This is a genomic window from Bacillus sp. FSL E2-8868, assembly GCF_038005505.1.
Lineage (GTDB): Bacteria > Bacillota > Bacilli > Bacillales > Bacillaceae_G > Bacillus_A > Bacillus_A mycoides.
The window spans coordinates 1,671,735-1,729,405 of sequence record NZ_JBBOTI010000002.1; the positions used below are offsets into that span (position 1 = coordinate 1,671,735).

The window sequence follows — 57,671 nt, forward strand, 5'->3', positions numbered from 1 at the left end:
CCTTTGAATCGAGCAGTTGCTTTTAGCTAACTGCTCTTTTTTAATTTATCGGCACATTATAATAAAATACTCATAGATAAATTCCAAAACAAAAACCTGTACTCCCTTTTCAACATGCAACAAAGAACGAAATATTTTGTACGCTATTTACTTTTCAACGAGTCTTTGTATGCAATAATTTTATTTTCGAGCATCTTCTCTGTAATTTCTAAGTTTTCTCTTTGAGTTCGAATAGATTTTTTATGATTTTCTAACAGTTGTAAACGAGCTTCGGTTGTATGCTCTCCTTCTAAATATAATCTAGCATATTCTCTTATTTTCGCTATCGGCATTTGTGTTTGTTTTAACTTCATTACAAACTGCAACCACTTTATATGTGACTCTTCATACAATCTATTCCCATTTACATCGCGATTTGCAATTAATATGTTCTCCTTTTCATAATAACGTAATGTATGTGTGCTCACTCCTAATAATTTAGCTACCTCGCTAATTGTGTACATAACCATACTCCCTTCGCACGCCATTTACTCTCATATATTTTACTGCCTTATCCAAATTATAAAAAACATTTGACTTAGAGTATACTCTAACAAATACAATCTAACCATGATAAATTAATTTGAATTTAGGAGGCTTTTATATGAAATATACTGTTATTACTGGTGCTAGTTCAGGAATTGGCTATGAATCCGCTTTAGCCTTTGCATCTCGCGGAAAAAACTTAATACTTGTAGCTCGAAGACAAGCAGAATTAGAAGAATTAAAATTAAAAATTAACGAAATGCATCCGGAATTGGATGTTGTCATTCGAAGAACTGATTTATCAGTCACTGAAGAAATTTATAAATTTTATGAAAGTCTACAAAGTTTTCAAATTGAAACGTGGATTAACAACGCAGGTTTTGGTAATTTCGCCTCAATTGCTGAACAAAATTTAAACAAGATAGAAACGATGTTGCATGTAAATATAGAAGCACTAACAATACTATCTTCCCTTTTCGTTCGAGATTATTCAATGACCGCAGGAACACAGCTTATTAACGTTTCATCAGGCGGTGGATATACGATTGTTGCCAATGCTGTTACGTATTGCGCTACGAAATTTTATGTAAGTGCATTTACAGAAGGACTATCTCACGAACTGAAAGAACAAGGTGCAAAACTACAAGCAAAAGTTTTAGCTCCTGCTGCAACTGAAACAGAATTCGCAAAACGTTCATTTGATATTGATGAATTCCAATACGATAATGTTGTACCAAAATTCCACACTGCAAAACAAATGGCACAATTTATGCTCGACCTTTATGATAGCGATAAAGTTGTAGGGCTTGTCGATGGTTCTACTTATAACTATGAGCTTAAAAATCCCATTTTTAATTTTGCAGTGAGACAAACGAATTCAAATTCTTAACAACATCTCATTTCTGATTAAAATATAGATACCCACTATTTCTTAAATAATAGTGGGCCTTTTTTCTCTCTAAAAATTTCACCCCACATACCGTATCATCGCCAGCTCATCACAATAATCAACTTTTGGACAATGTCTACAATCAATCCACACTTTTTCTGGCAATGCTTGTCTATTCACAAAATCAAACCCGCACTTTTGAAAAAATTCTGTTTCATATGTTAAAGAAATTACCCTGTTCACTTTTATCTTTGCCGCCTCATTCATTACATGATTCACTAACTTACGCCCTATCCCTTTTCCTGCATATGTATGCGAAACTACTAACGATCGTACTTCTGCGAGATCCTCTCCTAACACATGCAAACCAGCAACTCCAACGACTTCCTCCCCTTCTTTCATAACATATAAACATTGTAAATATTGATAGAGAGACAAAAGAGAACGCGGCAAAACAACTCCTTCTTTTGCATACATTTCAATGAGATTATAAATTTCTTTCACATCACTTGTAACCGCATTAAAGATTTTCATATTATATCCCCTTGCCCCCAGCATTAATATTTATAACAACGAATGAATTTTAATACATAATTTCATATAATAATACATCTCTCTTTTCTCCCCGTCAATCACTTTTCTGAATTTTATCCCGCATTAACGGGCAGTAAGACTCCCACCTCAAAATTCGGCTGAAGCAAAGAAGGTAGGTGGGAGTCGGGCTGCCCCTAAACGCCCGATTGGTGAAGGCTAATAATCAGTGGTGGATGAACAAAACCCCCACTGATTAAAGTTTCACTTTACATAAACAAAAAACCAAGCAACTTAATCGATGCTTGATTCCTCATTTCGTATCGGCAATACCGTCGAATATTTAATTTCACGAAGTGCTAAACTCGTCTGTATACGTGTAATACCAAGCTTATTCAGCTTTCTAATAAAATGCTCCAGTTCCTTACGATCACGATTTGCAACTTTTAATAAATAATCATACTCTCCTGTTAAACAGTGACATTCTAACACTTCAGGCATAGATTCTAATTCTCGTTCTAACACTTCAAGCTTTTCATACTGATGAATATTCGTGCTCATAAAAATGAAACATAATAAATCAAATCCAAGCTTTTCTTGATTTAAAATTGCTACTTGCTTATCAATAAAACCTTCCCCATCTAACCTTTTTATTCGTGCATGCATCGCAGCTGGAGATAAATTAACACGGCGTGCAAGCTCTGCATTACTTACTTGTGATTCTTTCTGCAATATATCTAAAATTTTCACATCCAAATCATCAAGCACTTTAATAACAGATGACTCCATCAAAATTCCCCCTTTTTTCTTACCGACGATTATTCGAAGAAACATCTCATAACTTATATAAAACTGAATGTTTTTCTGTAAATAAGATTTCTAACGAAACATTTTATCGAGTTTTTACCATTATATAAAAGAATATATTAGATAATAAAGAAAAATGCTAAAATTATTTACAGTTCATTCTTATTTCAACAAAGGGGTTTTTAGTATGCCTTATTTTTACGTCTTTTTACTATTATTAACAAGCTTATTATGGGGAGGAAATTTTGTCGTTGGGAAATCACTTGTCGATCATGCGTCTCCGATGACACTGACAAGTTTAAGATGGATGATTGCGATTGTTTGTTTATTACCACTCGTATGGTTTAAAGAGAAGAAAATTATTCCACCGCGTGCTGCTATAATCCCGTTAGTAATTATGGGAATTACAGGCGTCGCCCTTTTCAACATTTTTCAATTTTTAGCACTAGAAAAAACATCCGCAACGAATGTAGGTCTTATTTCTACATTGAACGCTATTTCAATTGCATTATTTTCTGTGCTATTTCTAAAAGAAAAAGTAAATACACTTCAAATTCTTTCTATGATTCTTTCATTTTTTGGGGTCATCCTCGTTCTTTTAAAAGGAAACTTTGCTCTTTTATTTTCACTACATTTTAATAGCGGGGATTTATGGATGATTGCAGCAGTTTGTATTTGGGGCATTTATTCTGTTTGTAGTAAATGGGCGACAAAAACAGTTACACCGCTAATGGCTACATTATATTCTGGCATTTTTGGTGTCATTTTATTGCTTCCATTTAACATAGGTAGCTTCACTGTTTCCAATATCAACTCTTCCTTCATAACATCACTTTTATATACAGGACTCATTTCAACAGTACTTTGTATGGTGTTTTGGAATATTGGTGTACAGAAATTAGGCGCTACTACATCGGGGATTTTTCTAAATTTCAATCCAATTTTCACAGCTATTTTAGCATTTATTTTCCTTGGAGAAGAACTAACATGGATTCAAATTTTCGGGACAATTATCGTCGTTACAGGGTGCTATTTATTCTCTCATTTTAAAACTGTTTCTCCTCAGACGACTAGAGCTTTAGTACGAAAGCATTCTTAATGAAAAAGCATCGCCACCAGAGTGGCGATGTTTTTATTTACCTTTCATTTCTTTCACATACTGCTTTTCTTCTTCTGGCGATAAACGTTCTGTTGCCTTTCCGGTATCACCACCTTGAATTTCCCACAAAAAGTTATGATCCTCAACCGTTTGTGAAAAATCCCCTTTCTCCCAACGCTCCAAAGTAGAAAGTAGCTTTGCTTTATATTTAAAATTTGTACTGCTTTCTACTGCGTTCTTCGCACTACGAATTTCCTTATTTGTCATTTCGATAAATCCCCATTTATCAGATGATTTCACTTTTTGATGTACCATCCTATGCATTGTAGAAATAATTTCATCCTCACTAAATTGTGGCTTCTCTTCCGCAACTTTCTTGTCCTGTTGGCTCATCACTTTTTGCGTTTTAAGACTCTTCTCCTCCTCCTCTATATAATTAAGAAGTTTAGTAACACCGAATACAGCTCCTACCGCAATTACAATCATTGTAATTGTCCCTATTATCCATTTTTTCATATTATGTACTCCCCATTCCCCCTAATAATTACATAAACAAATGGAATCGCCTGCGCACAGCCGATTCCATTTGTTTCCTTATTTCATTTTAAACCTTCATCGCTTCTCGTACAATGTAACTGTCCACATATTGCTTAAATTTCACGATTTTTCCATTTTCAAGCTGCCATACATGAACAAATTCCGCCTCAAATGATTTTCCCGTCTCTTTATAAACTCCTGAATAAACACCTTCAGCAATAATTACATCTTTTCCGTTTACTTCATGGTACGTATTTACACTCGCTTTATAATCATCCCATTCTGATCCTAAACGACTAAATACATTTTCCATTATAGCTTCTGTACCTATATACGTTCCGCCGTACGGAAAACCTTCTGCCTCTGTCCATTCCACTTTTTCAGAAAATGCTTCTGCTAAATGTTTTGCATTCGAAGAAGCTGATCCTTCATATGTGCTTCGAACAATTTCTAAATTTGTTTTTTGCTTCATTATTTTTTCACCCCAAACGCGTTTGCCGCTAAAACAAGTCCAATTTCTAACGCTTTAACGTGCGGGAACCGCTCCTTTATTGCCGTTTGAATTTCTTCACTTGAAGGATTTCCTGCAAGAACTTCATCAAATGCAACTAAATATTTACGAGTATGTTTAATCGCGTCTGCTGTATTTGGTACGTCATAATCACGATGACCCGCTACAACAATTTCAGGATGAAGATTTTCAAGTTCACTTAATGTGTCTAACCATTTATGACGAGCTTCAGCATCTGTTTCTAACGTCCATACGAAAGTATTGTTATAAACGATATCGCCTGTAACAACGGCTTTTAATGATGGAATCCATACATAACTATTATTCGGTGTATCACCTTGCAAACCACCTTTAATGATTAAATCATTTCCCTCTAAAATCAATTTCTCTTCTGTTAATTCCTCTGGAACAATTGGTTGATGAGGAACATTATGCCCAATAGATGGTTTCCACTGTTCCACTTTCTTCTCAAATGTGTTACGAATATCTTCAACAGTATTCCGTAATGCAACAATCTTCGCTTCTGGAAATGCTTCATGTAATACATTTAATCCAAAATAGTGATCTGGATGGAAATGAGTCACATAAATATGAGTTAAATTCTTTCCTGTTTCAATAATTTGAGCTGCTAAACGGTGCGCATCACTTAATAAAAATTGTGCATCGATAAGAATTGCATCTTTTTCTCCGTATACAATTGTGGATGTAACTTGAAATGCTTGCTCAGATCCTGTAAAAACCTCTAAATGTAATTTTGACATGTTATTTCCTCCACTTTTTATTTACTCTTTTATATTCCTTTATTCTTTAAGCTTTATTCTAGTTGTAACCAATTTAGTTACAACTAGAATAAAAAAATATACGAATCATTTTATTACTAATCGACTTGATGTAATCATTATAGTTACACCAAGTCGTCAAGTCAACACTAAAAAAATAAAATTTACTTCGTTTTCATTACTTTCTCTTTTAAGAAGCGATCTACATATCCTTCTGCTTTTACAACGAATAAATACGCACCCATTGATAATAATGCAAGATCTAATTCATATCCCGGATTCTTTCCATCTCCTAATAAGCCTGCTGCTCCATTTACCTTTACGATAGCTCCAGCCAAAATAAGAGCGAATAACAATCCTACATACCTCACGCCTAAACCGATAATTAATAATATACCACCAACTAATTCAACTGTTGCTACGCCGTATGCAAGACCACCTGGTAAACCGATGCTTGTAAACCATCCTGCTACGTTATCTATACCTGATTGAAACTTTGCTAAACCGTGTGCAAAAAAAGTAACTCCTAATACGATACGAATAATTAAATTCCCAATATATTGATTCATTCTGAACTCTCCTTTTTTGTTTTGTTATGGTAAACATTTATTCACAATACAAAACAATACGGTATTTCTTTTCATTCGTCAAATACTTTTTTAAAGAAACCAAAAAACATTATCCTTTTTGCAGATAATGTTTTTTATAAAATAGTGCTAATTCAAGCTTTCGCTCTATTACCTAGAAAAAAGTTGAAAATTTTTCCCAGCACCTATATAAGACAATAAAGACACATCTTCTTCCATCACCATTCCAACAACATTCACTTTCCTATCTTCAGGTAAATCATTTATAACTATTTGCATTTCACCAGCATATCTACCGTACAATTCATTATCAATTGTAATACTGCCTCGTTTTCTTGAAATTGTATTCATCGGTTGTAATGCAACTTTATTTTCTTCGCGCGATTCTACAGAACGAATTACATCACGAGCCGGATCTAACCTATTTGTATGCACTTGCTCTACCACTTTTAATACTTCACTTGCATTTATAAATGACTCATATCGCACTGGAATAATCCCACCACTTGCACTCGAGATTTCTTGTACACTCTCTAGGCTCCCGCTTATATCTCCAATTAGCACTTTATCAACAGCACAATCTTGCACAAGTTCTAAATATGCTTGAAGCGGGCGCATACTGCGGTGCTTTTCTAAAGTTGGTAAGCCCTCATATAACGGACCGCGTTTTTCACCATCTCCCGGAATAAACGCCATCGTTTTTATTCCGCACTCATGTAAATATTTATTTTGTTTTTGCAAGAATGATTTGGCTAGTCCTGTTTCTGGACGCGGATAAAAATTATGCCACGCTTCTACTCGATCTACTCGTATATTTTCCGCAAGTAACTCTTTCCAAAATGATTCTGTAATCGTACTCGCGTTTAACGCTACCTTCATCTTATGAGATACACGTGCGATTTCTTTTGGCGTAATACCGTAATCCATTCGTAAACCAGTAATGCCAAAGTCTAATAACTCTTCCACATTTTCATACGTCATCCCTAAATGGTTTAACGATTTTGGAGAGACATCAACCATTAATTCCATTTCATTTTCGAGAGCTTGTTTCCCAAGTATTTGAATTAACTCCTTATACGTATTCGGATCATCTTCTGGAATGTGAAGAGATGTAAAAATAGATGAAAATCCGTTTTCTTTCGCTAGTTTTAACCATGCTTCTTGTTTCTCTACTCGCTCTTTTGAAAGATAAATTGAAAATCCTATCATATGAATCTCTCCTTCTATTAATATAAAAAAAGAGAAAGGAATCCCTTTCTCTATATGTTTTCTGCCATTTCTTCTTTAAAGCCGAAGAAGTACGTAAAGATGAATCCGAACGTATATGCTACTACTAATCCAAGGAAATATAATAAATATTTATTATCAGCAATTAACGGAATTAATGATAATCCTGATACACCTATTCCGAGTGAAGCCGTTTTCATAACAGCTTGGAATGCACCACCGACAGCCGCTCCTAAACAAGCAGTAATAAACGGTTTCCCAAGTGGCAATGTAACCCCGTATAATAGCGGTTCGCCAATTCCTAAAAATCCTACTGGTAATCCACCTTTAATCACATTACGAAGGCGTTTATTTTTTGTTTTCACATAAATCGCAATTGCTGCTCCTACTTGCCCAGCGCCAGCCATTGCTAATACTGGTAATAAAGGCGTTACGTGCGTTTGATTAATAAATTCCATATGAATCGGTGTTAAACCGTGATGTAATCCGACCATTACGAGAGGTAAAAATGTTCCGGCAAGCACAGCTCCAGCAAATGCTCCGCCAACATTTAAAATTGCATTAATACCGCTTGTAATACCATCAGATAAGAAGCCTGCTACTGGCTGAATCGCTAACATCGTTACTATACTTACAGCTAATACAGTAATGAGTGGTGTTACGATAATATCAACTGCATTTGGCACCGCTTTTCGTACTCGTCTCTCAACTACAACCATAAGCCATGCTGCAAAAATAACTGCAAATAATCCGCCCCGTCCGGGTACTAGCGCTTCACCGAATAATTTTACGTTCGCCATCGCTGGGTTGAAAATTAAAATACCTGCAATTGCCCCAAGAACTGGTGTCCCACCAAATTCTTTCGCTGTATTCCAACCGACTAAAATTCCTAAGAATGTAAAGATACCGCCGCCAATAAGTAGTAGCATTTGTAGCCACGTTGCATTCGGATCAGCACCTGCGTTTTTCGCAAAGTTAGCAACCCCATTTATAATTCCTGACGCAACAAGCCCCGGAATTAGCGGAATGAAAATACTTCCTATTTTTCTTAAAAAGTTTTTCACTGGTGTATTATTTTTCTTCTTAATCTCTGACTTCATCTCTTGCCCAAGATCTTCAAGGTGGTGATCTGCCACCTCACCAATTCGCAGTCCCGTTAAACCTTCCATCTCAGCTGCTACTTTATTTACTGTCCCTGGTCCAACAACAACTTGAAGCGTTTCATCTTCAATCACTCCCATAACACCTTCAACCTTTTTTAAAAGGTCCATGTTCACTTTACTTTCATCATGAAGCGTTAATCGTAACCTCGTCATACAATGAGCAATGCCACGAATATTTTTTACTCCCCCAAGCTGCTCTGAAATTTCTTTGGCCATTCTCTCTTCTTTCTTCATAATAGAATCCCCCTCCCCAAAGTTTAAAGTGCTTTCTTCACAAATCCTTTCGCACCTTTTAATTTTTCTAGTGCTTCCCCATATTCACACTGTAGTAATATCATAACGATTGCAGCTTTCACATTTCGATCTGCTTTCTCATAACACTCTGTAGCTACTTCATAACTAGCGCCTGTCGCTTCAACAATAATTCGTTTTGAGCGTTCTACCAATTTTTCATTTGTAGATTGAACATCTACCATTAAGTTTTTATATACTTTCCCTACACCAATCATAGACGCTGTAGAAATCATATTGAGTACTAACTTTTGCGCTGTGCCAGCCTTCAACCGTGTTGAGCCTGTTAATATTTCTGCGCCTGTTTCCACTTCCACATTTAGTTTTGCATATTTACTTATTTCAGCATTTTTATTACAGGAAATACTAGCTGTACTTGCTCCCACGCTACTTGCATATTTCAATCCGCCAATTACATAGGGTGTTCTACCACTTGCTGCAATTCCAATAACCGTATCTTTCTCGTTTAATCCAATACTTTTTAAATCTTCTTTTGCTAACTCTTCACGATCTTCGGCACCTTCCACCGCCTTAGTAAACGCTTTCAATCCACCTGCTATAAATCCTTGAACCATGTTATCATCTGTTCCAAATGTCGGGGGACATTCTACTGCGTCTAAAATGCCTAAACGGCCACTCGTACCAGCCCCAATATAAATTAAACGGCCTTCTTCTTCAAAAGACTTAGTAACAATTTGTACAACCTTTTCAATTTCTTCTATTTCATTTTCAACTGCTAACGCAACAGTTCGATCTTCTTCATTCATACTTTGTAACACTTCTTTTATACTCATCTCATCTAAATTCATCGTCTTCTCATTACGGTGTTCTGTCGATAAATTCTCTAACATATTGCCACCCTCTTCGAAATTATATTTCACACTTTTATTATAACTTTAAGAAACTAAAAATCAATAACTCTTTCTTATTTTATGAAATAAAATTTCACAACATGACATATTTGTGTCAAAGATAATAAAAAAGATGAGTCTCCCCATCTTTTCTTCTACTTCAATTTCCGTAACCGTAATGCTTCTTCTCTCGTCTCCATAAATTGATCTAATACTTTATTACCAATTCGATTGAAAGTAATCACATATAAAGCATCAATCATATTCAGTTGCGTCATTCTCGAAGCAATACTCGCAATGCGATGGTCTTGCTCTACATCTGGCATACAAAGGCGAATGTCTGCCGCTTTATATAACGGAGATGATTGGTCTAGCTTCGTAATCGCAATAACTGTAGCCCCTCGCTTCTTCGCATATTGCGCCATTTCAAGTACATCTTTCGTACGACCAGAAGTTGAAATCGCAACAAATATATCTCCCTCTTTTAAATTCGTGACGAGTGGCAACATCATATGAAAATCAGATAGCATCATCGCTGTAAATCCGAGCCTTGTAAATTTATAAGCCCCGTCCATCGCCGGAGTAGCCGATCCGCCTACTCCGTAAAATATAATTTTATCCGCATTTACAATACGATCTGCAGCTTTCTCAAGTTCCTTTTTATCCATCGCAGTAACACTCGCCTCAATTGCAGCTTTATTCACATATGTAACTTTATTAAACAAATCGTACGGTCCATCTTCCGTATTCATCACTGAAAAATCATTAATATTATAATCAGCAATCGTTAATTCACGAACGAGCGCTATCTTAAATGCTTTAAAGCTTCCGATTCCAATCGATTTACAAAAGCGAACAACACTCGCCTCACTTGCACCTGCATTCGTTGACACTTCTTTCGTCGTTAAATTCGGAACAATCTCAGCATTCTCCATTATGTACATGGCAACCTTCTTTTCGGCTGGTGAAAATTGATCCATATTACTTTCAATTTTAAATAGTAATGTTGAAGCTTTCACTATTTAACCTCCACTTCTTACGGTTGCGTATATTCTCTAATATCATTTGTATCATATAGATAAAAACCATCATTGCCAGGTGGATGGTGAACAATTACAGTTCGATCCCCTTTTTTATATGACGTTATTTCACCTTCAGATCGCTGTTTTTCCCATCCATGTATCCAAATTGCAAAGTCAGGTACAAAAGCAGTGTACTTATAGTCTTTCGGGTTTTCGACTTCTACATAGGAAGAAAAAATAGAAACTGGAAAATTTTTCACTTTTGACTCTTTCCATGCAGTAAATGGTATACATAGTGCAATAAGTATGATTACACCTATAACTTTCCCCTTTGTAATCTTCACACTTCCCTCTCCTTGTCATATCACATACATAGATTTTATCATAATTACAATCCATTCATGCTACATGACCACTGCATTTTGCAATAAAAAAAGAGCTTATCTACGTCAGATAAGCTCTTTCCCTCTATACAAAATACTTCTTTAAAAGTGGCGGCGTAATAATTGTCGTCAATATAACAACAATGACAATCGCTGTGAAATTTTCTTTCGCTAACAAATTCGCCGCAAGTCCATTTGCTGCAATGATAAGCGCTACTTCCCCGCGCGACACCATTCCCGCACCAATACTAATAGAAGATTGTAAGTTAAACCCTGTTAATCTTGCTCCTAAACCTGATCCGATTAACTTTGTAAAAATTGCGATGAGCGTCATAATGATAATGAACCAAAGTTGGCTTCCGATACCTTGAAATGTAATTTCCATTCCAATACTTACGAAGAAAACCGGTACGAATATCGCGTAAGCAATCGGTTCAATTTTATGTTCCACTTCATGCTTATACTCTGTTTGCGAAATCGCAATTCCTGCTGCAAATGCCCCAATAATACCTGCGATTCCCATCATTTCACTGTAATACGAAAAAGAGAAACAAATAATAAGTGCAGCACTAATTAACGCTTCTGTTACGCGAAGTGGTACGAGCATTTTCATAATCCACGGAACAACTTTCCAAGCGATGAAAACAATACTTACAAAAAAGATGATTTTCTTTGCAATGACTAGCGTTACATTTACATCTTGTGTGCCTAAAAAACTCATGACAAACGCTAATAAAATAACGACAATTACATCATCAAATACAGCTGCACCTAAAATCGTCGTACTTTCTCTCGTATTCATTTTCCCTAAATCTCTTAGCGTTTGAACAGAAATACTAACCGATGTGGCACAAAGTAATAACCCTAAAAAAATCGCATGCGACTGTAACATTCCAAAAGCAAGCCCTGCTAAATACCCACCAAGGAATGGGAAAATAATTCCTCCCATCGCTACTGCGAATGCAGATTTTAAATTACGATTTAACTCTTCTAAATCAGTTTCGAGTCCTGCCATAAACATAAGTAGCAAAACACCGATTTCGCTAAGCTCATCAATAAGTTCTGAACTATTAATAATACCTAGCACAGCCGGACCGATAATAATACCAACGATTAATTTACCAAGTACAGAAGGCTGGCCGAGCCTAACGCTAATATCACCAGCTAATTTCGTACAAAGTAAAATGACGACAAGTTCAAAATAAAATAACATAACATCTTCTCCTACTTTATAAAGTGAATCTTTAATCAGTGGGGAATTTCCCCATCCTCACTGATTATTAGTTAAACCAATCGGGCATTTACGGGCAGTTAATGCGGGATAATGTGAAACTTTAATGAGTGTTTTTGTCACTCTGTTAACCCTCGTCCATTCCTGCAAGTAGTTTCCCCTATTCATTCGAATATTATTTGTCACATTTTTATTTGACAAAATATTCTGAATTATAATAAAATTAATCCAGAAATTTCAAAAAACTACATACCATAACTGTACCTTTATTCACTGACGTACTCTTTTCCAATGGATTCACACTATTCGCAGTTATGGAGATGAAAAACGGGAGGAGAGTCCAAAGTGAAGTCATTATTACGAAAAAAAGCGCTTAGTACTGAATCACCACGACAGCTAGATAGAACATTAACGGCACTCGATTTAACGTTTTTAGGAATCGGCGCCGTAATTGGGACAGGGATTTTTGTATTAACAGGTATCGTAGCGGCAAAACATTCTGGCCCTGGTATTATGTTATCATTCCTTATTGCTGCATTTACTTGTGCTTGTGTAGCCTTTTGTTATGCCGAATTTGCTTCTTCTATTCCTGTCTCAGGAAGTGTGTATACTTACGCATACATGACAGTCGGAGAAGTTGTCGCCTTTATCGTTGGTTGGTGTTTAATGCTCGAATATTTACTCGCTGTTGCAGCGGTAGCTGTTGGCTGGTCTGGATACTTACAATCATTGCTTCAAGGGTTCAATATACACCTTCCCACCATTATTTCCTCGGCCCCTGGTACAGGAAAAGGTGGTCTCATTGATTTACCAGCTGTTTGTATTTTACTTCTCATTACTGGGCTTTTAAGTTTTGGTATACGCGAAAGCGCACGCATTAATAATGTTATGGTCCTTATCAAATTAGCAGTTATTATCGCCTTTATCGTAGCAGGCGCAAAATATGTAAAGCCTGAAAATTGGACACCGTTCATTCCATTCGGGTACGACGGTATTATTACCGGAGCTGCGACTGTCTTCTTCGCCTTTTTAGGTTTTGATGCAATCGCAACCGCGGCAGAAGAAACGAAAAAACCGCAGCGTGATTTACCAATTGGCATTATCGGTTCCCTTCTTATTTGTACAGTTTTATACATGATCGTATCTTTCGTTTTAACAGGCATGGTTCCTTATACGCAATTAGACGTTTCTGATCCAGTTGCATTTGCACTACATTTCGTTGGTGAAGATACTATTGCGGGGCTACTTGCAGTAGGTGCGATGACAGGAATGACAACCGTTCTTTTAGTCGTTATGTATGGACAAGTTCGTGTTTCTTATGCAATGAGCCGAGACGGCTTACTCCCAAAAGCTTTATCACGCGTAAATAAAAAAGTGAAAATCCCTTTATTAAATACATGGATTACTGGAGTATTTGCAGCTTTATTAGCAGGACTTTTAGACCTACATTTACTAGCGAATTTAGTAAACATCGGTACGTTAACAGCCTTCACATTCGTTTGCTTTGCTGTACTTATTTTACGGAAAACTCATCCTGATTTAAAACGAGGCTTCCGCACACCACTCGTACCTGCACTACCGGTTGTCGCTATTCTTTGTTGTTTATATTTAATGACTAATTTGTCCAAAACGACATGGATCAGCTTTTCATTTTGGCTTATAGTCGGTTTATGCGTATACTTCTTCTACTCTAGAAAACATAGTCATTTAGCTACTAAAAAAACAAATGATGAGAAAAAAGAAGTATAAAAAAATAGCTCGCCTATAATAAAGGCGAGCTATTTTCATTAACGATTGTAAAACGAAAAATATACCGATCAACTTTTGTATACTTATCCCGCTATTTGCCGGGCAGTAAGACTCCCACTGATTAAAGTTTCACTTTACTCTCCCTTACTTCGTCTCTTTCTTTTTCTTTCTCCACGCGTTTACACTATCAAAGAAAAAGTTAATAAATAGCGTTCCTAATCCCGCTAATAAAAATGTCATTAAAAATAGAATCCATATACTTTTATCTTTTAATAAATAATATCCTACAAGGAGCACAACGGCGATCCATACATATTCAAGAATTCTTTTTAGCTTTTTCTCTTCCAAATTATTCGCTCCCTTTTTCTATACTACTTTTAGTATAACAAAAAAAAAGCCTATCATGATAAGCTTCTTTTTCTTATACCTTATTTGTTGATGCTTTTTTCAACCAGTGAAATAGCGTACTCTAACGTACGATTCATCGTTTCTACCTGTGCATCTTTTACTTTCACATCTTTTACTACAGCTTCTGCAACTGTAATTTTTTGACTCAATGATCTCACTGAACCGTCCGTTACATTTGCAGCTTGTGCTTTTTTCACTACTGCTTTTGCAGATTCAATATTCACTTGTAATTTTTCTTTCGGTGTTTTTGGCTGTTCTTCTGCTACCTTTGATTGTACAAATGTTTGGTTTGCTGTTTTTAATTCATTATACGTTTGAACAATTTGTTCTCCTGTACTTGCTATATTCTCAAACACTTTCTTTGCATTGTCATAACTTCTTTGTAATTCGTTAAAAGCTGCTTGGGAATACTGACCTGGTTTTTCACCAAATTCATAAGTACCAGCTAACACTTCTTTCACTTTTCCACTCTCTTCATATAACGCATTTACTTGCTCTAATTTTGTACGATTAGAAAATTCGTTATATGCTGCTAATACTTCTGAAGAACTTAATGCTTTACTATATAATTTTGCTAACGCAATTTGTCCATTTAACGGAATGCCACCATTTCCATTGCTATCTGGATCTGCACCAAGTGCAAATGGTACGTTCGGGTGATATACTTTCCCTTGAGCTGGCTGACTATTTACTTTTTTACCATCTACATAAATTGCTACTTCACTTCCATTATACGTTCCTGTTAAATGATACGTTTTGTTTGCTTCTAATTGAACACCTACACGTTTATAACTTCCGCCAATATGAGCCCATAATTCTACATATCCACTTCCTGTAGACTCAAAACCAATTCCACCGCTCTCTGTATTTTGCAAAATACCTTGTCCGCGAATTTCATTCATTGAAAATACAGTTTCTAACGTAAATGAATTTGCTACTTTTTCTTTTTGTGTTGCTGAAAATGGAAGGTACCCAAATGTATTTGCTTTTCCATTTAATTTCATTACATTTGTTTTCAACGCTTTATCATATTCAATAGATACATTTCCTTTCACATCACCTTTTGTTCCAAACGGTGAGTTATCTTTAAATGTACCATCTAAGAAATTCACATCAAAAACGTCTGCCTTTGGTACTTTCACATTCGGATCAATATTATCTTTTTTCGTTGTGATTTCTGCAATTAACGGTTGCGCACTTTCATTGCCAAACGAATCAATCGCAACTACTTCAAGTGTATATGATTTCCCGCCATCTAATCCAGCAAGCGTAAATGTAAGTTCTTTCGGCACTGGATCACGATAAAACTCAGAGAATGCTAATAACTTATTTTTAATCTCACCCGTTTGTTTATCCTTCGCTTGTACACGATAAGAATGAACAAGAAGGTTGTCCACCGCTTGCGGGAATGTTACTGTTGCTGCGTTTTCCGTTACATTTGATACTGACAATTTCGCATCTTTCGCAAAAGATGGCTTTTCTTTATCACGATCTTCTACATGTGTAAATGTTTCTTTCTTTGATGGTAACTGAATTTTCCATGGCTCGCCTGTCCAAGAATTTGTATGGAAATCACGGCGATTAATTGTTACTTCTTTATCATCCACTTCTACTAGTAACCCTTGGCTTAATGTGCTAGCTCCTGGCGGGATATTCCCTTGTACTTTACCACCTTCAACTTCCATATAGCTTACAGAAGATGTTCCAACAGACGTAAAATCTTTTTGATGAATCGATCTTGGATCATCTAACGGATAATGTGAATGACCTGAAAACGTAATTACTTGTGGGTATTCTTTTAATACCGCATTAATTTTCGCACTATCTTTCGTTCCCCATTCTTGGCTACCGTACACTGTATCTTTAATATGTTGATGTAAAAACACAAAAATCGGTTTTTCTGGATCATCTTTTTGTGCCTTTGCCATTTCTTCTTTTAACCAATTAATTTGCTTGTCCGAATAATAGCCATGTGTTGTCCCATCCTCTGGAGACATAACAAGGAAATGATACCCTTTTACCACCTTATGATAATAAACCGATTCCATTCCTGTCTTTTCTAAGAAACGCTTCTGTGCTCCCTCTACAGATAAGCCGTTCCAATAATCATGATTACCTAGAGAATTCATTCGTACCGCATCTTTATTTGCATTTTCGTTATACACTTGCATGAAACGATCATATTGCTTTACTGAACCCGAATCAGTAAAATCACCTACAATGACAAACGCATCTTGCTTTGGTGCAAGCGTATTAAATTGCTCAATCGCTCTTTTCCAGCGGAACGTATCATCTGTTCCACTATCTTTAATATGCACATCACTTACAACTGGGAAAACGATTTTCTTCTCACTTGGTGCCTTTTCTTGCTTTTTCTCTTCCGCTTTAACCGACGTACTCCACGGTAATGATACAAATGCCAATACAAACACCATTAATAATCCAATAAGACCTTTTACTTTTCGTAAAGCAGTTCTTTCCACGTGAATCCTCCTCATAATAATTGATTCATTACAAGGGCTATTTTATCTTAAACATATTAATATCGTTTAAATAACAAATGAATTTTATTAGATTTTTGTAAATATACAGTTAATTAAGTGTTAAGTCCAACATTACTCGTACTATTGTATACAACCACCTTTTGTCTAAAAGAGTCTGATCATTCTTTTCCCATGTCTATTCACATATAATCTTTTCTATAACATTAATGATAAGTTAAGCTGTAAGCCTATTAGACAATCTTAATTTTAAAAATTTTCTTCTTTTCTTAACACATCGGCCATGCTTCTACATTTAATAGTAGTAAAAGACAACTTAAAAAGGAGGGGTTGTATTGAAGAACAAAAAAAATATTGGCTGTTTCGCTCCTTTATCTATCATTTGTCCAGACCCTTGTCCACCGCCCCCTCCTCCAAATCCAAGTTGTGAGCGAGTAACAAATGAATTTGCAGGGAATTTCCTCATAACTAACAACACCATTCCCTCTACCAAAGATGCACTACAATCAATGATACTGTGGCAAAGTGATGGGATACTGCTTATATCAGGTACTGTCTCGGTTTACAATAGTACTAGCAGCACTGAAGCAATTACAATTCAAATCATTGGAGCAGTAACCAATATTTTCACTGTGTTTCCTGGCAATACAATATCTTACACAGGTAAAGATTTAAAATCCGTTAGTATTATTAATATACAAAATAATCCTTCACTATATTTAGAAGGCAAGTACTGTTGCCAATTTACATGTTGCTTATAGAATACCAATTTTATTACTTCCTCAATTAAAAAAAAGCATACCATTTACGGTATGCTTTTTTTATGAAATTGGATAACGTACTGTAATACAAAACTCGCCTTGATTAACAGTTGTTCCTGTCGTAGTAATTCGGACAGTAGTAAAATATCGTACAGTGAAAGTACCACTACTTTGTGGTTGTACAGTAATTGTATCAACTACTGTAGCACCGACTAAAAAATCAACTGTAATGGGATTCGCGCCTACATCATATTTCACATAACCTGAACCATATACTTCTTGTGTAATATTATTCGTATATACAATTTGAGTACCAGCACCTGTAATAGACCAGTCTGTACATACTTGATCTTGCACAAGTGTTTTATTAGAACAACAAGACAAACCGGAACTTCTCATTCCCATTTCGATCCTCTCCTATTCTACTATGAAAGTGGATAACGTGTTGTAATACAAAATTCTCCCTGATACGTTCCACCAGGTGTTGCAGGTAACACAACTTGTATACTAGCAAAGCGGCGATACGTAAAAGCGATACTCGTTCCTGGGCTTAATGTTTGTGTATCAATTGTAGCCCCAGCAGAATCAAGCGCTTCTACAGTAATTGGACCTGGACCAACATCATATTTAACAAAACCAGTACCAACTACATTTTGGTTAATATTATTTGTATAAAGAACATTATCAATTGCTGTTGCAACTACAGTAGCAGACCACGGACTACACACTTTATCTTGCACATAATTTTTATCTGGACAGCAAGTTAATGCTGACCCTGAGCACTCACAAGACATAGTTGTTTCCCCTCTCTCTTTTATATTCCCTATATGTGTATGTCCCTCAGAGTCTTTTGCCTGTACTATTCATCCATTTCCAAAAAATAATCACACCTTAGTGCTACTAACTAAATAGATTCAGTTTTGTTTCGTTTTTTCATAAATTTATAGATAAAGATACTACCTATAACAATAAGAACGACCACTAATATAGGTAACATATATTGTCCAACAACACCCGCTGCTTTTTCCCAATGCGGACCTAATTTCATTCCAAAATAAATATACAAAGTCGTTAACGGGAACATTGCTACAAATGTATATATGCTAAATTTCCATATGTTCATTTTCGCCATACCACATGGAACGGAAATAAGCGTTCGAACTCCCGGGATGAAGCGTCCTAAAAATGCTACAACCGGCCCATATTTCTCAAAGAAATCATCTGCTTTTTGAATTTGTTCTTCTTTAATAAAGAAGTATTTCCCGTATTTTATTAATAGAGGACGACCACCGTAATAACCTAGTGCGTATAACGTTAATGGTCCTGTCGTTCCCCCTAGTGTTCCAGCTAATACAGCTAGCCAAAAATTCATATCACCCTCGTATACCCAATATCCAACCATAGGCAAAACTACCTCTGCTGGAATAAACTCAAAAGTTAAAGCTAACACAACTCCAAAATAAGAAAACTGCTTTAAAAACTCAATTATATCTAAAATAATTTGCTCCATATTTTCAACTCCTATCCTACGTTTACGTTATGCTTTTCTTGCAATTGCACTGGCGCCATTTTTACAATTCGATTTAAAATAAATAACACAATTCCAATATCATCTAAAATACCGATAAACGGTAAGAAGTCTGGAATTAAATCGAGCGGCATCGCTACATAACCAACTAAAAAAGCAACAGATAAAATTTTCTTCTTTATGGAAACCTCTTTTGAAGTAAAAAAGTCAAATAGGAATGGAACAAAACGGCGGACATGAAATACAACTCTTAATCTACTAATAAGTTTTTTCATTTTCTAGCTCCTCTCTTTGTATACAAAAAGGACCCTACCAAATATGGTAAGGGTCCTAAAAAGACAATAAGGGGCCTTTACCATTGCTGGTAAAGGTCTCACTAACAACGAATCGTTGCCAATAAAGCCGAGGGTTTCTCCCTGTAATGACGACTTTACTGTAATAAGTTACTCCCCTTTAGATACACAATTTTATACAATCACATTAAGATATTTGGAGGGGCTTGTCAATATTTTTTTCATAATGAAACCTGTTCACACACTTCTATCACTGTTACAATTTGTCTGCTTAATCTTCCCTACAATCTATTTTTAAAGCGGATTACATTTCGGTATCTCTAACCCTGAGGATTGTGCTAACTTCAATAAATAGTAACACTCCTCCCTCGCCATATGATCCGCCATCCTGGCTGATAATGAACTTAATATTTGCTCAGACAACTCTAATTCTTCTACTTCTCGAAGGAAATGCGAGAATAACTTTAGCTCTAGTGAAACGTCTTTTGTAAACTTCTTCAAAGCTGGAAAATGTTTCAGTTCTGCCCGTAAATAACCTGTCATTTCCACTGCTTTTAAATAAAATTGTTCAAAATGTTTAGCAAACAAATCACTTTTCTCCTTCAATCTTTTTTCCACAACATCTAATCCGCCTGAAATAGAACCAGCATGCCCTGCTGCATCCGTTAACCACGCGAGATGATAGTGTAGTTCATGAAAAACGGGCGGGACTTCTCCCCTCCCTAAGTATTCTAATACTGTTATATATTCCTCCACTTCATTTACCATATGATTAATAAAAGTGGGAGTAAAATGAATCACAATTTTACCTTCCAATTGCTTTTGTATAATATTTAATTTAAATGCTCGAATCTCCTCTGCAGCTTGTTCTGCATCTTTTGAAAATGCAATAAAATTTACAGTATGAATTTCATTTAAAAAGTTCGTAAATTTTTCTACAAAATAGGTGGCTTTCTGTATATCTTCTTTCTCCTGTGGAGCTAAAGCATCTAGTAAAAACTGAGCATGATCCCCAAGAACTTTGAGCCAAAATTTATGTTCAAACAGTGCGCTTTCTTCATACATTCTATCCACACTATCCCCCCTATGGTTACTCATGCCTCTGATGAAATTTGAAGCTTATAGCAATCTGGATCATAAAGAGTAATTACCACCCCACCCGCATGCTGTTCTTCCGCAAAAGATATTTTGTAAAACTGTAATTTTCTCTTTACTTTTTCCATATCAGAAATTGAAAAGGTTATTAATTCACACGAAGAATTAGCAACCTTCTCTCGCCCTCGTAAATTCCGATTTACCACAAAACAAATTCTCGTTAAACCAACGTCATACCAAACACCTGTTACATGTAGTTGAGGTCTCTCCTTGCTTGGTTTAAAGCCTAAAATCCCTTCATAAAAATACAATGTTTCCTTTAAATTTTTTGATTCTAATACGATGCATGTTGTAATGCCTTCCATCCTCAACTCCCCCTGTCTCTATTAGTTTTTTATATGAGTCATAAATGACAATTATGTACGAATACAATACATAGTAATGGATATTTCATTTATAAAGGAGGCGTGTAACATGGATAAATTCATGAAATCCTTCATACCTTATCATGGTCCAAACGATCCTTGTCCTCCAATTGGAAAGAAATATTACTCAACTCCCCCGCACTTATATATGGGCTTTCAACCAACTAATTTACCCCAATTCACACCAAAAGAAGCTTTAAGAAAAGGGACTTTATGGCCTGCCTTTTATGATTATTATGAAAATCCTTACAAAAAAGGACGGTGAATAAAGACGTGACACAAACATTGCCTGATGAATATTACAAATGGATTGAAGAACTTCAAGAATTAGACTTTGTATTAGTTGAACTTACTCTCTATTTAGATACGCATCCCGACGATACTGCAGCTATAAATCAATTCAACGATTTTTCTTATAAACGAAGAGTATTAAAACAAAAAATTGAAGAAAAATACGGACCACTTCAGCAGTTTGGAAATAGTTATTCTAACGCTCCCTGGGAATGGAGCAAAGGACCGTGGCCATGGCAAATATGAAGGAGAGAAACTATGTGGATTTATGAAAAAAAATTACAGTATCCTGTTAAGGTGAGTACTTGTAATCCAGCACTCGCAAGATTATTAGTTGAACAGTACGGTGGTGCGGACGGCGAACTAGCTGCTGCTCTGCGCTACTTAAATCAGCGTTATACTATTCCTGATAAAGTCGTTGGCTTACTAACCGATATTGGTACAGAAGAGTTCGCACATTTAGAAATGATTGCTACAATGATTTATAAATTAACAAAAGATGCAACACCTGAACAAATGAAAGCTGCCGGATTAGACGCGCATTATGCGAATCATGATAGCGCCTTGTTTTACCATAATGCAGGTGGTGTTCCTTTTACTGCCACTTACATTCAAGCGAAAGGAGATCCTATCGCAGATTTATACGAGGATATTGCAGCTGAAGAAAAAGCACGAGCGACTTATCAATGGCTAATTGATTTATCAGACGATCCCGATATAAATGATAGCTTACGCTTTTTACGCGAACGAGAAATTGTCCATTCTCAACGTTTCCGAGAGGCTGTAGAAATTTTAAAAGAAGAACGTGATAGGCAAATTTATTTTTAATACACATATCCTAGCGATATGTGTTTTTTTACGTTCAAAGTTAAATCCTTCCTATTAAAGATATAAATAGTATATTTATTCAATTTTACGCATTATTTTAAAATATTTTTAAAATTCCCTCTTGCTTTCTAGTCATCAGACCTTTAAAATAATAACAGTCAATCGACAAATTATTTGAATTTTCGACAAAAAAACACTCATTAGGAGGCTTTTCTTTATATGCGTACAACTTTAAAACCAGCGCAAATACTTTCGATTAGTTTATTACTATTCGCAGTTTTCTTCGGTGCTGGTAATATGATTTTTCCGCCTCTTCTCGGTCTTTCTTCCGGAGAAAATATGTGGGTTTCCATTACAGGATTTATTATTACAGATGTCGGTTTATCTTTACTAGCTATCGTCGCTGTTGCCCTTGCTGGTGGTAGTTTTAATACTTTAGCGAGCCGTGTTCACCCAAAATTCGCAGCAGTATTCGCTATCATTATTTATCTTTCCATCGGCCCACTATTTGTTATTCCACGAACTGGAACTGTATCTTATGAAATTGGGATTGCACCACTTTTCCCAGATCAATGGTACTCTATGTTAGTTTTTAGTGCGATTTTCTTTATAGTCGTCTACTTCTTATCGTTAAATCCATCCAAATTAGTAGATCATATCGGAAAAATATTAACGCCAATTTTGCTTGGAATTATTGCAATTATGGCAACAAAGGCGATTCTTTCACCAGTATCGTTCGCAGAACCTGTTGGTGACTATAAAGAAATCCCATTTTTCAAAGGATTTCTCGAAGGCTTTTTAACATTAGATGCAATCGGAGCTCTCGTATTATCAACAATTGTTGTAAATGCAATTCGCCAAAACGGTATACAAGATAAGAAATCCATTGCGAAATATACAATTATTTGCGGAAGCATTGCGGCTCTTTTCTTAACAATTGTTTACTTCTTACTAGGTTATATCGGCGCTTCAAACGGAAACTTAGGACAATTTGAAAATGGCGGTCAACTATTAGCAACTATTATGTATCAATTTTTTGGGACAAGCGGTAATGTTTTATTAAGTATCGCAATTATAGCCGCTTGTTTAACGACAGCAATTGGTGTTGTAAGTGCATTCGCTAACTATTTCACAACAGTATTAACAAATGTTTCATATAAGAAGCTTGTACTATACGTTTGTATTTTTAGCTTCGTTATTTCAAACTTAGGATTAAGTTTATTAATCAAAATTACATTACCCGTATTAATTATTTTATATCCAATTACAATCATTTTAATTTTCGTATCATTTATCGATAAATATACGAAACGTAAACCTTCTGTCTATATCGGAGCGATGATCGCAGCATTCATTATTAGCTGTATTCATGCACTTGATAATGTGGGAATGATACCAAGTTTTATCGCTAATATCGTACACACAATTCCTTTTTATAACTTAGGAATCGGCTGGATCGTTCCAGCAATAATCGGTGGTATAATCGGATACTGTATTCCACAAACAGAAGCTGCAGGTGAAGTTTCTACAAAATAAAGAAAAGAAGCAAGCATGAAATCCATGCTTGCTTCTTTTTATTTTCTATCGCTGAATACAGTATTTGTATATGAGCGAACAGTTAACATATAGTAGCCTAAGTAAATCATGATATACACTCCTATACTACCTAGTAAAGGAAGACTATATTCAAAAATTCCTGTAAAGCCCATCAAACTTAAAAATGCAAAGAATGTATGACAAATCGCAAGCAGTAATGGTACTACGAAAATCGCTCCTACTTGTTTTCTTACAGACTCTGTTGCTTCTCTTTTCGTTAGTCCGATTTTCTTTAACATTCCGTATGCTGGTCGCTCTGCCAGCGCTTCTGTTATTTGTTTAAAGTATAAAATACAGCCAGTAGCAAGAATAAAAACAATCCCTAAAAATACACTTGCAAATAACAACACTGCACCATCTTGCAACTCAGCTTGACTCGCCTGTTCAAATGATTGGAATTTTTCTTCCTTAGATAGGATAGTCCCTAAACTTTTCGTTAGCTCTCTACTACCGTTTCCTTCAACGATAAATCCACTTACCTTTGAAACAGCATTTCCTTGCTGCAGCTTATTAAAGAACGAATCTTGAACAACAAGTCCAACTGGTGCAAGTTTCGCACTCACAATTGTTTCCTCACGATGATCAACGATTGTTACGCCGCTCTTCATCCCTTTTAAAGACACGTTATTTCCATCAAGCGAATTTTTCTCGATGTTATATGATTTATACGGATCTAATAAAATAACTTCTTTTTCCGAACCCAGAATAACTTTTTTCTTCCCTAACATAGAAGCTACTTTATTATAATCCGACCCTTTTATAACTTGTACATTACCATTACCTATTAAATACCCAGTTAATATTTGTTCTCCCTCTATCTTTCCTTGCATAGAGAGCATAGCTACAGACGTTTCATTTTTTATTCCTAATTCATGTTTTTGAATTTCTTTTCTAACTTTCTTATCTAATTCCTTTCCAGTTGTTACATACTCATAACTAACTGGATTCATTAATGTCGCCGTTTTCTGAGCCCCATAATACATACTAGAACTAATTCCAATTGTACATAACGTCACTGCACTTAATAAAGATAATAACGCAAGCATCTTTACGTTCCCTTTTATTCTAAAGAACAATGAAGAAATCGATAAAATGTTCGTTCCATTCAAATATTTCGTTTTATCTCCCTTTATTTTATGGAGTGATTTCACTATATATTGCTCAAATAGTAAAAACGTACCTTTTACAATACACCCAAAAATAAGTAGACCTGTAATAAAAATTGCTCCAAACCCAAAAACTTGTGTGAGTAACGCAATTATATAACCTGTAATTAATAAAATAATTGCTCGTTTTGCCTTCTTACTTGAATACGTAGGTGCCTCTTCTTTCTGATTTTCACCATATAGTAATTCAACTAAACGATGCTCATAAATTAACTTTTTACTTTTCCATGATGCAATAAAGAAAATCGCACCTATCGTTATAAGAACGTCTACTATAGATAAAAATGAAATCGTAAATGTAAAAGTAAACGCACTTCCCATTAGCTTCACAAGAAGCCCTGCACATATATTCGCTATAAATAAACCAGAAATAATACCTAATACACTTGCCGCAGCACCAACTAGTAATGTTTCATAAAAGAGTAACTTTGCAATTTCTTCTTTACGAATTCCTAATAAACTATACAATGCAATTTCTTTCTTCTTCTTTCGTAAAAAGAAGCTATTACAATAAAAAATAAATATCGTCAAAAAGATAATCAATAATATTTGTGCAAACGTAAATGTCGTTTCCACCTTATCTGACTCTTTTAAAAGAGCTACTACACTTTCATTTCGTTTAATCGATACGAATGTAAAATAAATAATAATGCTGCCTACTAATGAAATAAAGTATAGAAAATAATCTTTAATATTTCGTTTTATACTACGCTTTGATACTTCTAAAAAATCCATCGTATACCTCCATCCGCTCTCGCATGTCTCTATACATGCAGTGTATACGAAAAAAACTTCCTCCCTATCGATTTTCATTACACCTCTCTTACGATATTGTAATATAACAAAATAAAAGAACCTAGTTTCCTAGGCTCTTCACATCGTATGTTTAAAAGTAAATAACTCTTCTTTTGACTGCACAGCAGGCTGTTCCTCTTCTACATCTTTCCTCTTTCTCTCTCCTCCTAATCTTACTTTCAACATCGCCTCTTCTATACTTTTCACAATCATATTTCCTGAAAAAATAGTAAGCCCGAAAAATGTAATTGGGACGAGAGGAATCCATGGATGCACTGTTAATGACCTAAAGTATACTCCAATTAAACCTGACCATTCATGCGTATAAGATTCCACTTCTTCCACCGGCCCCATAAAGTTAACTGTTCCACCAAAGAATACTTCCAGTAACCCTAAGTGCAGTAAAATAGTAAGAGTCTGCGTAAACTGTTGAAGAAATACGAGTATAAACGTCATATAGAGATGCGGAAAAAGATGTTTTATAACAATACGTCTTCTCGATCCGCCTAATATGCGCGCGGCATCAATAAATTCTTCCGTTTGTAATTTACGAACTTCCTTCGCAACATACAGTGCAATAACTGGCATCACAAGCATTACGAGTAATACCACTTGAAACGAAGCTCTTTCAAAAAAGGTTGTTGTTTCCTCCCCACTCCCAAATGCATTTGCAAGGTGAAGAAAAAAATACGCAATCATAACTGTTGGAATAACTGTAAAACTATCAAAAAAAGCCTCGATTTTTGAAAACCCTCTTTTTACATATGTTCCAAGCACAACACCAAAAAACACACCTATCACCATTCTAAGTGCCGCAATTAAAATAGATATACCAATCGTCCACTTCGCACCTTCAATGACTAAATGTAACAGGTCGTATCCTTTCCGGTCTGTCCCAAGTAAAAATTGTAATGAAGGTGAAAACGGTGGCACTTGTGGATTTTCATCCGCATCATATTGCAATGTAACTTGTCTAATATGTCCATCATTCCATATCGTATTTCCGATGCTCAAAAGAACTAATATGAGAAGAAACCCAATGCTTATCCAAAATCTTTTATCGCGTTTTATATACGTCCACATATTATAGTCTCTCCTTCATCGCAGCTGGAATGAGATAATGAAACAATTTAAACAAAATAAAAATCGGAATATAAATAAGCAGCACACTAACGATGAAAACCTCAACCCTAATACTCTCATACGATTTCAAAAACATAAAAATACCACCCGTATTAAAAATCCATTCTATAATATATAAATTAGATAACATAAAAAAGATATTCGTTTTCGCAAAGTAAAGTGTACTAAGCAACACATTTCGTAAAACATGACGATTTAAAATATGAAAACGATTCAGCCCTTTCGCCTTAGCAAATAGTACATAATCTTTTTCTAGCTCATTTTCAAAACGAAGCACTAACATTTTTACGAACAGAATCGTAGTCGGTATACTCAAACAAAATATCGGCAATCCTCTAATCGACTCGCCTCCAATTGACGCAATTTGAAAAGGTAAAAAGCCTGTTCTTTTAAAAAACCATATAACCAAAATTTGTGATACTAAAATAAGTAGAATGTCTGGAATAGATTCTAGGAAGATGAGAAATGATTTAATGCGATGCTGTATACGCGGTGAACTATTCATAATGACATAAACAATACAAAATGCTACAAATAATGAAATGAAAAAAGCCGCCAAAAAAATCACAATCGTTTCTTTATAATGGACGAACAACTGCGGAAATAAAAATTTACCTCTCACATATTGAAAATTGGAGATATCCATTAAGTTCACAAACACTTCTTTTAAACTCTGTATGTACTTTGATGCATGCAACTCAAATCCGTAAAATAATTTCGGTAATGCCCCTAAACAAATAATACCCAAAATCGAAATAATAAATTGAACCGTCACTTCCATCCCATTCAGAAAAACTTTTTTGACCACGTTTTCCCTTCTCTCTATATATAATTTACCCTCTAATTTTATTCTTAATTTTCTGAATTGTAAATATTTATAAAGAAAAATCACTAGGTTATGACCCTAGTGATTCTTTATGCGCATGCCCTTCTCTTTTCGCAAACGGTATATACAAAATGAAACATCCCATAAGCGCAGCTATTTCTAATGAAATAATATAGTAGGGATGCGGCCCTAACATATCGAGTAATGAAGCAGTTTCTGGCTTATGAGCTAAAAACATATAATTGCCACCCGTTTTATAATTAACAAACGAAACGATTGGAATTACTATGTTTAAAAATATCATCGTACGCTTAATCGATTGCAAGGTAGGTCTATATCCTTCTACCCACGTCATAAAGAGCGGTGCCCAAATGAGTAATACATGTGCAATGAAGAATTCTATAAAGCGAAAATGCGGAAAAGCGTATTGCACGTTCGGCGTTAAAATGGCTTGCGATGCACCGATAATTCCTGTAAAAAACACAATCTCATATATTCGATAGCTTTTCGTTACAATCATAATCGATGCTAACAATAAACTAATCGTACATAACTCAAATGGTAATGAAGTGCCTAGCTCAAAAATACCGGCTTTCCATTCCCACATATGAAGTCCAATCTCACTTCCTATAAATAGAAATGCAATCGCATATCGAACCGTTATATTCCACTCACTTTGACGCAATAAATCTTGGTATTGATACAGAAAAAATATCCCCACCAACATAATAAATAATATAATGACATGTTGCCTCGAGTACGGAATAAATGGTTTTAATGGATGCGCACTAAAATAAGCTTCCATCTTCCTTCCTCCTCTCCTTCATACAATATTATTGTTAGAAAGAAACAACGAGTCAATTCATTTGCTTAAACTAGGACAACCTCCACCTTACATTTACATATTTATACCTTACAAAACTGTAAGGTTATTGTAAGCTAAAACGATTTGTCAGATTCTTCACCTCTTCTATACTTAATGTAGATACTAAAACGAACGAAAAGGTGATAAATAGATGAAGAAGAAAAATAAAGTATTAATTACTAGTGTAGTAGCGATCGGAATTGCAGCTGGATCATATTTTGCTTTAGCTGGCGGTAGTTCAGAAGTAGCAATGGCATATAGCGGATATAAAGTAACAGAAAAACAAATTGAAAACGCGCAAAAATTTGGCGGTGAAGTCATTCCAAACGGCATCGAAACAATTTCATTTGATCCAACAAAAGGTACGTATGAATTAGCTGTTAAAAAAGGCGATGAAGTTAAGAAAGGGCAGCTTCTATTTAAATATAATGACCCTACTGCTAAACAAGGTGTAACAGAAGCAGAAATGCAAAAGAAAATTGCACAAAAAGAAGTGACATTATATCAAAAACAAATTGATGCAGCGAAACAAAAATTACAAAAAGATAAAAATGCAGGTCTTCCTCAGGAAGCATTAAAGGCATCGGAAGTCGAAGTGCAACAATTAGAATCACAACTTGAAATGAAAAAGTTTGAAGTAGAAAAAGCTGATGAAATGATTAAAGCAGCAAAAGAGAAAGTAAACACACTTTCTGTAACGAGTCCAACCGACGGTGTAATTGATGATATCGTAAAAACTGCTGATGAAAAAACAGGTATGAGTGGCATTACACTTCGTCACGCTGGTCAATTTAAAGTAAAAGGTCAACTTTCTGAATATGAACTTGCTAGTATGAAAGTTGGGCAAGAAGTAACTGTTTCATCAAAAACTGTCGCTGGTAAGACTTGGACAGGAAAAGTAACAGAAATCGGTTCTACACCATTAAAGAGCATGGACGAAAATAAAACTGTTTCTAATTATCAATTCACTGTCACACTAGATAATAGTGAAGAATTACAAAACGGCTTCCATGTTTACGTAACAAGTAAATCTGGCGAAGCAACTGGTACGATTGTTCCGAAAAGCAGCATTGTGAAAAAAGGTGACAAAAATGTTGTCTTCGTTGTAAAAGACGGTAAAGCGAAAGAACAAGCAGTTACTGTTGAATTTGAGACAGATAGCGAAGCAAAAGTTTCTGGAGTGAAAAAAGGAGAGGAAATTATCTCTAAACCTGAAAAAGACTTAAAAGACGGTATGGAGGTTGTCACTCAATGATTAACTTAAAAGGCATCACGAAATCTTTCCAAAATGGTGCAGAGTCCGTTCAAATATTACACGGAATTGATGTAACACTAAACCAAGGAGAATTCACTTCTATTATGGGACCATCTGGTTCTGGTAAATCAACATTAATGAACATTATCGGTTGCTTAGATAAACCAACGACAGGTGCGTACGAACTAGCTGGTCAAAACATTTCAAACATGTCTGAAACAGAACTTGCACATGTTCGTAATAAAGAGATCGGATTCATATTCCAAAACTTTATGTTATTACCGAGACTTACAGCACTTCAAAATGTAGAACTACCTCTTATTTACGCTGGAGTCGATAAAAAAGAAAGACGTGAGCGCTCATTAGCAGCTTTAACAAAAGTCAGTTTAGCTGATCGTGCTACTCACTTACCAAATGAATTGTCAGGTGGACAAAAGCAGCGTGTCGCAGTCGCACGTGCAATCGTAAATAACCCGAAATTTCTCTTAGCAGATGAACCGACGGGTGCACTTGATACGAAAACAAGTACACAAATTATGGATCTCTTTTACGAATTAAACAAACAAGGCTCAACAATCATTATGATTACCCACGATCGTGAAATTGGGGAAGCGGCAGCACGTCAAATTGTAATTCGTGACGGAAATATCGTCCAAGATTGGAGAGGTTAATTTTGAACACGAGTGAAAATATACGCATGGCCCTTTCCTCTATCTTTGCTCATAAAATGCGTTCTATATTAACAATGCTAGGTATTATTATCGGTATTAGCGCCATTATTACTATCATTTCAATGGGTGATGGTACAAATGCAAAGTTTAAAAAAGAGTTAGGCCAAGGAAAAGATACTGAAGTAACGATTTACTACAACAACCCTGATTATGGAACTGATAGTGCCAAAATCACACCTGATATGCTAAAACGTCTTCAAACTGTACCAGGCGTTAAAGATGTTTATCCAGATGTAAGTATGAAAGTAAAAGCATCTTCTGGTTCAAAAGATGTCTCTCTTGATTTAAAAGGTGGAACAGGCGCCTTTATGACAGATTCGAAAATAAAATTAGTTCACGGTCGTGAATTAAACGACAGCGAATTAAACCAAGCAATCCCTGCTGTTATATTAAATGAAGAAGCTTTCAACAAATTATTTAGTGGTTGGGAATCAAATTTATACACAGATGTAAAAGGAAAGCCGTATAAAATAGTCGGTGTATACGAAACGAAAAACGAATTTGGAATGGCTATGCCTGAAGGTTATACATCTCTTGAAAACGCGCCTGTCATTTCAGGAGTAAATGAGTATGACTCTGTAAAATTAACAATGACCTCTCCAACAGAACGTAAAAGTGTAGAAAAACAAGCTGTTTCTGTTTTAAACGACATGAAAGCTCCTAAATTCGAGCACAAATTCGAAGCACAGGACTTAGGTGAATTTACGAAGCAATTAGACGAATCCATCGGTATGATGAAAATGGTATTCGGTGGCATTGCCGCTATCTCCTTACTTGTTGGTGGTATCGGTGTAATGAACATCATGCTTGTATCTGTAACAGAACGTACACGTGAAATCGGTATTCGTAAAGCACTTGGTGCAACGCGCGGTAAAGTATTAACACAATTCTTAATTGAATCTTGTATTTTAACAGGACTCGGTGGTTTCATCGGATTCATGCTTGGTATTTTCTTCGCTTGGATCGTCTCAATCTTTGCCGGATGGCCACTCGTTATCTCAAAAGAACTTGGACTTCTTTCAGTAGGTATCTCAATGCTAATCGGTATTGCATTCGGTTTACTACCAGCAAACAAAGCTGCTAAACTTGATCCAATTGAATGTTTACGATATGAGTAAATAAAAAACGTAGGAGTTTACACTCCTACGTTTTTTATTTTGTTGAAGGCAAATGTAATTTCATCGACGTTTTGACAAAAATAAGAACCTCTAACTTCTATTATATAAAGTGAAACTATAATCAGTGGGGGTTTTGTTCATCCCCCACTGATTATTAGCCTTCACCAATCGGGCTTTTACGGGCAGTTAATCTCCCACCTAACTTCTTTGCTTCAGCCGAATTTTGAGGTGAGGGTTTTACTGCCCACAAATAGCGGGATAATTCTACTGCAACTCGCGAACCAATTCATAACGATATCATCCCTTTAAATCATGTTTCTTCTATTATATATGTTTCATGTTGCGATTATCTTTTTATCATTTAAACTTTCATTTCTCACGAAAGCTATCAAGCAATCCTATTATTGCAAAAATAATATGTAAAAGAACAAATTCAAGGCGTAATTTTTTCCATACTACAACTTATTTTGTAACAATTATATCTTTATTTCATTAAAATCCCCCCTATATATACGACTTCACACACAAGAAGATTATATTTTCATAACTACATTGCGATTCAAATAGTTAAATACCTCTTTTTGTAACGTTACAGAAACATCTGAGTAACACCACTGATACATTATTAATCTATTAGTAATTAAAAAAGTGTTGATTTTATGAATCGTATGTTCTAATCCCCTCAAAAACGCAAAGAAAACGCTATCAGGATATAAATGGAATTATTACAGAATATTAATGCCTCGTTACGAATGCTTTGTAGTTTTGTGTTTTCCGCAAATAAGAAAATAATGGTTGCTATAATGAGGTCAACGAAAACAAATGCAATGGAGGCTATTATGAAAAAATTTATGGGTATAGCAACAGCAGCGGTTTTTGGTCTTGGGATTTTCACAACATCTGCTAAAGCAGAAACAATCGTAACGACTGATGTACTAAATGTACGAGAAAACCCAACTACTGAATCACAAGTTGTCGGAAAGTTATTAGATGGATATAAAGTTAACGTTTTACATACAGAAAACGGATGGTCAAAAGTTAAATTAAATAGTGGTAAAGAGGCTTTCATAAGCGCTGACTACACAAAAGATACTTACTACGTAACAGCAAACGTATTAAACGTACGTGCTGGAGCGAATACAGATTCAGCGATTCTTGGTAAATTGAAAAAAGATGATGTAATCGAAACAACACACCAAGTACAAAATGATTGGATCCAATTTGAATATAACGGTCAAACAGCTTATGTACACATTCCTTACTTAACAGGAAAAGCACCAGTTAAAGTTCAGCCAGTAGTTAAAGCTGAAAAAGTAACTAACGTTCAAGATACAGCTAAAGTTCGTGAAGCAGTTAAAGCCGGGGAAGTAGCTGAAACTCAAGCAAAAGCTAAGGCTCAAGAAGCAACTAAAGCTCGTGAAGTAGCTGAAACTCAAGCAAAAGCTAAGGCTCAAGAAGCAACTAAAGCTCGTGAAGCAGCTGAAACTCAAGCTGAAGCTAAGGCTCAAGAAGCGGCTAAAGCTCGTGAAGCAGCTAAAGCTCAAGAAGCAACTGAAGCAGCTAAAGCTCAAGAAGCAGCTAAGGCTCAAGAAGCAGCTAAAGCTCGTGAAGCAGCTAAAGCTCAGGCAGCAGCTGAAGCTCAAGCAGAAGCTCAAGCTCAAGAAGCAGCTAAGGCTCGTGAAGCGGCTAAAGCTCAAGCAGAAGCTAAGGCTCAAGAAGCAGCTGAAGCTCGTGAAGCTGCTAAGGCTCAAGAGGCAGCTAAAGCTCGTGAAGCGGCTAAAGCTCAAAAACCAGCTACACAACAACCTGTTGCAAAAGAAACTGAAACAAGTGCACCATCTTCTTCTCGTGAATTAAGAGTTCAAGCAACAGCTTACACAGCGGATCCACTTGAAAATGGTTACAAAGCAGGAGACCAAGTAAAATCAGCTATGGGTCATAACTTAACAGCTAATCCAAACATGAAACTAATTGCAGTTGATCCAAGTGTCATTCCATTAGGTTCAAAAGTATGGGTTGAAGGTTACGGAGTAGCAATCGCTGGTGATACTGGTGGAGCTATTAAAGGAAATAAAATTGACGTTTTAATGCCAGATAAAGGTACATCAAGTAACTGGGGACGTAAAACAGTTACAGTGAAAGTTTTAAACTAATTACTATATAAAAAAGAGTCAGTCTCAACGTTGAGACTGACTCTTTTTTTATGATTCTTATATTCTTTCTCCTTCTCCCCCGTCCAAGTTAAATCTATCCCTTTGAATTCTATATACGATAGACTACTATTTCAACAGAAAAAAGAGGATGCTATAGCATCCTCTCTTACCTTCCCTATTCCACACAAGTAAACTGTGTCCAAGCTCCTACATAATCTAGTAAGAATAACTCTTCTTCTGCAATTGTACCGACAATATTTTTCCGTTCATCTATTGGCATTTCTTTCAGAATGATTTGTAGTTCACCTTTATACTTTCCGAATAGGTTATTACCAATTACAACTTGCCCTCTTTCCTGTCGTACACTTTCGCGCACTGGGAAGTCATAGTCTTTGTACTTTTTACGTACTTCTGTAGAACGTACCATATACTCTGTTATGTCACCGCGTCTTACGTGTAATTCTTGCAGTGTCGCTCTCTTCTCTACTTCAGTCGCTTCGTCTACAAATTGTACCTTTAGCTGTAACATGTAACGATTTAAGTTTCCTAGTTTCTCTAACTCTTCTTCACTCGCATAAGCATTTCCGATAATAACATCATCAATAAGCCCTGTTGCCCATAAATGTTTCGCTTGTACTTCAATTGGTAAGTTACGATGTTGTTCTAACGTACATAATCCGTCATTAATATCCCATGGACCTATGTCAGCTACATGCGATGTAATAAAGGCTGCACTGCGAATACCATGCTTTTTGAAGCGTTCACTACAGCGAATGAAATAATCATACGGAAGACCAGTAAATTTTTGCGGATAAAAATTGTGACAACCAATTAAAGCTGATTTATTCGCTTGATGCGAAAGGATATTTTCTAAATAGGCAATATCATTACTTACATTCAGCTCAATTTTTAAGCCATATGGATTATTCGTCATTTTCGCTTCTGTTAACCCGTCAAACCCTACATCTAAACGAATTCCATCCGCGCCTAGCTCTGCAAAGAATGATAGATCACTATAACTAACACCAAGTTGATCGAATACAGCTGGAGCTACATCTAAAATAACTTCCATATTGTTATCTTTTGCATGATTAATAATTTCTTTAAATTCAGCTACAATTTCTTCTTTCGGACGATTAACAGACAGTAAACAAGTGAATATTCTTGAAAAACCGTGGCGTGCCGCTGCCGAAATGTATGCCATATCTTGTTCTTTCGTTGAATGCTCTGGATAAAGTGAAATTCCTAATTTACGCTCCATGCTTTTGCATCTCCTTCACACGTTGTATTAATGCCATGCTCGTAAATCTATATTTTGCAGATAAACATGTTGCACATAAAATCGTTGGTACGATGATAAAGTACGGTGATTCTAAACTAAATACCACATAAACTCCCATTGAACATCCAATAAATAATATCGACACAAGTAGTAAAACTAATAGCGATTTACTTTGTACCCACTTTGAATAATGTGCAATACACTGCCCCGCCACGAATGTAATTAAGATGATAATTGCTCCGAGCATTCTGTTTTCTCCTCTCCTGCTAATTGTTGCTTCTCATACATTTTGAAGAATGGATAGTAAATAACGAATGAGATAACAAAGTTAACAAGTACAAGTACACCGGCCATAATTGTCCAGTCCGTACTAATAATCGCTGCAATTGGCGCTAACATCGTAAATGGCAGCTTCGCCATCATGAGCGGAATCACACCTGAAACAACTGCGAAATATGATACTGTCGTTGTAACTAGCGGTGTAATAACGAATGGAATAATTAAGATCGGGTTCATTACAATTGGTGCCCCGAAAATAATTGGCTCGTTAATATTGAATAATCCTGGTACGAATGATAATCTACCTAACTCTTTTAAGAACTTAGATTTAGAGAACATAAACATAATTACTAAAGCTAACGTTGAGCCTGATCCACCGATCCATACGAACCATTGAATAAATTGCTCTGTAAATAAGTTTGGTAACTGATGTGCATTTCCTGTAGCCGTGAACACTTCCATATTTTCAAGAATTGCTGAATCCCACATCGGACGGATGATTGGTCCTAAAATCGCTGGGCCATGTATACCGAACGACCAGAAGAACACGATTAAGAATACTGTTAATAAACCGCCGAATAAATTATTTCCTACTAATACTGATTTTAATGGTGCGATTAAATATGTGATTGTTGTGTTTACATCAAATTTCAAACCGTAACGAATACCCCAGAATAAAAGAATAACTACTAGAGTTGGAATTAATGCTGCAAACGAGTTTGCAACTGCTGGTGGTACACTATCTGGTAATTTAATCGAGATATTATGCTTAATCATAAAGTGATAAATTTCTACTGCAATTAATGCTGTAACAATTGCTCCGAATAAAGAAGTTGCACTTAATGTCCCTACTGAAATATATCTTCCTGCATCAATAACACCTGGTACAGCTTTTGTTATTTGAATTGGTTCAACTGATGCTAGTAAAAAGGCGAGTACAGATAATAATCCTGCACTTAATTGATTGAGCTGATAAAAGTTCGCGAGTGAGGCCCCTACCCCAAATGCTGCGTATAAAGCCATTAAGCCTACTGTAAATCGGAATGGAATATCTAAAATATGACGAAACGGTGCAATCCACTCCATATATGCATCAATTGGTAAGTTTAAAAAGATAACGAAAAATGACCCGACAATCGTTAACGGTAATGTAGAAATAACTCCATTTCGAATTGCTAATAAATGTCGTTGCCCCGCAATCTTTTGCGTTGTTGGCATAATCTTCTGTTCCATAAAACTCATAAAACCATTCATCGATAACCCTCCCTATGTTCAATCTGACAAAAGTAAAAGTTATAACATTATAATGTTTATATTTAAAAAAATATAATTACGCTAAAACTAATTGTTCAGCTTGCTTAAGTACTTTCAAACCATCACACATACCATAATCTCGCTGCTCTATAATTGCAACTGGTATATCGTATGACTTTGCAAGAAACTCTACCGCTGGAAACAAATACTTCACCTGTGGTCCAATTAAAACAACATCAGCATTTTTCATTTCCAGTTTCACAAGTTCCGAATCAACTGCTTTAATTTTATAATCCTTCCCTTGTTTCTTTGCCTCTTCTTGCATTTTTCTTACAACCATACTCGTTGACATGCCTGCTGCACAACATAATAAAATGTACATATTACACTGTCACTTTCTCTTCCACTCGTTTATGAAGAGTAATAAATTCCTCAGCAAGTTCTTTCACTGTAATGGCATTCATTAAATGATCTTGTGCATGCACTAATAATAAACTTATTTCTGCATGATTGCCTCTTGCTTCTTCTTGAATTAAGTCTGTTTGAATGCGATGAGCTGCTGAAATTTCTTCACTAGCAAGTGTCATCTTTTCACTCGCATTCTCAAAATCTCCTTGTCTTGCAAAAGCGATTGCTTCAAGTGCCGCGCTTCTCGCGTTGCCGCCATGTAAAATTAACGCAAATGGAGTTTGCATATCAGTCATTTTAAATTCCTCCAAGCTATGTTTTTTCTATATTTTCATCTTATTATGAAAACGCATACAATTAAACATAAAAAACTTCCGTTATGTAACGGAAGTTTTAATATACTTTTTCATAATGATAGTAAGATTTCTTGAAAATCATCAACAGCTTGAGCCTGATGCAATTTTTCTATTATAGTTTGATTAGACATAATATCATATAAAAAATCATAAAGCTTTTGTAAATCTTCATTATTATTGCGCTTCACACTAAATAAAATAATAACTTGTACTTTTTTATCTCCCCAGTCAATCGCCTTATCGAGTGTACAAAACATCAAAAATGTCGTATCGCTTAATAATTGCATCGGATGCGGAATTGCCACTAAGTTTCCAACCGCTGTAGGAGATGTGTTCTCTCTCTCCATAACAGAAGCATAAAAGTTTGCGGGTACATAGTTTTTCTCAGCAGCTTTCTCACATAAAAACTGAATAACCTCCTCTTTCGTAGAAGCACTACGATTTAAGAAGATCAAATCTTCCTTAATATATTGCTGCATACTATCATTCACATGTGTAAATAAATGCTTACCAATTGATTTAATCTCTTTATCATCAAATATTGAGTTTACCTTTATAACCGGAACAGGCAAACCACTCGGTATATGAATCGTACTAATAATACAATCTATTTTATCTTTATAAAGATCTTCCACTTTCAATTGATAGTACCCTGTAATACCTACAATCTCTAGTTTATCTCGGAAATGTGATAGAATTTTATATTTCAGTAGTTGTGCACTCCCTTGACCAGTTGCACAAACTAATAAACATCTTTTCTTTTGATTATTTTCCTGCAAGCGGCTCATCGCCCCACCAAAGTGAATGGCAATATAACCAATCTCACTCTCTGGAATGGATTCACCCGTATATTCACCAATTATATCTCCAACGAGAACTGCAATTTCAAAAGCATATGGATAATTTTTTTTCACTTCTGCCAAAAGAGGATTTCGCGTATTTAACTTATATTTCAAACGATTTAATAACGTTTTTAAATGAACACCAAAACCAAATAATAATTCTTCGTCATAATAAAAAGTAAGATTCCGTTCTTCCGCTACTTTGAAAAGAATATGCTGCATGAATGCATATACGTCTTTCCCTAATAGCTCTTCCACATTTTCATAGCGATCTCTCGCTGTAACAGCAGTACTTAATAAATGCATCGTCACATATAAAATTTCTTCTTCTGGAAATTGAAGTTTTAGCTCTTCCCCTAAATTCCCTAAAATCTGTTTCGCAATTTTATATTCTTTCTTTATTATAAGTTCAGATTCCTCTACATGCAGTGCTTGAATGTAATGATCATCCCTGCATCTCTTTAAGGCAATCGCAATATGAATTGATAAATTATCAATTTCTATATCTGATAAATATATCGTTCCTCCCTCGATATACTTTAGTATAACTGAGCGGATGAGAGAAATATGGGGTAACGATAAATATGTGTCCGTCTGCTCATAGTTCTCATGAAACGGAGTATGGTCATAACGTGGCAAACCATATTGTGATAAACAAGAACGAATATTAAATTCTTCTCCTACAATACGTATACCATAATATGGTCTTTTTTCAATTTGTAACTCATAGCGACTACAAATATCCGTAACATCTTTCATAATTAAGTTTACAGTAGATTTACTCACATAAATCTCTTCCGCTAGCTGTGAAAGCTTCACATACCCATCTGTCGTTAAAATACGGTGTAAAATATAGGCTACTCTTTCTTCATAAGAAGTTGGAATCTTTTCTGTCTGTTTTTGAAATACATTTACGCAAAAATCTTCAAACTTCTTAGTTTGTATAATTTCTAGTTCGTACCCATTCCCTCTTTGTGATTCAATTTTCGCTCCGTGTTCTTCCAATATATCATTTAATAATTTTATATCCTTTTGAATCGTCTTCGTTGATACGTGTAAACGGCTCGCTAAAAAAGCTCGATTTAACATCGATTTCTCTTCTAAAAACTCCTCTAAAATGGAAATTAATCGCTGATGCACTTTTGTCATAGCTCTTCCTCTCGCTCTTTATATAAAAGGGAAAAAGCCACTGAAATCAGTAGTTTTTCCCCTTTTATCCCGCGTTCATTATTTCTTTAGCGTAAATCCAAACTTATCCCAAGCTTGTAAATAATCTAATAAGAAGATTTCTTCCTCTATAATTCGGCCAACTACATTTGTTTTTCCTGTATTCACCATATCTTTTAAAGCAATTTGCAATTCACCTTTATATTGGCCATATTGCTCATTATCAATTAAAAGATCGCCACGCTTAATTTCACGCGTATTATGCGGTTTAAACTCTTCTTTTTTATATTTCACACGACTTTGTGTAGAACGAATCATATATTCAGATACATCCCCGCGATAAAAATGAGGTTCTTCTAATACGATAATTCTTTCTAAATCTGTTGTTGTATCGTATAGTTCTATATCAAATGTTTGTTTCTCTTTATTTAACGCACCTAGTGCTTGTAATTCTTCTTCTGAAGCATAAGCATTCGCAATAATAACATCATCAATTAATTCTGTTGCAAACAAATGCTTCGCCTGTGTTGTCATCGGTAATTCGCGATGCTGCTCTAACGTACATAACCCTTCTGTTACTGGCCAAGGCCCGTACGTTGCATCGAATGATGAAATAAAAGCAGCTGTTCTCATACCGTAATCTTTAAATTGTTTCGAGCATTTAATGAAATGATCGTATGATAATCCTGAATAACGATGTGGATAAAAATTATGGCAACCAATTAAATTTTCACGATTTGGTCTATGGCTCATAATGTTATCTACATATTTCGTACCGTTACTCATATTAATTTCAATTTTTAAGCCGTATGGATTGTAAGTCATAATCGATTCTTCTAAACCAGAGAATCCAACATCTAAACGGATACCGTACGCTCCTAACTCATGGAAGAACGATAAATCATTATATGAAATACCTAATTGTGTAAAGACAGACGGACTAATATCAACTAATACTTGGAACCCTAATGCATTTGCATGAGAGATCGTTTCTTTAAACTCTTCTATAATTTTCTCTTTTTCGCCATCTACAGATAATAAACATGTGAATACACGTGTAAATCCGTATTTACTCGCTAATGTTACATACTCTTTATCTTTCTCTACTGTCGAATGTTCTGGATAAATAGAAATACCTAATCGTCTCATATGTACACGCCTCTTTCTTCATCATATTGTAAACCTTTTCAAATATATGTAGCGAAAAAGTATGTATCCCCTTTTCTTCCACTACAATTTGAATCCGCTTTCTTTAAAGAAAAAACAATTTCTATCATTCATAACAACTACTAGTCTACACATCTATACTTTACATCTTTTTTTCATAGTTTTGTAGCTTTTACACAAATTTGTCAGTTTTTTCGCCTCGAAAATTGTTATACGTTTTCAAGGCACCTTCCTTGACTGTTACGTTGACCAATACATATACTCGAAAGAATAGAGAAAACTTTTATATAGGGGATGAATATATGGGAGAGGCAGTACTCGTAAAACGAGAACCGTTATGGACGAAAGAGTTTGTTGCGCTAATTCTAGCAAACTTATGTATGTTTTTAGGATTTCAAATGTTAATTCCAACTTTACCTGTTTATGTGAAAGAAATTGGGGGCACAAGTTCAAATATCGGATTCGTTGTCGGCATGTTTACCGTTGCAGCACTTTTTATTAGGCCGCTAACTGGAAATGCCTTGCAGAAATTCAACAAAAAAATCATTTTAATGATCGGTACCGCTATTTGTTTACTCGCTATGGGCAGTTATCTTTTCGCTTCAACCGTTTTCCTATTGCTTGCCGTTCGAATTTTACACGGAGCTGGTTTTGGTATTACAACGACTACATACGGAACTGTCGTTTCAGATTTAATTCCGCAAGCTCGCCGCGGTGAAGGCATGGGGTATTTCGGTCTTTCTGGAACTATCGCCATGGCGCTCGGTCCGCTTATCGGACTTTGGCTTATGCAAGCATATAACTTCACGATTCTTTTTTTATGTGCACTTTCATGCACAATAGTTTCATTAATATTAACGAAACTACTTCAAATCAAAAAATCGCCGCAACCACCACAGCAAACATCTGGTACCTTTCTCGATGGATTTATTGAGCGTAAAGCTTTACTTCCTTCATTATTAATATTATGTATTACATTAATGTACGGGGGAATTGGGAGCTTTATCACATTATTTGCTACGGAAGTCGGGATTGCTGATATCAGTCTCTTCTTTTTATTTAACGCACTTGCAATCGCTGTAACTCGTCCGTTTTCTGGAAGATTATATGATACGAAAGGCCATACATTCGTCATCATTCCAGGAGTTATTATTACGTTTACAGGTATTATCTTGCTGTCGTATACAACTACAATTCCGAGTTTAATTATTGCCGCAGCGTGCTACGGCAGTGGTTTCGGAGCAATTCAACCGGCACTACAAGCATGGATGATTGACCGAGTAGCACCGCACCGGAGAGGAGTAGCAACAGCAACATTCTTCTCAGCATTTGATCTTGGAATTGGTGCTGGAGCGATTATTTTTGGATTCATTGCACACTTTACCAACTATGCAACTGTATATCGATATTCCTCTCTATTACTTATCGCTTTTCTTTTCATTTACATCACAAGCTTACGGAAGCAAAAACAGGGGGATAAAACAAAAGAAAAAGCCGTTGGGTAATGGCTAGTTGGTTCTTTTTCGAAGTACTTAGACCAAAAAATCATGTATACACATTTGTAAAAAGCAGTGGATTCCTAAAAAAATCACACTGCTTTTTGCATTGTATTGAAGAGTGAACCGCTGTTCTATTTATTCATGTTGTTCGTATGATATTAATATATATAGAACGAATTGGAGGAAATATTAATGAAAGCAATAGTGTACACAAAATACGGTCTCCCCGACGTTCTTCAACTGAAAGAGATAGAAAAACCTACTCCTAAGGACAATGAAATACTAGTAAAAATAAAAGCGACAACCGTAACAGCAGGAGATATTCGCTCACGAAGTTTTACGGTTCCCTCTTCTGTTTGGCTACCCGCTCGAATCGCACTTGGCTTTAAGCAACCGAAAAAACAAATACTCGGAATGGAATTGGCTGGTGAAGTTGAAGCGGTAGGAAAAGACGTCACACGATTTAAAAAAGGAGACCAAGTTTTTGCAGCTACCCAAGTAAATTTTGGTTCTTATGCTGAGTATATTTGTCTACCTGAAGGTGGAGCAGTGTGCATGAAGCCCTCCAATATATCCTATGAAGAAGCCGCAGCCATCCCAATTGGAGCACGTACAGCTTTGTTTTTCCTTAGGAAAGCTAACGTTCAAAGCGGTCAAAACATTCTTATTTACGGAGCTTCTGGAAGTGTCGGAAGTTATGCAGTACAAATTTCCAAGTATTTCGGCGCAACAGTTACAGGTGTGTGCAGTAGCTCAAATTTAGAATTGGTCAAATCTCTAGGCGCTGACGAAGTAATTGATTACACCACAAAAAATTTTTCTACTACAGACGAAACTTATGATGTTATCTTTGAAGCGGTAAACAGGAGCTCCTTTTCAGAGTGTATTAAAATGTTAAAAGAAGATGGTACCTATATAAATATCGTTGAACCGTTACCAAGTGCTCAAATGCTCTGGACTAAATTGACAAGTCGCGTGAAACTCATATTAAGTCAAAACGCACCTGAAACTTCCGAAGCATTAAATTTCCTTAAAAAACTTGTTGAGAACGGTAAAATAAAAGTGGTCATTGATAGGCAATACACTTTTGAGGAAATTATTGAGGCTCACATATATGTTGAAAAAGGACATAAGAAGGGAAATGTCGTCATAACTATGGAGCATAATGACGATTCTAAATAAAGAAAAAACACTTTGCATAATTGTTAAAATGCAAAGCACCGAAAGTTTTTAACATAAAAAAGCAGAGCAAATTCATATGCGAATTGCTCTTTTTTATTGTTGCGAGCATCTCAAAAGAAAACAGTTTAAAATAATTTAATCGTTTTTTACTCTCATTAAATAAATCCATTTCAAACCTCCCCCGTTTCCCTACATATTTTTCTAACTTTAATCAAAAAATATGCAAAGAACCATCATCATAACAAAATAAAATTCCAATCCACATACCCAGTTGGGTAGTTTCCCTTCACCTATTTTTACTATCCGCAAATAGTGTGATAAATGTGACTTCTTTACAAACCGATCAGATATATCATCTGAAAAACCAATTAAATCCAGGTGTTTCTTTAAAGATTTGTAAACTTTTTATCCCTTTGTAAATTTAGTGTAAATTTTACTGATAAACCGTTTACAGTGCCTCAAGGTTTAGTTAATAATTACATCGTACATGAAATTTAAGGAGTGGAATGCGTGGAATACAATATTCAAGATATGATCTTCCAGTTCATTGGTGGATTAGGTATTTTCTTATTCGGGATTAAATACATGGGCGATGGACTGCAACAAGCAGCTGGAGATCGTCTTCGCGATATTCTAGATCGTTTTACAACAAACCCTCTTATGGGTGTACTAGCAGGTATGTTAGTTACAGTATTAATTCAATCAAGTTCAGGAACAACCGCTTTAACAGTCGGACTTGTAAGTGCCGGATTTATGACATTAAGACAAGCAATTGGTGTTATTATGGGTGCGAACATCGGTACGACAGTTACTGCATTTATTATCGGGATTAAAATCGGAGAATACGCTCTCCCAATTATGGCAGTTGGAGCAATCTTACTATTCTTCTTTAAAAATAAAAAAGTACATTCTGTAGGTCAAGTTGTATTCGGTTTTGGTATGTTATTCTTCGGTTTAGAATTAATGAGCGCAGGTATGAAACCTCTTCGTTCTTTAGAGTCATTCCAAGAGTTAATGGTTAGCATGAGTGATAATCCAATTTTAGGAATTGTTGTTGGCACAGTCTTCACTTTAATTGTACAAAGTTCAAGTGCGACAATCGGTATTTTGCAAGAACTATTCGGTCAAGGTGCAATCGATTTACAAGCTGCTCTTCCTGTATTGTTCGGTGATAACATCGGTACGACAATTACAGCTGTATTAGCAGCAATCGGTACTTCAATTGCAGCAAGACGTGCAGCATTAGTTCACGTTATCTTTAATATTATCGGTACCATTATCTTTACGATTATATTAATACCATTTACAAGTTTAATTCAATATTTCCAAACGTCATTAAACTTAAATCCAGAAATGACAATTGCATTTGCACACGGGACGTTTAACGTAACGAATACAATCATTCAGTTCCCATTCATTGCAGTATTAGCCTGGATTGTAACAAAAATTATTCGTGGTGAAGATGCATCTATTAACTTCAAACCGCAACATTTAAATCCAATCTTTATTGAGCAATCTCCAGCTATCGCTTTAACAGAAGCTCAAAAAGAAATCATTCGTATGGCTGAGTTTTCATTACATGGATTAAAAGAAGCAAACCAATTTTTAAATACACAAGATAAAAAACATGCTGACATGGCTACTCAATTAGAAGGAGCTATTAACAATTTAGATAAAAAAATTATTGAGTATTTAGTTTTACTATCAGAAAAACCACTTTCACCTACAGACTCTGAAAAACATTCCGTTTTAGCAGGTGTTGTTGGAGATATTGAACGTGTCGGTGATCATGTAGAAAACCTTGTAGAACTTGTAGATTTCCAAATTTCAAACCGCGTTTCACTATCAGATGAAGCACTAGCTGAATTAAATGAAATGCTTGAATTAACAATTTCAACATTACAAGATGCAATCAATGCTTTAACAAACTTTGACACTGAACTAGCTCAAACTGTTATTGCAAAAGAACGTAAAATTGACCAAATGGAACGTGTTTTACGTAAACGCCATGTGTTACGTCTGAACGAACGTAGCTGTTCAGGTGATGCAAGCATCATCTACGTTGATATGGTAAGTAACTTAGAGCGTATCGGTGATCACGCTGTAAATATCGCTGATGGTGTTTTAGGTGAACAAGGAAAAGTAAATTTAAAACAATCATTATAATAGGAAAGAGACGCTAATTTAAGCGTCTCTTTTTTCATTTCATCTTTACAACCGTTCTTCCTTTTAACTTTCCTTGCAGTATAAGTGTAAACTTCTCATCTAATTCTTTTAATGTACATTCTTCTGTATAAGATAATAGCTCTGAATTTTTCCACTCACCTGCTAGCAATGCCCACACGTCTCTTCTCACATCTACTGGACATTGAACTGAATCTATTCCTAAAAGGCTAATCCCTCGTAATATGAATGGGTATACAGTTGTATTTAATTCATGCCCTGCTACGTTACCACACGTTGTTACACAGCCTCCATACTTAACTACCTTTAAAGAACTTTCTAACATGCTTCCGCCTACGGTATCGACAACTCCAGCGTATATTCCTTTAAGCATCGGTCTTCCTGATTCATCACTCAACTCCGCGCGATGAATCATCTTTTTTGCACCTAAACGTAGCAGCATCTGTTCCTCTTCCATTTTCCCAGTTGATCCTACTACGTTATATCCTAGCTTCGCTAAAATGCTAACTGCTACACTGCCTACTCCGCCCGTAGCACCCGTTACTAAAACATCTCCCATACTAGGCGTAATTCCCGCCCTAATAAGCTTATATACCGATAGGGCAGCTGTAAAACCTGCTGTCCCGTACATCATACTTTCCTTCAAAGTCATTTCTTTTGGTAAATGAACAACCCAAGATGATGGCACGCGAATATATTCCCCGAAACCACCAGAAGTATTCATACCTAAATCATATCCAGTTACAATAACTTGATCGCCTTCCTGAAAGGCGTTATTTTCACTATTAACTACCTCTCCCGCTGCATCTATGCCAGGTGTATGAGGATATGTTCTCGTTACACCTTTATTACCAGTAGCTGAAAGGGCATCTTTATAATTTAATGAAGAATAATAAACACGTATTAATACGTCTCCTTCAGGTAAACTATTAATTTCTCTCTCAACAAGATTTCTTTCAAATTGATTATTTTCTTTTTCGTTCACGACAATTGCTCGGAATGATGTATGATTCATTATGCTCTCTCCTTCATCCGTAAAATCTTTCTTTATTATATAAGAAGTATATATACAGCTAATCACATCTTCTTGGCTATATTTCAACAAATCTTACTTCTCTATCACTTTCTCACAATACATATTTTCATTTCTACTAAAACACATTATACTTGTTCTACATCTTAAAAATAAAATATAGAAAATCTGACTTTTTATAAATAAATTGAATTTTTACGAAATGTAAATGATTTGTAATGTTTTTTTTCGCTAAATTTCATTATAATAAGTGGATATGAGTGTCGTATTTCAATTCAAATGAAGGAGTACAAGAAATGGAGCAAAACCCATCTTTGCAAGAAAATACACGCAATAAACCGAAAAAAAGTAAGAAAAAAACAAAAATTATTATAAGCGTCATTCTATTCTTTTTAATAGTAGGTGGCGGTTATACATGGTTTTTAGTAAATAAAGCATCTTCTGCTGTTCGAAATGCCGCTCACGATTTAGCGCGCGGTGATAAATCTGATTTACGTGATAAAGCTGTAAAACCTATTACAAATAACGTCTCTGTCTTAATAATGGGTGTTGATGAAAGCGATGTCCGTGGGAAAGAATATGGTGAAGCTATAAGAACGGATGCACTATTACTTGCAACGTTTAATAAAGATAGCAAAACTGTAAAACTATTAAGTATTCCACGAGACACGTATACTTATATTCCAGTAGAGAAGAAAAAAGATAAAATTACACACGCTCATGCATTTGGTTCTACTAAAAACGGAAAAGATGGTGGACCACAAGCTAGTATTGATGCAGTTGAAAAATTAATGAATGTTCCCGTCGATTACTTTGTAAAATTCAACTTTAAATCATTCATGAAAATCGTTGATGATTTAGGCGGCATTGAAGTTGACGTACCAGTTGAATTTACTGAACAAGATAGTAATGATAACGCCGATGCAATTCACCTGAAAAAAGGTGTTCAAAAGTTAAATAGTGAAGAAGCTCTTGCTCTTGCTAGAACACGACACGTTGATAGTGATGCGATGCGTGGACAACGTCAGCAACTCGTTATTGAAGCAATTTTAAAGAAACTAACAAGCGTTGGATCCGTAACAAAAGTTGGTAACATCATTGATGATATTAACGGACAATTCGTTACAAACTTAACATTCGATGATATGCTTTCATTCTATAAATATGGAGCAGATTCTTCAATTGAGAAATTACAAATTGAAGGTGAAGATTGTTACATGGCAAAAGGTGATGATACATGTAGTAAGTCATCTGGTGGTGGCCGAACTTACTACTACAATCCAGATAAAAAAGAATTAGCTAATGTTACAAACGAACTTCGTAGTCACCTTGGACTACCTGCCTATACAAAATCTGATTCTGATTCGAAAAAAACAAGCTCAGAGAAAACAAAAGAATCTAAGTCTGAAAATACGAGTGAACGCGAATCAAGTAACGATGAAACTCAAAATAAGAATAACAGTGAAGATACAGAAACATCGTCTAATGACAATGAATAAAGTGAAGCAGTGCTCTATGGAGGTAGAGCACTGCTTCTTTTTAATGCTTTCAAAACAAAAAAATCAGAACTTTCCAACTATCTTTTTTAATATTTTTAAATTATAATAAATAATAGTAATCTATTCCAATTATCAGGGGGCCCACACATATGAAAGCTGCAGTAAAACATAACATTTCAGATTTTAAAGAGTACTTAAAATCAAACGATATATACATGGAAGAAAATATAGATGAAAATGATGGTTCGGTACATTTTTCAGTAGGGTTAGAAACAGAAGCTGGCGCAAAAATTCAACTTATCGCTGCTTTCCAAAGCGAACATCCTGCTGTGGATATATACTGCTTCAATGTTGCTCTTGTACCTGATTCAACATCAACAAATGATATTTTACATGTCATCAATGAATTAAACACATCTTATCGATTTGCAAAATTCACGCTAAACAAACAAAATGCAATTGATATTTCAACATCTCTTGCATTCTCAGAACCAAACTTTAATCCCGCACTTGTCTTTGAACATACGAGAATGCTATATAAACTGGCAAACGATGAATATAAGAACTTAATGAAAGTGATTTGGGCGTAAATAAAAAGATGGTGCTACAAGAGCACCATCTTTTTATTTCGATATCATATCAACCCACATCTTTATCGCAGTTCCTACAATTAAAGTAGACAATACGTATTGCAAAACTTTTTGATTCACTCTCTTCCCTACTCTCACTCCAAGAGGAGCGGCAAATAAACTTGCTATCGCAACGATAAGAGCCGGAATAACAACTATTTGTCCAGTAATCACTTTCCCAGTAGTAATTCCTATCGAGGAAATAAAAGTAATAGCGATAGATGTTACTATTGTTGTACGTATCGGTAGTTTTAAAACAACTAGCATAATCGGTACTAAAAGAAATGCACCACCAGCCCCAATAATGCCGGAAACACTTCCTACAATAAACGCTAGCAAACTAGCGAGCCACTTATTGTACGTAATTCCTTCTGTCCCCTTACGATTGCTTCGCTTCGGTATAAACATCATAATAGCCGCAATAGTAGCTAGTAATGTGTAAACAACGTTTACAGCATGCTCATTTAATAGATTCGCACTAAAGCTACCTACAAAGCTTCCTATTAATATACTAGCTCCCATATACACAACTAAAGTTTTATCCATATCGTTACTTTTCCTGTACGCCCACGCGCCTGCAAAAGTTGCAAAGAATACTTGAATCGCTGTAATACCGCTCACTTCATGTGATGTATATCCAGCAAATCCTAGCAATACTGGAATGTATAAGATCATCGGGTAATTAATAATTGCCCCGCCAATCCCAACCATTCCTGATATAAACGACCCTATAAACCCAATAATAAAAAGCAGTACTGTTAAACTCATATTGTATCCCCCGCCTTCTAAAAAGAAGGTGATTTAAATAAATAAATTCACATTCCCATCCGAAGCATCTGCTAAATATGCTCCTACCCCAGCAAATTCTACCCCTTCCATAATCTCTTCCTCTTTTAACCCTAATAAATCTACTGTCATTTGACAAGCTACAAGTTTAATTCCCTGTTCTTTCGCCAAATCCATTAAATCTGGTAAAGGCATCGCATTGTGCTTCTTCATAATGCCTTTAATCATCTTTGGCCCCATACCAGCAAAATTCATTTTTGATAATCCCATCTTATCAGCGCCGCGCGGCATCATTTTTCCAAACACTTTCTCTATAAATGTTTTCTTTACTTTCACATGCTCATCTTTCCTAAGAGCATTTAAACCCCAGAAAGTATGAAAAATAGTCACTTCATGATCGTACGCCGCTGAACCATTTGCAATAATATAAGCTGCCATCGCTTTATCATAATCTCCGCTAAATAAAACGATTGTTGTTTTCTTCTGTTGTTCCATGTTGTTCTCCTCCTAATTACCTATAGGGGTATTTTTTCATTTATAAAAAGGCTCAAATCATTTATCTCTGTACTATACGACTTTACCTTCCCACGCTAACATACCGCCTACCATATTGATTGCTTGAAAACCGTAGCTCTCTAAAAATTGAACTGCTCGTGCACTTCTTCCGCCAGAACGACAAACGATAATATACTCTTTCTTTTTATCCAACTCATGCATACGAAACTCTAATAGTCCTAGTGGAATATTACACGCTTCTGGAATTTTCCCTTCAGCTACTTCTTCTACTTCACGTACGTCCACAATATTTACTGCTTCTTTACGTAACAATTTTTCTTCTAATTCTTTTGCTTTCATTTCTTTCATTTTAAATTCCCTCCTCACAAACCATTCATACCGCCTGAAACATTGATAACGTGCTGAAATCCTAATTTTTTTAATACTTTTGCAGCCTGCTTACTTCTCATCCCGCTCTGGCAAATAACGATTACTTTCTTATTTTTATCTAACTGATTTGCTTTACTCGCTAACTCATTTAACGGGATATTTTGAAATCCTTTCATATGATTCCCTCTATACTCACCTACTGTACGAACATCGATAAATTGTTTATTCTTTTGCTCCATCATACGTTTTAATTCTTTCCCTGTAATATTTTTCACTCCTCTAACTGGTAAGAAGCGAGAAATAATAAACCACGATACAAGTACAATTAAGATTACATTCAATATTGTCTTTACATCCATAAAGCTATTTAAACTCCTTCTGTGCTTTTTTCCCGTCCAAATATATACTATAACTTTGAATATGGAACCCTTTCTTTCTTAAAAAACGAACGCTTAAATTCCGATCCACTTTATTATGAACAATAAGATGCAAAGGCTTATTTGGTATTTCATGATAATACCGTTTTAAATACGCATACGGTATACACATAATTCTAGAATTGTTATCACTGTGACTCTCTGTATAATTGCGTACATCTACAACAACACTTTCAATTTCCCTTACTTGTTCTAACGAAATATATGCAACGTTTAAAACCGGAATGTAACGTTTTACTAAACTTCCCAGCATCAATACTATTAGAGATATAACTATATAAGACATATATGATTATCCTCTTTACTTTCAATAATAAGCAGAGGATGTAATCTTCCACTTATTATTGAACTGCTATGCTTTCTTGATCCAGAACTTTAATTCACCAGCTTCTTCCGTGTGTTTTAACACTTCATGACCGCCTGTTTGTGACCATGCTGGAATATCTTTAATCGCACCTTTATCTGTTAAGTGTACTTCTAATACTTCTCCTGATTGTAATACTTCCATTGCCTTCTTTGTTTTTACAATTGGCATTGGACATGCTAATCCTTTTACATCTAATACTTCTTTCCTTTCATCTTATATGCCTCCTATTTTTATAATTAAGCTTTCTTAATCCAGAACTTTAATTCGCCGTCTTCTTCTGTATGCTTTAACACTTCATGACCGCTTGTTTGTGACCATGCTGGAATATCTTTAATCGCACCTTTATCTGTTAAGTGTACTTCTAACACTTCCCCTGATTGTAATGCTTCCATTGCCTTCTTCGTTCTTACAATCGGCATTGGACATGCTAATCCTTTCGCATCTAATACTTGTTTTACATTCATCATCTATTCCTCCATGTTTCATTTATTTTATTATTCATGAACTGCACAACGATTTGGACCAATCTCCATTTCACGCTCTTCATCTGCACTCGGATGAATTTTACCCATATTCGTTTGACGAATTTCTTCGTAAGCATTTGGCTGAGGTGGTAAATTCTCCGTTACAACTTTACGAAACTCTTCCTTATCCTCAATATTTAGCCCTGCATTATACGCAAATAAATCTTTTAACTTTGCGCTCACAACACCATTTTCATCCATTTCACTTATTTTTGAATAATGAGCCGGTAACACAATTAAACTTTGAGATAGCTCTTTATATCGGCTATATAAAGTATTACGTAAATCACTTACCCAATCTTCAGCCTTTCCAGCAAGATCTGGACGCCCAATTGAATCCACAAATAAAATATCGCCTGATAATAAATACTCATCATCTACAATAAATGAAGTACTACCAATTGTATGTCCAGGCGAATAGATTGCCTCAATATCAATCTTTGTTTGTCCAACAGTAATTACAGCACCCTCTACAAGTGGCTCATAAGAAAATACAACTTCTTCCGCATCTTTCGGCGGTAACCAATACGTCCCGTTTACTTTCTCAGCTAGCTTACGACCTCCTGAAATATGATCCGCATGTAAGTGTGTATCCATTACATTTGTAATTACAGCACCTTGTTCTTTTGCAAATTCCTCATATGCCTCAACTGTTCGTACTGCATCAATAACAGCAGCTTGTCCTTTAGAAATGACCATATATGATAAGCAACCTTTTCCAAGACGGTTAAACTGATACATACTTCCGCCATCTTTTAAATCTCCAACCTTTATAGGCTTTACATATTCACTCCAAGCCTTCATACCACCAGATAAATAATAAATATTTTCTAATCCAGCCTCTGTTAATTGCTCTGCCACAAATATAGAAGATCCTTCTTTTGCACATACTACTAAAACATCTTTATCTTTAGGTAGTTCACTAACAATATGATCTACACCCTCTAATAAATCAAAGTACGGCACATTCATTGAAGTAACTTCTTTTCCTTCAATTTTCCAATCTTCATAATCCGCCTCATTACGAACATCTAAAATAAATAACTCTCCGAATAAAACTTTCTCTGCAACATCTTTTGCTTGTAACGGTTTAACATTCATCGTATTACCCCCATAGGTATGTTTTTGTTTAAAAAAATTTATTTTTCCACATTCCCTTGCCACTCTAACATACCTGGAATGACATTCTTCACATTTGAATAACCTTTCTCTTTCAACATTTGACAAGCTGCATCACTACGGTTACCAGTTCGGCAAACAACATAAATTGGTTTCGCACTGTCTAACATAGCACTATCTAATTCACCTAACGGCACCGAAATTGCGGATGGAATATGACCAAAGACGAATTCCGCTTCTTCACGAACATCTAATACAGTGCACTCTTCACTACTTAATAATATATTTTGCAATTCCCCATTCGTAATTGTATGAGGATACTTCACAACTTCATTTACTTCATGTTCATGGGATTTTCGTACATAATGCTTTAATATATCTCCCTCTTGTTTCGTTCCAATATATTGATGCCCTACTTTATTTGACCAACTTTGTATATCTAACGTCGATCCTTTATCCGTCGCCTCTATTTCAATAACTTGTCCTGATGCCAATCCTTCCATCGCCTTCTTCGTCTTCACAATCGGCATCGGACAGGCCAAACCTTTACAATCTAAACTCATATCCACTTTTATACTCATAATCATTTCCTCCCTAATCATTATACATATACCTGTAGGGGTATAGTAAAATGTTTTTGAAAATCTGTCAACACATACGTTTGACAGATTATCGGCTTTTTACAAGTAATTGAACAGCTTCTTTAATTAACTCTTCATTTGAGCCATTACCTGTCTCAAACTGCTCGCGCAAACATTGCTCTAAATTTGTTCCAACAACGAGTCCAATTGTACGATCAAGTGCAGAACGGGATGCAGTTAACTGTGTAATAACATCTCGGCAATCTTTTCCCTCTTCCATCATGCGAAGCACACCACGAACTTGACCTTCAATACGTTTCAATCTATTTTTCATATCTTGATTATATTCCATTCTATAATCACCTCATTACCATTATGTCACCATTTATAACTTATGACAATATATTATACCCTGCAGGGTATTTTGTAAACCCCTATTTTTATTTTTCATCTTACATGTTCGCAAAACAAAAAGTGAAACCTTAATCCATGGGGGTTCATCCTCCACCAAATTTTGAAGTGAAAGATGAACAAATATCAATATACAATCCGGTCTGGTAATACTGTTCCGTATAATTTAAAGCCACCATCTACATTTTTTACCCTATATCCTTTTTCCATTAACATACGTGCTGCAACATATCCCCTCATACCAAGCTGACAAGTAATATATATTTCTTTATCTAATGGCACTTCATCCAAGCGATCACGTAATTCATCTAATGGAATATTAATAGAACCTTTGATCATTCCTTGCTTTAATTCATTAGGATCTCGAACATCAATCAGATATCCATCATTTTCAACAATACGATCAATTTCATGCCATTGTACTGTATCAACAAAACCATCTACTATATTACTTGCCGCATACCCTACCATGTTTACTGGATCTTTTGCGGAAGAATACGGTGGTGCATATGATAATTCTAAATCCGGTAAATCAATTACAGTTAAATTCGCCTTCATTGCCGTTGCAATAACATCGATACGCTTATCTACCCCGTCACGTCCTAAAGCCTGTGCCCCATAAATTTTTCCACTCTCTTTATTAAAAATTAATTTTATTAGTACTGGCGTAGCATTTGGATAGTATCCAGCATGAGAATTGGCCTGTACATGTACTACCTCATAGGGTATATTTAATCGTTTTAATATTTTTTCATTTACTCCAGTCGAAGCAACTGTTAAATCAAAAACTTTAGCCACTGAAGTTCCCATCGTACCTTTATATAAAGAATCCGTATGACCATGAATAATATCTGCTAACATGCGGCCTTGACGATTAGCCGGCCACGCTAAAGGAATCATTGTTTCTGTTTCTGTAACAAAATCTTTCACCTCAATCGCATCACCAATTGCATATATATGTTGGTCCGATGTTTGAAATTTCTCATTTACTTTTATCGTTCCTCTAACTCCTAGCTCTAATCCTGCATCCTTCGCTAAACTACTCTCTGGTTGTACACCAATTGCTAAAATAAGCATATCTGTTTTTATAATTGACCCACTCTTTAGACGTACAATACTCCCATTCTCCTCTAATGCATCTACACCGTCTTCAAAAATAAGCTCAACATTGTGCTTTTTCATATGCTCGTGTACATATGCCGCCATTTCATAATCAATCGGTGGCATCACTTGATTGGCCATCTCTACGAGAGTAACATCAATTCCTCGTTCTCTTAAGTTTTCAACCATTTCTACTCCAATAAATCCACCACCAATAACCGTCGCATGATGTGGTTTCTTCTCATCAATGTACGCTTTAATACGATCTGTATCAGGTACATTTCGTAACATAAACAACGCCTTCGCTTCTTCAATACCCGGAATAGCTGGAACAATTGGTTTCGCCCCTGGTGAAAGAATTAAAACATCATATTCCTCGTTATATGTTTCATTTGTAGTTACATTCTTTATAATAATTGTTTTCTCTTCTTTATTAATTTTTACTACTTCACTCAATACACGTATATCTAAATTAAAGCGATTTGACATCTTTTCAACTGTCTGCACTAATAGTTTTTGTCTTTCTGTAATTACACCGCCAATATAGTATGGTAATCCACAGTTTGCAAATGAAATATATTCACCGCGTTCAACCATAATAATTTCATCTTCTTCACTTAAGCGACGAAGCCTTGCAGCTACTGATGCTCCACCAGCAACTCCACCTACTACAACAATTTTTCTAGACATATTTTAAACCTCCATGTTGTTTATTATTTAATTTCTCCATGTATTACAAACAAAAAACTTATACCCGTATGGGTATATAATAAAATATACAAAAATCATTTTCAATATATATATCTTTTGTTCACAAATTCGAAACAAAAAAGAACCTAGATATCTCCAGGTTCCTTTCTGTATGATTAAATCCATGCCTAAAGGCGGCGTAGTATAGAGTAATACTTATTTTTGACGGCTGAATTCATTTACGAATGAAGTAATTTGTCATACTTCCTATAACCTCTTTGTAAAACTATAATCCATTTCTCCACCTAACGCTTCAGGTGTATCACCAGTTTCTCTAAAATCATGTGTATAAATTTGTTCAAATGAACCGAAATCTACTTGCTTATAAAATTCGAAACAAGGGAATCCATCATGTTCTCCTTGAATATCGATACTACCATCCTTGTTCACACATACAGTTAATAAATAGTCCACAGGAGGGGCATACACATTTAACGGATTACTAGCGCTTGCACTCATTTTGAATTGCACACCATCAGAATTCCATGAAATATCCGTACACACAATATTTTCAGTACTCGCTTTTCCTGTTCTTTTATTCACAGAACCATCTGGATTTGTGACCTTCTCTGTCGTAATACCCGTGTTTGCATATGAAAACACTTCTTCTTTATAAAAGTCCACTACTACCTCTTGCTCAACTCTAGAGCGCATAGTATTTACCGCATGTGGTGTAAACTCACGTGAATCACCTTCGAATTGGATTACTTTCCCTGTTTGTACATCCTTCCGCGGTTCTGTCCAAGACACTGGAATAAATACACTGGCTCTAATTTTAACGATATTCGTCATAAGAAACACCCCTTTAATTCTAATTTTATATACTGCATACTATTGAATAAAATAGACCACAATTTCAATCCTAGAACCAATAGCTTTCTCTTTTACGTTTGCTACTTCCTTCTAAAAAATAGCGCTATATTTATATCTAGATTTTCGTTTTAAAGCTATATTCCATTTCTCCAGCTAGTGCTGCTGGGGTATCATCCGTTTTCCTGAAATCATGTGTATATATTAATTCAAATGAACCAAAGTCGATTTGTTTATAAAATTCATAGCAAGGAAAACCATCATGTAAACCTTCAACATGTACAGTACCACTTTCATTAACTCGTATAGTCAAAAAATAATCAGCTGCAGGTGCTGCCGCGTTTAACGGATTACTTGCACTTGCTCTCATTTCAAATGAAACTTCATCTTCACTCCATACAATATTTGTACATGCAATGTTTTCTGTACTTGTTTCTCCTTTTTGATACTCAATTGAGCCATCTGGATTTGTAATTTTCACAGTAACGATACAAGCATCTGCATATGTGAAAATTTCTCTTTTATAAAAATCAACAACCACTTCTTGTTCTAATCTTGAACGCTTTGTGTTCACAGCGTATGGTGTAAATTCACGTGCATCTCCGGCATATTCAAACACTCTTCCCGTCGCAGGATCCTGAATAGGTTTCAGCAAAGCATACGGTGCAAATACACTCCCTCTAATTTTAACGATATTAACCATGTGAAACCTCCATAATTCATTGATTTTATTTAGATAAATCATTATTTGTTCTATTACTATTATATAGTCAATTTGATTGACTATATCCTGTATAGTACAATGGATTCTACTTATAGTCAATTTAATTGACTATAAGTAAGGAGGTTATATACATGACTCATCAAACACTTAACGAACTAGATCTTACATCACTTTTATCACTATCTTTCAGCACATTAATTACTGAACTACATGATAGATTAAGTGAATTAGGATTTGAAGATATTAGGCCAGCGCATGGTTTTATGTTCAAACGCATCCTTCCTAATGGGGCAACCGGTATAGAACTAGCTGAATCTTTAGGAGTTTCAAAACAAGCCATAAGTAAAATGGTAGATTCTCTTGAGAACAGTGGTTATGTCACGCGCCAAACGCATCCTACTGATAAAAGAGGTAAAATCATTGTTTTAACCGAGC

The 57,671-nt window shown here is 35.5% G+C and carries 63 protein-coding genes and 1 pseudogene (1 of these 64 only partly in view); 18 read left to right on the top strand and 46 right to left on the bottom strand.

The annotated features are described in order from the left end of the window. Positions 1–143: 143 nt before the first annotated feature. The gene (locus NSS74_RS19500; RefSeq protein WP_012260378.1) at positions 144–503 is read right to left on the bottom strand and encodes a MerR family transcriptional regulator; all 360 of its coding nucleotides are present in this window, start codon (positions 501–503) and stop codon (positions 144–146) included. 140 nt (positions 504–643) lie between these two features. Here NSS74_RS19500 and NSS74_RS19505 point away from each other — a divergent pair, with 140 nt between their 5' ends. Beyond that, positions 644–1,414 (top strand): SDR family NAD(P)-dependent oxidoreductase, encoded by a 771-nt coding sequence (locus tag NSS74_RS19505; RefSeq protein ID WP_340814133.1) that lies wholly within the window; start codon positions 644–646, stop codon positions 1,412–1,414. 78 nt (positions 1,415–1,492) lie between these two features. Here NSS74_RS19505 and NSS74_RS19510 read toward each other — a convergent pair whose 3' ends face one another. Beyond that, positions 1,493–1,948: an N-acetyltransferase gene (locus NSS74_RS19510; RefSeq protein ID WP_159146269.1), complete on the bottom strand. Its 456-nt coding sequence runs from the start codon at positions 1,946–1,948 to the stop codon at positions 1,493–1,495. A gap of 291 nt (positions 1,949–2,239) precedes the next feature. Continuing rightward, positions 2,240–2,734: an Lrp/AsnC family transcriptional regulator gene (locus NSS74_RS19515; protein ID WP_002029975.1), complete on the bottom strand. Its 495-nt coding sequence runs from the start codon at positions 2,732–2,734 to the stop codon at positions 2,240–2,242. A 205-nt stretch (positions 2,735–2,939) separates the two neighbouring features. On the opposite strand from NSS74_RS19515, the gene NSS74_RS19520 reads away from it, so the two are divergent. Further along, a complete protein-coding gene (locus NSS74_RS19520; RefSeq protein ID WP_002140497.1) occupies positions 2,940–3,851 on the top strand; it encodes a DMT family transporter in 912 nt (303 codons plus the stop codon). A gap of 33 nt (positions 3,852–3,884) precedes the next feature. Here the strand turns inward: NSS74_RS19520 and NSS74_RS19525 are convergent, their stop codons facing one another. The 10 genes from NSS74_RS19525 to NSS74_RS19570 form a co-directional block, all read right to left on the bottom strand. Next, the gene (locus tag NSS74_RS19525) at positions 3,885–4,367 is read right to left on the bottom strand and encodes a PRK06770 family protein (protein ID WP_002140496.1); all 483 of its coding nucleotides are present in this window, start codon (positions 4,365–4,367) and stop codon (positions 3,885–3,887) included. A gap of 88 nt (positions 4,368–4,455) precedes the next feature. Continuing rightward, positions 4,456–4,860 (bottom strand): nuclear transport factor 2 family protein, encoded by a 405-nt coding sequence (locus NSS74_RS19530; protein WP_215588743.1) that lies wholly within the window; start codon positions 4,858–4,860, stop codon positions 4,456–4,458. Further along, positions 4,860–5,660, bottom strand: coding sequence for an MBL fold metallo-hydrolase (locus NSS74_RS19535; RefSeq protein WP_215590775.1), 801 nt, complete (start codon positions 5,658–5,660; stop codon positions 4,860–4,862). Before NSS74_RS19535 ends, NSS74_RS19530 begins: the two co-directional genes overlap by 1 nt. 182 nt (positions 5,661–5,842) lie before the next feature. Then, on the bottom strand, positions 5,843–6,247 hold the full coding sequence (locus NSS74_RS19540) for a DoxX family protein (RefSeq protein WP_001077751.1): 405 nt from the start codon (positions 6,245–6,247) through the stop codon (positions 5,843–5,845). Positions 6,248–6,415: 168 nt separating this feature from the next. Further along, the gene (locus NSS74_RS19545; protein WP_340814137.1) at positions 6,416–7,474 is read right to left on the bottom strand and encodes a DUF871 domain-containing protein; all 1,059 of its coding nucleotides are present in this window, start codon (positions 7,472–7,474) and stop codon (positions 6,416–6,418) included. A gap of 50 nt (positions 7,475–7,524) precedes the next feature. Beyond that, on the bottom strand, positions 7,525–8,889 hold the full coding sequence (locus tag NSS74_RS19550) for a PTS transporter subunit EIIC (protein ID WP_002029962.1): 1,365 nt from the start codon (positions 8,887–8,889) through the stop codon (positions 7,525–7,527). A gap of 23 nt (positions 8,890–8,912) precedes the next feature. Next, on the bottom strand, positions 8,913–9,797 hold the full coding sequence (gene murQ, locus NSS74_RS19555; protein ID WP_002166328.1) for an N-acetylmuramic acid 6-phosphate etherase: 885 nt from the start codon (positions 9,795–9,797) through the stop codon (positions 8,913–8,915). Between the two features lie 155 nt (positions 9,798–9,952). Next, positions 9,953–10,816, bottom strand: a complete 864-nt coding sequence (locus NSS74_RS19560) for a MurR/RpiR family transcriptional regulator (protein WP_340814140.1) — start codon at positions 10,814–10,816, stop codon at positions 9,953–9,955. Positions 10,817–10,833: 17 nt separating this feature from the next. Further along, positions 10,834–11,163 (bottom strand): outer surface protein, encoded by a 330-nt coding sequence (locus tag NSS74_RS19565; protein ID WP_340814142.1) that lies wholly within the window; start codon positions 11,161–11,163, stop codon positions 10,834–10,836. A gap of 124 nt (positions 11,164–11,287) precedes the next feature. After that, complete coding sequence (locus tag NSS74_RS19570; protein WP_002010790.1) at positions 11,288–12,415, bottom strand: cation:proton antiporter; 1,128 nt, start codon at positions 12,413–12,415, stop codon at positions 11,288–11,290. A gap of 363 nt (positions 12,416–12,778) precedes the next feature. Here NSS74_RS19570 and NSS74_RS19575 point away from each other — a divergent pair, with 363 nt between their 5' ends. Continuing rightward, positions 12,779–14,182: an amino acid permease gene (locus NSS74_RS19575; RefSeq protein WP_002029953.1), complete on the top strand. Its 1,404-nt coding sequence runs from the start codon at positions 12,779–12,781 to the stop codon at positions 14,180–14,182. Positions 14,183–14,326: 144 nt separating this feature from the next. Here the strand turns inward: NSS74_RS19575 and NSS74_RS19580 are convergent, their stop codons facing one another. Together NSS74_RS19580 and NSS74_RS19585 are read right to left on the bottom strand one after the other, a co-directional pair. Then, complete coding sequence (locus tag NSS74_RS19580) at positions 14,327–14,530, bottom strand: hypothetical protein (RefSeq protein ID WP_000391506.1); 204 nt, start codon at positions 14,528–14,530, stop codon at positions 14,327–14,329. Between the two features lie 80 nt (positions 14,531–14,610). Continuing rightward, positions 14,611–17,073, bottom strand: a complete 2,463-nt coding sequence (locus tag NSS74_RS19585) for a LamG-like jellyroll fold domain-containing protein (protein WP_002140487.1) — start codon at positions 17,071–17,073, stop codon at positions 14,611–14,613. 353 nt (positions 17,074–17,426) lie between these two features. On the opposite strand from NSS74_RS19585, the gene NSS74_RS19590 reads away from it, so the two are divergent. After that, the gene (locus tag NSS74_RS19590) at positions 17,427–17,852 is read left to right on the top strand and encodes an S-Ena type endospore appendage (protein WP_002087412.1); all 426 of its coding nucleotides are present in this window, start codon (positions 17,427–17,429) and stop codon (positions 17,850–17,852) included. A gap of 60 nt (positions 17,853–17,912) precedes the next feature. Here NSS74_RS19590 and NSS74_RS19595 read toward each other — a convergent pair whose 3' ends face one another. The 6 genes from NSS74_RS19595 to NSS74_RS19620 all read right to left on the bottom strand — a co-directional run bounded on the left by NSS74_RS19595 (position 17,913) and on the right by NSS74_RS19620 (position 21,133). Beyond that, a complete protein-coding gene (locus NSS74_RS19595; protein ID WP_000525803.1) occupies positions 17,913–18,257 on the bottom strand; it encodes a DUF3992 domain-containing protein in 345 nt (114 codons plus the stop codon). Between the two features lie 20 nt (positions 18,258–18,277). Then, positions 18,278–18,646 (bottom strand): DUF3992 domain-containing protein, encoded by a 369-nt coding sequence (locus NSS74_RS19600; RefSeq protein ID WP_002140486.1) that lies wholly within the window; start codon positions 18,644–18,646, stop codon positions 18,278–18,280. A 110-nt stretch (positions 18,647–18,756) separates the two neighbouring features. Continuing rightward, positions 18,757–19,362, bottom strand: a complete 606-nt coding sequence (locus NSS74_RS19605; RefSeq protein ID WP_002140485.1) for a DedA family protein — start codon at positions 19,360–19,362, stop codon at positions 18,757–18,759. 11 nt (positions 19,363–19,373) lie between these two features. Then, positions 19,374–19,655, bottom strand: coding sequence for a YkvA family protein (locus NSS74_RS19610; RefSeq protein WP_000733852.1), 282 nt, complete (start codon positions 19,653–19,655; stop codon positions 19,374–19,376). 312 nt (positions 19,656–19,967) lie between these two features. Continuing rightward, entirely contained in the window at positions 19,968–20,747 is a 780-nt protein-coding gene (locus NSS74_RS19615; protein WP_060750015.1) for a DUF2935 domain-containing protein, read from the bottom strand. A 20-nt stretch (positions 20,748–20,767) separates the two neighbouring features. Next, positions 20,768–21,133: a VOC family protein gene (locus NSS74_RS19620; RefSeq protein ID WP_137076271.1), complete on the bottom strand. Its 366-nt coding sequence runs from the start codon at positions 21,131–21,133 to the stop codon at positions 20,768–20,770. 109 nt (positions 21,134–21,242) lie between these two features. Between NSS74_RS19620 and NSS74_RS19625 the strand changes: the two genes are divergently transcribed. The 4 genes from NSS74_RS19625 to brnQ2 all read left to right on the top strand — a co-directional run bounded on the left by NSS74_RS19625 (position 21,243) and on the right by brnQ2 (position 23,848). Beyond that, a complete protein-coding gene (locus NSS74_RS19625; protein ID WP_002140483.1) occupies positions 21,243–21,458 on the top strand; it encodes a spore coat associated protein CotJA in 216 nt (71 codons plus the stop codon). An 8-nt stretch (positions 21,459–21,466) separates the two neighbouring features. Next, entirely contained in the window at positions 21,467–21,730 is a 264-nt protein-coding gene (locus NSS74_RS19630) for a spore coat protein CotJB (RefSeq protein WP_002140482.1), read from the top strand. 12 nt (positions 21,731–21,742) lie between these two features. Further along, a complete protein-coding gene (gene cotJC, locus NSS74_RS19635; RefSeq protein ID WP_002140479.1) occupies positions 21,743–22,312 on the top strand; it encodes a spore coat protein CotJC in 570 nt (189 codons plus the stop codon). Between the two features lie 219 nt (positions 22,313–22,531). Continuing rightward, on the top strand, positions 22,532–23,848 hold the full coding sequence (gene brnQ2 / locus NSS74_RS19640) for a branched-chain amino acid transport system II carrier protein BrnQ2 (protein ID WP_002029943.1): 1,317 nt from the start codon (positions 22,532–22,534) through the stop codon (positions 23,846–23,848). Between the two features lie 38 nt (positions 23,849–23,886). Here the strand turns inward: brnQ2 and NSS74_RS19645 are convergent, their stop codons facing one another. The 4 genes from NSS74_RS19645 to NSS74_RS19660 all read right to left on the bottom strand — a co-directional run bounded on the left by NSS74_RS19645 (position 23,887) and on the right by NSS74_RS19660 (position 28,643). Next, positions 23,887–25,809 carry an ABC transporter permease gene (locus NSS74_RS19645; protein ID WP_340814144.1) on the bottom strand — a complete coding sequence of 641 codons (1,923 nt, stop codon included), beginning with the start codon at positions 25,807–25,809 and terminating at the stop codon, positions 23,887–23,889. 138 nt (positions 25,810–25,947) lie between these two features. Continuing rightward, complete coding sequence (locus NSS74_RS19650; protein ID WP_002140475.1) at positions 25,948–26,952, bottom strand: ABC transporter permease; 1,005 nt, start codon at positions 26,950–26,952, stop codon at positions 25,948–25,950. 1 nt (position 26,953) lies between these two features. Continuing rightward, entirely contained in the window at positions 26,954–27,820 is an 867-nt protein-coding gene (locus tag NSS74_RS19655; RefSeq protein WP_002140474.1) for an ABC transporter permease subunit, read from the bottom strand. Between the two features lie 88 nt (positions 27,821–27,908). Then, positions 27,909–28,643 carry a YwaF family protein gene (locus tag NSS74_RS19660; protein ID WP_002029937.1) on the bottom strand — a complete coding sequence of 245 codons (735 nt, stop codon included), beginning with the start codon at positions 28,641–28,643 and terminating at the stop codon, positions 27,909–27,911. Positions 28,644–28,854: 211 nt separating this feature from the next. Between NSS74_RS19660 and NSS74_RS19665 the strand changes: the two genes are divergently transcribed. The 4 genes from NSS74_RS19665 to entC all read left to right on the top strand — a co-directional run bounded on the left by NSS74_RS19665 (position 28,855) and on the right by entC (position 33,960). After that, the gene (locus NSS74_RS19665) at positions 28,855–29,958 is read left to right on the top strand and encodes an efflux RND transporter periplasmic adaptor subunit (RefSeq protein ID WP_002010766.1); all 1,104 of its coding nucleotides are present in this window, start codon (positions 28,855–28,857) and stop codon (positions 29,956–29,958) included. Then, entirely contained in the window at positions 29,955–30,629 is a 675-nt protein-coding gene (locus NSS74_RS19670; RefSeq protein ID WP_002087431.1) for an ABC transporter ATP-binding protein, read from the top strand. The genes NSS74_RS19665 and NSS74_RS19670 overlap by 4 nt, the downstream gene beginning before the upstream one ends. Before the next feature lie 26 nt (positions 30,630–30,655). Then, complete coding sequence (locus NSS74_RS19675) at positions 30,656–31,807, top strand: ABC transporter permease (protein ID WP_002029935.1); 1,152 nt, start codon at positions 30,656–30,658, stop codon at positions 31,805–31,807. A 716-nt stretch (positions 31,808–32,523) separates the two neighbouring features. Then, complete coding sequence (entC, locus tag NSS74_RS19680; protein ID WP_340814145.1) at positions 32,524–33,960, top strand: cell wall-binding protein EntC; 1,437 nt, start codon at positions 32,524–32,526, stop codon at positions 33,958–33,960. Positions 33,961–34,135: 175 nt separating this feature from the next. Here entC and NSS74_RS19685 read toward each other — a convergent pair whose 3' ends face one another. The 7 genes from NSS74_RS19685 to NSS74_RS19715 all read right to left on the bottom strand — a co-directional run bounded on the left by NSS74_RS19685 (position 34,136) and on the right by NSS74_RS19715 (position 40,697). Further along, the gene (locus NSS74_RS19685) at positions 34,136–35,221 is read right to left on the bottom strand and encodes a DUF871 domain-containing protein (protein ID WP_002029931.1); all 1,086 of its coding nucleotides are present in this window, start codon (positions 35,219–35,221) and stop codon (positions 34,136–34,138) included. Further along, positions 35,211–35,489, bottom strand: a complete 279-nt coding sequence (locus NSS74_RS19690; protein ID WP_002140469.1) for a hypothetical protein — start codon at positions 35,487–35,489, stop codon at positions 35,211–35,213. Before NSS74_RS19690 ends, NSS74_RS19685 begins: the two co-directional genes overlap by 11 nt. After that, entirely contained in the window at positions 35,465–36,775 is a 1,311-nt protein-coding gene (locus NSS74_RS19695) for a PTS sugar transporter subunit IIC (protein WP_002140468.1), read from the bottom strand. Before NSS74_RS19695 ends, NSS74_RS19690 begins: the two co-directional genes overlap by 25 nt. Positions 36,776–36,851: 76 nt before the next feature. Continuing rightward, complete coding sequence (locus tag NSS74_RS19700) at positions 36,852–37,157, bottom strand: PTS sugar transporter subunit IIB (RefSeq protein ID WP_002134545.1); 306 nt, start codon at positions 37,155–37,157, stop codon at positions 36,852–36,854. A 1-nt stretch (position 37,158) separates the two neighbouring features. Next, on the bottom strand, positions 37,159–37,479 hold the full coding sequence (locus NSS74_RS19705) for a PTS lactose/cellobiose transporter subunit IIA (protein ID WP_000131328.1): 321 nt from the start codon (positions 37,477–37,479) through the stop codon (positions 37,159–37,161). 110 nt (positions 37,480–37,589) lie between these two features. Beyond that, a complete protein-coding gene (locus NSS74_RS19710; protein ID WP_240380989.1) occupies positions 37,590–39,530 on the bottom strand; it encodes a BglG family transcription antiterminator in 1,941 nt (646 codons plus the stop codon). A 78-nt stretch (positions 39,531–39,608) separates the two neighbouring features. Then, positions 39,609–40,697, bottom strand: coding sequence for a DUF871 domain-containing protein (locus tag NSS74_RS19715; RefSeq protein WP_002029923.1), 1,089 nt, complete (start codon positions 40,695–40,697; stop codon positions 39,609–39,611). Between the two features lie 320 nt (positions 40,698–41,017). Here NSS74_RS19715 and NSS74_RS19720 point away from each other — a divergent pair, with 320 nt between their 5' ends. The 3 genes from NSS74_RS19720 to NSS74_RS19730 all read left to right on the top strand — a co-directional run bounded on the left by NSS74_RS19720 (position 41,018) and on the right by NSS74_RS19730 (position 45,562). Then, complete coding sequence (locus tag NSS74_RS19720) at positions 41,018–42,220, top strand: MFS transporter (RefSeq protein ID WP_340814149.1); 1,203 nt, start codon at positions 41,018–41,020, stop codon at positions 42,218–42,220. A gap of 186 nt (positions 42,221–42,406) precedes the next feature. Then, a complete protein-coding gene (locus tag NSS74_RS19725) occupies positions 42,407–43,396 on the top strand; it encodes an NAD(P)-dependent alcohol dehydrogenase (protein ID WP_002140466.1) in 990 nt (329 codons plus the stop codon). Between the two features lie 510 nt (positions 43,397–43,906). Next, positions 43,907–45,562 carry a Na/Pi cotransporter family protein gene (locus tag NSS74_RS19730; RefSeq protein WP_002010739.1) on the top strand — a complete coding sequence of 552 codons (1,656 nt, stop codon included), beginning with the start codon at positions 43,907–43,909 and terminating at the stop codon, positions 45,560–45,562. A 34-nt stretch (positions 45,563–45,596) separates the two neighbouring features. On the opposite strand, the gene NSS74_RS19735 is transcribed toward NSS74_RS19730, so the two are convergent. Continuing rightward, a complete protein-coding gene (locus NSS74_RS19735) occupies positions 45,597–46,595 on the bottom strand; it encodes a YhdH/YhfP family quinone oxidoreductase (RefSeq protein ID WP_088265933.1) in 999 nt (332 codons plus the stop codon). A 314-nt stretch (positions 46,596–46,909) separates the two neighbouring features. Here NSS74_RS19735 and NSS74_RS19740 point away from each other — a divergent pair, with 314 nt between their 5' ends. Together NSS74_RS19740 and NSS74_RS19745 are read left to right on the top strand one after the other, a co-directional pair. Continuing rightward, entirely contained in the window at positions 46,910–48,112 is a 1,203-nt protein-coding gene (locus NSS74_RS19740) for an LCP family protein (protein WP_016101760.1), read from the top strand. Positions 48,113–48,261: 149 nt separating this feature from the next. After that, on the top strand, positions 48,262–48,702 hold the full coding sequence (locus NSS74_RS19745) for a hypothetical protein (RefSeq protein WP_002029912.1): 441 nt from the start codon (positions 48,262–48,264) through the stop codon (positions 48,700–48,702). Positions 48,703–48,735: 33 nt separating this feature from the next. Here NSS74_RS19745 and NSS74_RS19750 read toward each other — a convergent pair whose 3' ends face one another. From NSS74_RS19750 to NSS74_RS19810, 13 genes and pseudogenes are all read right to left on the bottom strand, one after another. After that, positions 48,736–49,509: a sulfite exporter TauE/SafE family protein gene (locus NSS74_RS19750; RefSeq protein WP_340814150.1), complete on the bottom strand. Its 774-nt coding sequence runs from the start codon at positions 49,507–49,509 to the stop codon at positions 48,736–48,738. A gap of 33 nt (positions 49,510–49,542) precedes the next feature. Next, complete coding sequence (locus NSS74_RS19755) at positions 49,543–50,022, bottom strand: DsrE/DsrF/DrsH-like family protein (protein ID WP_002010731.1); 480 nt, start codon at positions 50,020–50,022, stop codon at positions 49,543–49,545. A 72-nt stretch (positions 50,023–50,094) separates the two neighbouring features. After that, entirely contained in the window at positions 50,095–50,391 is a 297-nt protein-coding gene (locus NSS74_RS19760; RefSeq protein ID WP_002087460.1) for a rhodanese-like domain-containing protein, read from the bottom strand. A 14-nt stretch (positions 50,392–50,405) separates the two neighbouring features. Next, a complete protein-coding gene (locus NSS74_RS19765; RefSeq protein ID WP_159146259.1) occupies positions 50,406–50,771 on the bottom strand; it encodes a rhodanese-like domain-containing protein in 366 nt (121 codons plus the stop codon). 4 nt (positions 50,772–50,775) lie between these two features. Next, a complete protein-coding gene (locus NSS74_RS19770; RefSeq protein WP_107887858.1) occupies positions 50,776–51,135 on the bottom strand; it encodes a sulfurtransferase in 360 nt (119 codons plus the stop codon). A gap of 66 nt (positions 51,136–51,201) precedes the next feature. Continuing rightward, positions 51,202–51,420: pseudogene (locus NSS74_RS19775) on the bottom strand (sulfurtransferase TusA family protein); the annotation flags it as partial. A 32-nt stretch (positions 51,421–51,452) separates the two neighbouring features. After that, positions 51,453–51,683, bottom strand: coding sequence for a sulfurtransferase TusA family protein (locus NSS74_RS19780; RefSeq protein WP_002087464.1), 231 nt, complete (start codon positions 51,681–51,683; stop codon positions 51,453–51,455). A gap of 27 nt (positions 51,684–51,710) precedes the next feature. After that, positions 51,711–52,841: an MBL fold metallo-hydrolase gene (locus NSS74_RS19785; RefSeq protein WP_002087465.1), complete on the bottom strand. Its 1,131-nt coding sequence runs from the start codon at positions 52,839–52,841 to the stop codon at positions 51,711–51,713. Between the two features lie 38 nt (positions 52,842–52,879). Next, entirely contained in the window at positions 52,880–53,440 is a 561-nt protein-coding gene (locus NSS74_RS19790; protein WP_340814153.1) for a sulfurtransferase TusA family protein, read from the bottom strand. 88 nt (positions 53,441–53,528) lie between these two features. Beyond that, positions 53,529–53,792: a metal-sensitive transcriptional regulator gene (locus tag NSS74_RS19795; protein ID WP_000456201.1), complete on the bottom strand. Its 264-nt coding sequence runs from the start codon at positions 53,790–53,792 to the stop codon at positions 53,529–53,531. Between the two features lie 185 nt (positions 53,793–53,977). After that, on the bottom strand, positions 53,978–55,642 hold the full coding sequence (gene cdr, locus NSS74_RS19800) for a CoA-disulfide reductase (RefSeq protein ID WP_340814155.1): 1,665 nt from the start codon (positions 55,640–55,642) through the stop codon (positions 53,978–53,980). A 267-nt stretch (positions 55,643–55,909) separates the two neighbouring features. Further along, positions 55,910–56,494: a DUF3238 domain-containing protein gene (locus NSS74_RS19805; RefSeq protein WP_002169114.1), complete on the bottom strand. Its 585-nt coding sequence runs from the start codon at positions 56,492–56,494 to the stop codon at positions 55,910–55,912. Positions 56,495–56,630: 136 nt separating this feature from the next. Then, complete coding sequence (locus NSS74_RS19810) at positions 56,631–57,215, bottom strand: DUF3238 domain-containing protein (RefSeq protein WP_002140455.1); 585 nt, start codon at positions 57,213–57,215, stop codon at positions 56,631–56,633. Between the two features lie 152 nt (positions 57,216–57,367). On the opposite strand from NSS74_RS19810, the gene NSS74_RS19815 reads away from it, so the two are divergent. Continuing rightward, on the top strand, positions 57,368–57,671 hold the 5' portion of the coding sequence (locus NSS74_RS19815; RefSeq protein ID WP_131247296.1) for a MarR family winged helix-turn-helix transcriptional regulator. It continues 170 nt past the right edge of the window; 304 of the gene's 474 nt are visible here — the first part of the coding sequence; its start codon is at positions 57,368–57,370; its stop codon lies off the right edge, out of view.

What these genes read in the sequence shown, in the direction of transcription:
- NSS74_RS19710 (WP_240380989.1), bottom strand. Translation starts at nt 39,530, where the DNA reads ATGACAAAAGTGCATCAGCGATTAATTTCCATTTTAGAGGAGTTTTTA.
- NSS74_RS19750 (WP_340814150.1), bottom strand. Translation starts at nt 49,509, where the DNA reads ATGAGTTTAACAGTACTGCTTTTTATTATTGGGTTTATAGGGTCGTTT.
- murQ (WP_002166328.1), bottom strand. Translation starts at nt 9,797, where the DNA reads ATGTTAGAGAATTTATCGACAGAACACCGTAATGAGAAGACGATGAAT.
- NSS74_RS19755 (WP_002010731.1), bottom strand. Translation starts at nt 50,022, where the DNA reads ATGGAACAACAGAAGAAAACAACAATCGTTTTATTTAGCGGAGATTAT.
- NSS74_RS19595 (WP_000525803.1), bottom strand. Translation starts at nt 18,257, where the DNA reads ATGGGAATGAGAAGTTCCGGTTTGTCTTGTTGTTCTAATAAAACACTT.
- NSS74_RS19620 (WP_137076271.1), bottom strand. Translation starts at nt 21,133, where the DNA reads ATGGAAGGCATTACAACATGCATCGTATTAGAATCAAAAAATTTAAAG.
- NSS74_RS19715 (WP_002029923.1), bottom strand. Translation starts at nt 40,697, where the DNA reads ATGAGACGATTAGGTATTTCTATTTATCCAGAACATTCGACAGTAGAG.
- NSS74_RS19505 (WP_340814133.1), top strand. Translation starts at nt 644, where the DNA reads ATGAAATATACTGTTATTACTGGTGCTAGTTCAGGAATTGGCTATGAA.
- NSS74_RS19720 (WP_340814149.1), top strand. Translation starts at nt 41,018, where the DNA reads ATGGGAGAGGCAGTACTCGTAAAACGAGAACCGTTATGGACGAAAGAG.
- NSS74_RS19695 (WP_002140468.1), bottom strand. Translation starts at nt 36,775, where the DNA reads ATGAATGGTTTTATGAGTTTTATGGAACAGAAGATTATGCCAACAACG.
- NSS74_RS19665 (WP_002010766.1), top strand. Translation starts at nt 28,855, where the DNA reads ATGAAGAAGAAAAATAAAGTATTAATTACTAGTGTAGTAGCGATCGGA.
- NSS74_RS19550 (WP_002029962.1), bottom strand. Translation starts at nt 8,889, where the DNA reads ATGAAGAAAGAAGAGAGAATGGCCAAAGAAATTTCAGAGCAGCTTGGG.
- NSS74_RS19625 (WP_002140483.1), top strand. Translation starts at nt 21,243, where the DNA reads ATGGATAAATTCATGAAATCCTTCATACCTTATCATGGTCCAAACGAT.
- entC (WP_340814145.1), top strand. Translation starts at nt 32,524, where the DNA reads ATGGAATTATTACAGAATATTAATGCCTCGTTACGAATGCTTTGTAGT.
- NSS74_RS19770 (WP_107887858.1), bottom strand. Translation starts at nt 51,135, where the DNA reads ATGTCTTATATAGTTATATCTCTAATAGTATTGATGCTGGGAAGTTTA.
- NSS74_RS19780 (WP_002087464.1), bottom strand. Translation starts at nt 51,683, where the DNA reads ATGATGAATGTAAAACAAGTATTAGATGCGAAAGGATTAGCATGTCCA.
- NSS74_RS19700 (WP_002134545.1), bottom strand. Translation starts at nt 37,157, where the DNA reads ATGTACATTTTATTATGTTGTGCAGCAGGCATGTCAACGAGTATGGTT.
- NSS74_RS19705 (WP_000131328.1), bottom strand. Translation starts at nt 37,479, where the DNA reads ATGACTGATATGCAAACTCCATTTGCGTTAATTTTACATGGCGGCAAC.
- NSS74_RS19745 (WP_002029912.1), top strand. Translation starts at nt 48,262, where the DNA reads ATGAAAGCTGCAGTAAAACATAACATTTCAGATTTTAAAGAGTACTTA.
- NSS74_RS19545 (WP_340814137.1), bottom strand. Translation starts at nt 7,474, where the DNA reads ATGATAGGATTTTCAATTTATCTTTCAAAAGAGCGAGTAGAGAAACAA.
- NSS74_RS19725 (WP_002140466.1), top strand. Translation starts at nt 42,407, where the DNA reads ATGAAAGCAATAGTGTACACAAAATACGGTCTCCCCGACGTTCTTCAA.
- NSS74_RS19535 (WP_215590775.1), bottom strand. Translation starts at nt 5,660, where the DNA reads ATGTCAAAATTACATTTAGAGGTTTTTACAGGATCTGAGCAAGCATTT.
- NSS74_RS19660 (WP_002029937.1), bottom strand. Translation starts at nt 28,643, where the DNA reads ATGGAAGCTTATTTTAGTGCGCATCCATTAAAACCATTTATTCCGTAC.
- NSS74_RS19600 (WP_002140486.1), bottom strand. Translation starts at nt 18,646, where the DNA reads ATGTCTTGTGAGTGCTCAGGGTCAGCATTAACTTGCTGTCCAGATAAA.
- NSS74_RS19570 (WP_002010790.1), bottom strand. Translation starts at nt 12,415, where the DNA reads ATGTTATTTTATTTTGAACTTGTCGTCATTTTACTTTGTACGAAATTA.
- cotJC (WP_002140479.1), top strand. Translation starts at nt 21,743, where the DNA reads ATGTGGATTTATGAAAAAAAATTACAGTATCCTGTTAAGGTGAGTACT.
- NSS74_RS19670 (WP_002087431.1), top strand. Translation starts at nt 29,955, where the DNA reads ATGATTAACTTAAAAGGCATCACGAAATCTTTCCAAAATGGTGCAGAG.
- NSS74_RS19605 (WP_002140485.1), bottom strand. Translation starts at nt 19,362, where the DNA reads ATGGAGCAAATTATTTTAGATATAATTGAGTTTTTAAAGCAGTTTTCT.
- NSS74_RS19790 (WP_340814153.1), bottom strand. Translation starts at nt 53,440, where the DNA reads ATGAGTATAAAAGTGGATATGAGTTTAGATTGTAAAGGTTTGGCCTGT.
- NSS74_RS19765 (WP_159146259.1), bottom strand. Translation starts at nt 50,771, where the DNA reads ATGGATGTAAAGACAATATTGAATGTAATCTTAATTGTACTTGTATCG.
- NSS74_RS19810 (WP_002140455.1), bottom strand. Translation starts at nt 57,215, where the DNA reads ATGGTTAATATCGTTAAAATTAGAGGGAGTGTATTTGCACCGTATGCT.
- NSS74_RS19515 (WP_002029975.1), bottom strand. Translation starts at nt 2,734, where the DNA reads ATGGAGTCATCTGTTATTAAAGTGCTTGATGATTTGGATGTGAAAATT.
- NSS74_RS19805 (WP_002169114.1), bottom strand. Translation starts at nt 56,494, where the DNA reads ATGACGAATATCGTTAAAATTAGAGCCAGTGTATTTATTCCAGTGTCT.
- NSS74_RS19650 (WP_002140475.1), bottom strand. Translation starts at nt 26,952, where the DNA reads ATGTGGACGTATATAAAACGCGATAAAAGATTTTGGATAAGCATTGGG.
- NSS74_RS19525 (WP_002140496.1), bottom strand. Translation starts at nt 4,367, where the DNA reads ATGAAAAAATGGATAATAGGGACAATTACAATGATTGTAATTGCGGTA.
- NSS74_RS19610 (WP_000733852.1), bottom strand. Translation starts at nt 19,655, where the DNA reads ATGAAAAAACTTATTAGTAGATTAAGAGTTGTATTTCATGTCCGCCGT.
- NSS74_RS19760 (WP_002087460.1), bottom strand. Translation starts at nt 50,391, where the DNA reads ATGAAAGAAATGAAAGCAAAAGAATTAGAAGAAAAATTGTTACGTAAA.
- NSS74_RS19540 (WP_001077751.1), bottom strand. Translation starts at nt 6,247, where the DNA reads ATGAATCAATATATTGGGAATTTAATTATTCGTATCGTATTAGGAGTT.
- NSS74_RS19510 (WP_159146269.1), bottom strand. Translation starts at nt 1,948, where the DNA reads ATGAAAATCTTTAATGCGGTTACAAGTGATGTGAAAGAAATTTATAAT.
- NSS74_RS19645 (WP_340814144.1), bottom strand. Translation starts at nt 25,809, where the DNA reads ATGGATTTTTTAGAAGTATCAAAGCGTAGTATAAAACGAAATATTAAA.
- brnQ2 (WP_002029943.1), top strand. Translation starts at nt 22,532, where the DNA reads ATGCGTACAACTTTAAAACCAGCGCAAATACTTTCGATTAGTTTATTA.
- NSS74_RS19675 (WP_002029935.1), top strand. Translation starts at nt 30,656, where the DNA reads ATGGCCCTTTCCTCTATCTTTGCTCATAAAATGCGTTCTATATTAACA.
- NSS74_RS19740 (WP_016101760.1), top strand. Translation starts at nt 46,910, where the DNA reads ATGGAGCAAAACCCATCTTTGCAAGAAAATACACGCAATAAACCGAAA.
- NSS74_RS19500 (WP_012260378.1), bottom strand. Translation starts at nt 503, where the DNA reads ATGTACACAATTAGCGAGGTAGCTAAATTATTAGGAGTGAGCACACAT.
- NSS74_RS19690 (WP_002140469.1), bottom strand. Translation starts at nt 35,489, where the DNA reads ATGCTCGGAGCAATTATCATCTTAATTACATTCGTGGCGGGGCAGTGT.
- NSS74_RS19785 (WP_002087465.1), bottom strand. Translation starts at nt 52,841, where the DNA reads ATGAATGTTAAACCGTTACAAGCAAAAGATGTTGCAGAGAAAGTTTTA.
- cdr (WP_340814155.1), bottom strand. Translation starts at nt 55,642, where the DNA reads ATGTCTAGAAAAATTGTTGTAGTAGGTGGAGTTGCTGGTGGAGCATCA.
- NSS74_RS19520 (WP_002140497.1), top strand. Translation starts at nt 2,940, where the DNA reads ATGCCTTATTTTTACGTCTTTTTACTATTATTAACAAGCTTATTATGG.
- NSS74_RS19685 (WP_002029931.1), bottom strand. Translation starts at nt 35,221, where the DNA reads ATGGAGCGTAAATTAGGAATTTCACTTTATCCAGAGCATTCAACGAAA.
- NSS74_RS19530 (WP_215588743.1), bottom strand. Translation starts at nt 4,860, where the DNA reads ATGAAGCAAAAAACAAATTTAGAAATTGTTCGAAGCACATATGAAGGA.
- NSS74_RS19795 (WP_000456201.1), bottom strand. Translation starts at nt 53,792, where the DNA reads ATGGAATATAATCAAGATATGAAAAATAGATTGAAACGTATTGAAGGT.
- NSS74_RS19735 (WP_088265933.1), bottom strand. Translation starts at nt 46,595, where the DNA reads ATGAATCATACATCATTCCGAGCAATTGTCGTGAACGAAAAAGAAAAT.